Below are 57671 nucleotides of genomic sequence, written 5' to 3'. Positions count from 1 at the left end.
CCGACGAGGAGGAGGACTACCGGTCTCGCATCGAGGCCGCCGACCTGCCGGAGAAGGTCAAGGAGGCCGCGCTCAAGGAGGTCGGCAAGCTCGAGCGCACCTCGGACCAGTCGCCCGAGACGGGCTGGATCCGGACCTGGCTGGACACGGTCCTCGATATCCCGTGGAACACGCACACGACCGACGAGTACGACATCGCCGGCGCCCGCGCGGTGCTCGACGCCGACCACACCGGGCTCGCCGACGTGAAGGACCGCATCATCGAGTACCTCGCGGTCCGCAAGCGCCGGGCCGACCAGGGCCTCGGGGTCGTCGGCGGCCGCCGCAGCGGCGCCGTCCTCGCCCTGGCGGGCCCGCCCGGAGTGGGCAAGACCTCCCTGGGCGAGTCGGTCGCGCGGGCGATGGGCCGTAAGTTCGTCCGCGTGGCGCTCGGCGGCATCCGGGACGAGGCGGAGATCCGCGGGCACCGGCGCACCTACGTCGGCGCGCTGCCCGGCCGGATCGTCCGCGCCATCCGCGAGGCGGGCTCGATGAACCCCGTCGTGCTGCTCGACGAGATCGACAAGGTGGGCTCCGACTACCGCGGCGACCCGACCGCGGCGCTGCTGGAGGTGCTCGACCCGGCGCAGAACCATACGTTCCGCGACCACTACCTGGAGGTCGAGCTCGACCTGAGCGACGTGCTGTTCCTCGCGACGGCCAACGTGCTCGAGCAGGTCCCCGGGCCGTTGCTCGACCGCATGGAGATCGTCACGCTCGACGGCTACACCGAGGACGAGAAGGTCGCCATCGCCCGTGACCACCTGCTCCCGCGCCAGCTGGAGAAGGCGGGCCTCACGGCCGACGACGTGACGATCGACGAGGGCGCGTTGCGCCGCCTCGCGGGGGAGTACACCCATGAGGCGGGCGTCCGGTCGCTCGAGCGGTCGGTCGCGCGGGTCCTGCGCAAGGTCACGGCCAACGTCGCGCTCGGCGAGGCGGGGCTGCCGGTCGCGGTCACGGCCGACGACCTGGTGCCCTACCTCGGCCGCCCGCGGCACGTGGCCGAGTCCTCGCTTCCCGAGGCCAGGCAGCGTACGTCGGTGCCGGGCGTGTCGACCGGCCTCGCCGTCACCGGCGCGGGCGGCGACGTCCTCTACGTCGAGGCGTCGCTGGCCGACCCGGAGACGGGCTCGACCGGGGTGACCCTCACCGGCCAGCTCGGCGACGTGATGAAGGAGTCGGCCCAGATCGCGCTGTCCTACCTGCGCTCGCGTGGCGTGGAGCTGGAGTTGCCGGTCGGTTCCCTCAAGGACCGCCAGGTCCACATCCACGTGCCGGCGGGCGCGGTGCCCAAGGACGGGCCGTCGGCGGGCGTCACCATGACGACCGCCCTCGCCTCGCTGCTGTCGGGCCGTCCGGTCCGGGGCGATGTGGCGATGACCGGAGAGGTGTCCCTGACCGGGCGCGTCCTCCCGATCGGCGGGGTGAAGCAGAAGCTGCTCGCCGCCCACCGGGCCGGGATCACGACCGTGCTCATCCCGGCGCGCAACGAGCCCGACCTGGACGACGTCCCGGCCGACGTGCTCGCCGACCTCACCGTTCACCCGGTGAGCGACGTCCGTGAGGTCCTCGACCTGGCCCTCACCCCGGCGACGGTGGCGCAGACCGCCGCCGCCTGACCCACCGCGTACGGCCCGCGCTCCCGTGTCCCGGGAACGCGGGCCGTACGCATGCGTGTGTGAACGCCGGTACGGCGCGAGCCCGGGTGCGGGTGCGGCCCGGTAAGAGGATCTTCCGCCGGATCCGGGTGCCCGAGTAATGTTCTGTTATGCATCCGGGAGCCGTCGCGGCCGAGACGCCAGACAAGCCGGCGGTGATCATGGCGGGCTCCGGCCGCGTGGTCACCTACCGGGAACTCGACGAGGAGTCCAACCGCCTGGCCCACCTCTTCCGGGCCGCCGGGCTCCAGCCGGGCGACCACATCGCCTTCATGCTGGAGAACCATCCCCTCTTCCTGACCATTGCCTGGGCCGCCCACCGTGCCGGGCTGTACTACACCGCGATCAGCTCCCGCCTCCAGGCCGACGAGCTCGCCTACATCCTGAACAACTGCGGTGCCCGGGCCTTCATCTCCTCGGCGAAGCTGGCCGCCGTCGCCACCTCCGTGACCGGCGAGACGCCGGGGGTCGAGGTGCGGCTGATGCTCGACGGCACCGCGCCCGGGTTCACGTCCTACGAGGAGGCGACGGCCACGCGGCCGGTGACGCCCATCGCGGACGAGTGCCAGGGCGTGGACATGCTGTACTCGTCGGGCACCACCGGGCGGCCGAAGGGGGTCAAGCCAACACTGAGCAAGGCGCCGCTCGACTCTCCCGGGCCGCTGCTGCAGCTCATCCAGTTCCTGTTCGCCCCGACCCCCGACAGCGTGTACCTGTCGCCCGCTCCGCTCTACCACGCCGCCCCGCTGCGGTACTGCATGAACTTCCAGCGGGCCGGGGCGACCATCGTCGTGATGGAGAGGTTCGACCCCGAGGAGGCGCTCCAGCTCATCGAGAGGTACCGCGTCACGCACTCGCAGTGGGTGCCGACGATGTTCATCAAGCTGCTGAAGCTGCCGCCCGAGGTCCGGTCGCGTTACGACCTGTCCTCGCTGAGGTGCGCCATCCACGCCGCCGCTCCCTGCCCCGTCCCCGTCAAGGAGCAGATGATCGAGTGGTGGGGGCCGATCATCCACGAGTACTACGCGGGCACCGAGGGCAACGGCTTCCTCTACGTCGGCTCGGAGGAGTGGCTGAAGCACAAGGGCACGGTGGGCCGGCCGCTGCTGGGCGTCGTGCACATCTGCGACGAGGAGGGCGGCGAACTGCCCCCGGGCGAGCACGGGACGGTCTATTTCGCCGACGGCCCCCGGTTCGTCTACCACGGGGACCCGGACAAGACCCGCTCCGCGCAGGACCCGCTCGGCAGGGGCTGGACGACGCTCGGTGACATCGGCTACGTCGACGAGGAGGGCTTCCTCTACCTCACCGACCGCCGCTCCTACATGATCATCTCAGGTGGGGTGAACGTCTATCCCCAGGAGGCCGAGAACGTGTTGTCGGTCCACCCCAAGGTGGCCGACGTGGCCGTCTTCGGCGTGCCGGACGAGGAGATGGGCGAGCAGGTGAAGGCCGTCGTCCAGCCCGTCGTCCCGGAGGAGGCGGGCCCGGAGCTCGCGGCCGAGCTCATCGAGTACTGCCGGGCACGTCTCGCCCACTACAAGTGCCCGAAGTCGGTGGACTTCCGCGACGAACTCCCGAGACACCCGACGGGCAAGTTGTACAAGCGCCTGTTGCGCGATGAATACTGGCCCCCGACGTCGTGATATAAGAGCCGCGTGCGGCATCCGCCGGTAGGAACCGCTGATCGCTTAGCGTGACCTTATCGAGGATTTGCCATCGTAGTGGTTGTACCGGCGGAGAGCCGGATCACCGGCAGATCCAATTGAGGGGGATGGCGATGAGCTCAGACGAGCAGGGTCGCGGCAACGACACCGAGGTGCTCCCCGGTCACGGCTGGAGCCAGTTCGGCAGGACTCCGCCACAGCAGGGCCAGTACGGCGGAGGCTATGGCGGTTATGGCAGCCCGGGGCCGTACGACACCTCGCCGTACGGCGGGCCGCTGCCGCCGCAGCGGCAGAAGGCCGGCATGACCGGCAGGCAGAAGGTGATCACCGGCCTCGCGCTCGCCGTCGTGGCGATCGGCGGCGGGGCCACGGGGGCCCTCGTCGCCAATGCGACGCACGACGGCCAGACCGTGATCTCCAGCCCGCTCGTGAACCCCGCGTCGAACACCTCGGTCAACACCATCGCGGAGGTGGCCAAGGCCATTCAGCCCTCCGTGGTGTCGATCAGGATCACGACGCAGAACGGCGGCGGTGAGGGGTCCGGCGTGATCCTGTCGGCCGACGGCCTGATCCTGACCAACAACCACGTGGTCTCCGAACTCGGCCAGGGCAACGGCGACGTCACCGTCAAGTTCAGTGACGGCAAGACGGCCTCGGCCACGGTCAAGGGCACGGACCCGACGACGGACCTGGCCGTCATCCAGGCGCAGGGCGTGTCCGGCCTGACGCCGGCCTCGCTCGGTGACAGCGACAAGCTCCAGGTCGGCGACGCGGTGCTCGCCATCGGAAGCCCGCTGGGCCTGGAAGGCTCGGTCACGTCGGGCATCGTGAGCGCGCTCGATCGCACCCTCACCGAGGGGGGCGAGGAGCAGCAGCAGCAGCAGCCGTTCCCGTTCGGTCAGCAGCAGCAGGAACAGCAGCAGGGCACGACGATCGGCGGCATGGTCCAGACGGACGCGGCGATCAACCCGGGCAACTCGGGCGGCGCCCTGGTCAACGCGGCAGGCCAGGTCATCGGCATCAACACCGCCATCGCGACGTCCGGGCAGAGCTCGGGCAACATCGGCGTGGGCTTCGCGATTCCGATCAACACCGCCAGGCAGGTCGCCGACCAGCTCATCAAGACCGGCAAGGCGACCCACGCCTTCCTCGGCGTGAGCCTGGCCGACGCCACCGGAGACGCGGAAGGCGCCGTGATCGGCTCGATCACGGCCGGCAGCCCGGCCGACAAGGCCGGCCTCGAAGAGGGCGACCTGGTCACCAAGGTGAACGACAAGGTGGTCGACAGCGCCGAGACGCTCGTGGGCGAGATCCGCACCTCCCGCCCTGGCGACAAGGTCACCATCACCTACTCGCGGAACGGCAAGACCTCGACGGCTTCGATCACTCTCGCGGAGCAGTCGGCGACGAACTGAGGCTCCCAGGAACGCCCCCGGCAAGTCCCCGGAACACCCCCGGTGAGTTCCCCGGAAGCGTCTCGAGACCGTCCCCCAGCCGGCGGCCCTCAGCGGCCGCCGGCTCGACGTCGCGTCAGCGACGCGTGAGCACCTCGGACTCCCACAGGTCCCGGTAGTAGCCGGGAGCGGCGACCAGGGCGTCGTGCGGTCCGCGCTGCACGACCCTTCCGCCCTCCAGGACGATGATCTCGTCCACCTGCTCGAGCCCGCGAAGACGGTGGGTGACCAGGAGGGTCGTCCGGCCCCTCGTGGCGTCCAGCAGGTCGGCCAGCAGGGCGTCCGCCGTCTCCTCGTCGACGGCCTCCGCCGGCTCGTCCAGGAGGAGCACCTGCGGGTCGAACAGCAGGGCACGGGCCAGGGCGAGACGCTGGAGTTGCCCGCCGGACACCGTCCGCCCGTCCTCGCCGAGCGTCGTGTCCCATCCGGTCCGGTCCGTCCAGCCGTCCAGGCGGGCCTGCCGTACGGCATGGGCGAGGTCCTCGTCGGAGGCCTCGGGGCCGGCGAGGCGGAGGTTGTCACGGAGGGTGGCCTGGAAGACGTAGGGATCCTGGGTGAGCCCGGTGATCCTCGCACGGACGTCGTCGGAGGCGTACCGCCGGATGTCCACGCCATCGATCCTGATATTTCCGGATTCGAAGTCGACGGTCCGCATGAGCGCGGCCAGCAGGGTGCTCTTCCCCGCGCCGCTCGGCCCGACGATCGCCACCCGGTCGCCGGGCGCCAGCCTCAAGCTCACCCCGTTGAGCGCGGGTTCCCTGTCTCCGTGGCGGACCACCAGATCCTCGATCTCGACGGTCGGCGGCGCTTCCGGCAACGTGAGGGGGTCGCCTGGCTCGGCCACCGCCGGCGGCGTCGCCCCGATCTCCCGCAACCTCCGCAGGGCGGCGAGCACTCCGGCGAACCGTTCGCCCGCGGCCCCGAGCGGCAGCACGGGCTCGAAGGAGACCAGCGAGGTCAGGGCGAGCACGGCCGTCGCGACGCCGTCCAGATCCGCGGAGCGGGCCGCGAGCACGACGGCCACCACGGTCAGCCCCTGCACGAGCACGCCGAGCCCGAGTGCCGCCGCGTTGACCCGCGACTGGCCGCGCTCGAGCTTCGCGAGGCGTGCGTCCGCGTCCATCCCGGCGGAAAGGGCCTGGTCCCGGGCGCCGTACGCCGCGAGGTCGGCCGCGCCATGGACGAGGTCGGCCACGCGCGCGGCCAGTTCGGCTCTGGCGGGTGCGATCCGGGCGGACCATCTCCGCGCGGCCGCGGCCGTACCGGCGGGCAGGGCGACGCCCGCCACCAGCAGACCCAGGGCCAGCAGGAGTGCCGCGAAGGGCAGGATGAACGCGGTGAGGACCACGGCGGCCGTCCCGGCGAGGAGCGCGGCGAGGGCGGGCAGCAGACAGCGGACGAGCAGGTCCTGGACCGCGTCGGTGTCGTCCACCATCCGGCTGAGCAGGTCGGCGCCGCGCCGCGGCAGCGGCCCGGTGGGGACGAGCGCCTGGTAGAGGCGTTCGCGCGTGCCCGCCTGGGCGCGGAGGGCGACGTCGTGGCCGGACAGCCGCTCGCCGTACCTGAAGATCCCGCGGGTGGTGGCGAAGGCCCGCACCGCCACGATGGCGACGGAGAGCGCGGCCAGCGGAGGCTGCTCGGCCGCCCTCGTGATCATCCACGCGGCCGCCGCGATCAGCGCGATCCCCGCGAGGTCGGCGGCCGCCCCCGCGAGTGTCGCGAGGACCAGCCGTTTGGGCATCCCCGGCGCGAGAAGCCGCAGAGGTGTGCCGGATTCGGTGGCCATGCCGGTCATGCGGCTCCTGTCTGCGCGTGGTCGTGCAGGCGGACGACTCGGTCGGCAAGTTCGATCATGGCGGGGCGGTGGGCGACGATGATCGAGGTCCTTCCCTCGGACAGCCTCCGCGTGGCCTCGACGACCGCGGCCTCGCTCCTGCCGTCCAGGCGTGCGGTCGGCTCGTCGAGCAGGAGCACCTCGGCCGACGGGCGGCAGAACGCGCGGGCGAGCGCGACCCGCTGGCGCTGGCCCGCCGACAGGTTCGCGCCGCGTTCGCCGAGTTCCGTCTCATAGCCGTACGGCAGGGCCGCCACGAACTCGGCCGCCTGAGCGGCCGCGGCAGCCGTACGGACCTCGTCCGGCGAGGCGTCGGAGCCCAGGGAGATGTTGGCGGAGACCGTCGCGGCGAACAGGTGGGGGCGCTGGGGCACGAAGGCGAGCCGGGGCCGCCACTCGTCGAGGTCCAGCCCGGCGAGGTCGGCGCCGTCGATCAGGACCCGGCCCTCGGACGGTGTGACGAACCCGAGCAGGACGTGGAGCAGCGTGCTCTTGCCGACTCCGCTCGGGCCCACGATCGCCACCCTCTCGCCCGGCGAAATCCGCAAGGTGACGGCGTCGAGGGCGTTCTCCTCGCGGCCGGGATACCGGACGGTCACCCCCTCGAACCGGATCCCCGGCGGTGCATGATCACGGCCGGAAATCCGCAGGTCAGGGGCGTGAATGCGAATCTGTGCATGATCACGGACAGGTTTCGGCAGGTCAGCGGGCTGTTCGCGAACCTGTGCATGATCACGGGCGGTTGTGGTGGCGGGGGTGGTGGTGGGAGTGGCGGGGGTGGGGGTGATGAGGGAGAAGGCCTGGTCGGCGGCGGCGACTCCTTCCATGGCGGCGTGGAACGTGGTGCCCATGGCCCGCAGGGGGATGTAGGCCTCCGGGGCCAGGAGCAGCACCAGCAACGCCGTGTGGAGGTCGAGCGAGCCCGACAGCAGTCGCAGGCCGACGGGGACGGCGACCAGAGCGAGGGAGAGCGACGCCACGAGTTCGAGGACCAGCGACGACAGGAAGGCGACCCGCAGCGTCCGCATCGTCGCGGTCCGGTGGGCCGCGGCGACCTGCTGGATCACCGACGCCTGGTGGCGTGCCCGGCCGAAGGCCCGCAGGGTCGGAAGGCCGCGGACGACGTCGAGGAAGTGGCCGCCGAGCCTGGTCAGCGCCTCCCACTGCTGCTGCGTCACCGCCCGGGTGGTCCAGCCGACCAGCGCGCCGAAGATCGGGATGAGCGGCAGCGTGAGCAGGACGATGACGGCGGTCTCGAGGTCGGCCACGAAGAGCCGCACGACGACCGCGATCGGGATGACGCCCGCCACGGCGACCGCCGGCAGGTAGCCGGTCAGGTAGGCGTCCAGGGCGTCCAGCCCGCGTCCTGCGAGTGTGACGAGCTCACCGGATCGCCGGGAAACGGCGGCGTCCGGCTCCTGGAAACGCGGCAACAGCCGGCGGCGCAGCGCGGACTTCAGGGCCGTGGCCGTGCGACCGGCGAAGACGCCCCGTCCCCAGCCGAGCAGCCCCCGCGCCGCCACAACCAGTGCAAGCGGGAGCAGGACGGCCACGGTGAACCGGCCGGAGAGCACTCCCGCCAGCAGTTCCGCCTGCACGAGCACGAGGAGCCCCGCCGCCACGGCAGCGGCCAGGCAGGCGGCGAGGTGTGGCCGCACGGTCCGTTCGGATCGTGCGAGCCGCAGAAGATCCTTGTGCAACGGAGGCCCAATCGGACGACGGCCGGCAGACGGTCAGAAGAACGTGGGCAGCGCACCCCTGCTGAAGGTGCGCCACACCCATACTTGCGCGCCCACGAGGATCGGGACGCACGGCAACACAATGGCACCCAGGGTGGTCAGGGTCTCCGGCGGGGCGGCGTGCTCGATGAGGGCGGAGGCCACGACGGCGACGGCCAGGACTGCGGGGATCGCGGCCGTCAGAGCCGTCAGCAGCAGGGCCCGCCCGGTGCGCCGCGCTCCGCGGACCGCCGGGTCGCCGGGCAGCCGCCACGCCGCGAAGGTCCAGCCGTGGAGACAGAACGCCAGCGCGACCACGATCCCCCCGGCGACGCCTGCCGGGGCGAGCAGGGGAGCCGACAGTCCGCGGGCCAGCGCCACCAGCGTCATGCCCCAGGTCAGTGCCAGCCCGGCCGAGCCGAGGCAGATGGCGCCGTCCCAAAGCGTCCGCCACGCGGCGCCGTCCGCGCGGCGGCGGAACCACAGGCCGGCGTCCCGGACGATCCACGTCAGGAGCAGCGCCACGACCAGGGGGTACAGCCCGCTGAGCACCGCGCCCTCCAGGGTGGAGAAGGCGCCGAACAGCACGCCGACGAGGGCGACCAGCCAGACCTCGCCCGCGAGGACGAACGGCGCCATGGCCCCGACGAGCCGGTCGCGGTCCTCCTGCGACCGGCCCAGCACGGGCAGCAGGATGCCGAGCCCGATGTCGAAGCCCTCGAGTGCGAAGTAGCCGACAAGCAGGACGGCGAGGGCGCCGAACCAGATGATCTCCATGGTCGTGGTCCTCAGAGGGAGTGGGCGGGCATGGGCGCGGGCTCGGCGGGCCGGTCCGGCATGCCGAGGGACACCTGTTCCGGCCCGCGGCGCACGGCACGGGCGATCAGCAGGTAGTCGATGATCGCGAGCAGGCCGAGCAGGCCGGCGAAGCCGATGAACGAGCCGGTGATGGCGGTCCTGGAGAGTCCCGGCGTCATGGCGTCGGCCACGGAGAGCTTTCCGTACACCAGCCACGGCTGACGGCCCATCTCGCGCACGAGCCATCCGGCGATCGCCGCCACGAACGGCAGCGGGGTGATGAGCATCAGGACCGGGTGCAGCCACCGCCACCGGGCGAGCAGGTTCCGGAACAGCAGAGGCAGCAGGAGGAACATCACGCCGAACTGGAGGAGTTGCCCGATCCCGATCATGAGCCCGAGCGCGGCCTCGGGTGCGGCGTCGAACTTGTCCGGCTGGGTGGCCTCGATCACGCCGAACTGGGCGTATCCGAAACCGACGGTGAACAGGGAGCCGATGAAGGCGGTCACCACGCCCATCCGGAGCGACCGGGTGAAGAACTCCTGCTCCTTCGTGCGCCGGAACAGGTGGTACGCGCTGGCCCCCATGACGACGAACCCGCCGGTCCACAGCCCGGCGCTGATCACGTGGGGGAGCGCGAAGACCAGGTTGGGATTGGTGAGCAGTGCGCCGAAGTCCCGAAGCACCAGGCGGCCGCCCTGTTCGACGGAGCCGACCGGGTGCTGGAGGAACGAGTTCGCCACCATGATCCAGAAGGCCGAGGCGTAGGCGGTCAGCGTCACCAGCCAGATGCAGGTCACGTGGAGCGCCCGGGGTAACCGGTGCCAGCCGAAGATCCACAAGCCGAGGAACGTGGACTCCAGGAAGAAGGCCACCAGGGTCTCGATGGCGAGCGGCGCGCCGAAGACGTCGCCCGCGTAGTGCGACAGGCCGCTCCAGCTCAGTCCGAACTGGAATTCCATGACCAGGCCGGTGAACACGCCGAGCGCGTAGTTGATCACATAGATCTGCCCCCAGAAGCGGGTCATCCGCTCATGGAGGGGATTGCCGGTGATCGCGTAGCGCGTGTGCATGATCGCGACAAGGGGCGCGAGGCCGAGGGTCAGCACGACGAACAGGAAGTGCAGGCTGCCCGTCACGGCGAACTGCGTCCGCGCGAGGTCGACGACGTCCAAGGGGGGCTCCTCAATACATAGAGAGTCTACATATAGACAGCCTACATGTAGACTCCCTACATGTGGACCGGGATAGGCTGCGACCGTGAACGCCGACACGCTGCGAGGGCACATGGATGCCCTGTTGCTCTCCGTGGTGGAGCGTGAGCCGCTCCACGGCTACGCCATCATCGAGGCGCTGCGCGAGCGCAGCGGTGGCGCGCTCGACGTCCCGACGGGCACCGTCTACCCGGCCCTGCGCAGGCTGGAGCGGGCCGGCTACCTGGCCGGGGAGTGGGCTGTGGCGGGCGGGCGCAAGCGGCGCACCTACCGCCTGACGGACTCGGGCCGCGCGGCGCTCGCGGGGGAGCGGTCGGCCTGGAAGTCGTTCACGACGGCGATCGGGAGCGTGCTCGACCCCTCACGATGAACGAACGCCCGGCTGTGGTGGACGCAGAGCACCGCGCTGACGAACTGCCACGTTCCCAGCGCGTAGGTGATCAGAGAGACGGCCACGCCGGGGGCGTAGTCGCCGAACCCCGGAGGGCCGTCGGCGCCCTGCACGAGGGCCATGCTCATCGCGACCCTGACCGGGATCTGGACCAACACCAGGAGCCCCAGCGCGCGAGTCAGGATCCTGGGCCGCCGCAGCACCCGCAACCCCCGGCCGAGGGCGAGCAGGGCGACGCCGCCCACGACACCGGTCGCGAACTGTGTGTAGTCCAGAAGTCTGCTGACCGTCCAGAACCACTCCGGCGGAGTGGGCGCGGCCGGTGACTGGGGGAAGAACTCCCAGACCACGCTCCACATCAACGCGGTGACCGGCACGCTGACGAACAGGAGCGCCGCGGTCCTGCGCCCTTGGCCGACCGCGAGTTCCTCCTGGAAGCCGGGGGCGATTTCGGTGGCGAGCCCGAAGTCCGCGATCGCCAGTCGCTCGGCCTCGGCCCTGGTGTGGCCATCGGCCTCGTACGCCTCGGCCGCGTCGAGCAGCCCGTCCCGCGCCTCGGCGAGCAGGTCCCGCCTGGCGCGGACCGGACCGCGGAGAAGACGGCGGAGCCCGGCCACGTAGTCGTCGATCGGACTCGTCGGCACGTCTTCCCTCCTATGCGGCCCCCGGAACTCCCGGAATGCCCGCCAGCGTATTGGCCGTCTCCACGGCCCGCCATCGGGGTCAACCCTGACCCGACCCCGGAGGTTCATGCCGTCGACTATTTTGTCTTTCTGACGTTTCGCCCCGGCAACACCTGATTAATCCTGGTAGGAGAGACTTGGGGCGGAGAGCGAGGCGGGATTGTGAATCAGGCGAAGATCGTGGTGGGTATCAGCGGCTCGGCGGCGTCGTCGGCCGCGCTTCGTTGGGCCGCGGCCGAGGGCCGCCTGCGCGGCGCGAGCGTCGAGGCGGTGTACGCCTGGGAATGGTCGGGCGGGCTCCACGCCCCGTACGCACCACTGGCCGGCCGGAGCTCGCGTGAGGACGAGCGTCGTGCCGCCGCCGACATGGCCAGGCTGGTCGTCGACGAGCTCGGTGAGGACCACGTGGAGCCCGCCGTCGTCGAGGGGTCGCCCGCGCGGGTACTGCTGCACGCCGCCGCCGAAGCGGACCTGCTGGTGCTCGGAGCCGACGAGGCCGACGCGGAGCCGTACCCGGTCATCAACCCGATCGTGGCCGCCTGCCTGCTGAGGGCGCACTGCCCGGTCGTGGTCGTACTGCCGGGGATGGTGCACGGCCGTTCCGTGGGCGGGATGCTCGCCGGAACCGTTTCCTAGCCTTTCCCGGTGGCGCATTGCCGAGTCTCGTTCCCGTTTCCTGAGTGCCGTCTGAGGGCGACATGAGGAATCGGTGCGTAAACGGTGTGGAGCGCAACGGCAGGACCCATACGTCCCGAGACTCCGCTGATTGGCAAGTTCATACGATTTCATTCTGTAGTCACCGGTAGGGCCGACTGGCACGGTCATATCCTCATAAAGTCCGGGTCATGCGCCCTTTATCCCGTGCTTATGACCATGCCCGTGGTCGCCTCCGGTCCATGCCGAGAAAGGCCCTGCGCGCCGTCGCCACGCTCGCGGCCGTCGGCCTCGTGGTGGCCGGTGTCACCACGCTCTCGCTGACCCCGGCGTCGGCGGAGCCCGGCACCGTGGTGATCAGCCAGGTGTACGGCGGAGGCGGCAACAGCGGCGCCCCGCTGACCAATGACTACGTGGAACTGTTCAACCGCAGCGCCGCGACGGTCTCCCTCAACGGCTGGTCGGTCCAGTACGCCAGCGCCACCGGCACCGGACCGTTCTCCTCCAACAAGGTGGACCTCTCCGGCTCTCTCACTCCGGGGCAGTACCACCTCGTCCAGCTCGCGGCGGGCACGACCCCGAGTGGACCGCTCCCGACCCCGGACACCACAGGGAACCTCGCCCTGAGCGGCACCGCCGGGAAGGTCGCGCTGGTCCGGTCCGCCACAGGCCTGGCCTGCAACGGCGGCTCCATCCCGTGCACGCCCGAGCAGACCGCCGACATCGCCGACCTGGTCGGCTACGGCACCGCCAACTACTTCGAGGGCGCCGCCGCCCCCGCGCTGACCAACAGCACCGCCGCGCTGCGCAAGGACGGCGGCTGCGCCGACACCGACAGCAACGCCGCGGACTTCGAGGCGGGCGCCCCGGCTCCGCACAACACCGCCTCCGCCGCCGCTCCGTGCGGGGGGAGCACCCCGAGCCCCACCCCCTCGGACACGCCGACGCCGACCCCGACCCCGTCGGACACGCCGACCCCGACTCCCACTCCGACCCCCACGACTCCGTCCTCGTGCGCCGTTCCGGTGACGCACCAGATCGCCGACGTCCAGGGCGCGGGCGACGCCTCGCCCCTCGTCGGCCAGGCGGTCCGGGTCGAAGGAGTCGTGACCGCGGACTTCCAGGGCACGAACCAGCTGAGCGGCTTCTACGTCCAGGACTCGACGCCTGACGCGAACCCGGCCACCTCCGACGCGGTGTTCGTGTTCACCCCCAGGCCCGCCGCCGTCGGCGACCGGGTCCGGGTCACCGGCACCGTCGTCGAGTTCAACGGCCTCACGGAGCTGTCCCCGGTCTCCGCCGTGGACGTCTGCGGCACCGGGACGGTCAAGACCGCCGCGGTGAGGCTGCCGCTCGCCTCCGGCGCGACCCTCGAATCGCTGGAGGGCGTGCTCGTCACGTTCCCCCAGGAACTCACCGTCTCCGAGGTCTTCAACCTGGGCCGCTTCGGGGAGCTCACCCTGTCCGCCAAGGGCCGGCTCTTCCAGCCGACCGACCGCGACAACGTCGACCCGGCCGAGAACCAGGCCCGCCGGATCCTGCTGGACGACGGGTCCAACGTGCAGAACCCCCCGGTCCTGCCGTACCACACGAACGGCTCGAACACCGTCCGCGTGGGTGACGGGACCACCGGGCTGACCGGCATCCTGACCTACGGCTTCGACCTCTACCGGGTGGAGCCGACCTCGCCGGTGGCCTTCGCCGCCGACAACCCGCGTCCGTCCAAGCCGGCCAAGGTGGGCGGCGACGTCCAGGTGGCGAGCCTCAACACCCTCAACTGGTTCACCACGCTGAACAAGCGCGGCGCCAACACCGACGAGGAGCGGCAGCGCCAGCTCGCCAAGCTCGTCGCGACGCTGAAGGGCCTGGACCCGGACGTGGCGGGCCTCATGGAGGTCGAGAACAACGGCACCACCGCGCTGAACACCCTGGTGGACGCCTTGAACGCCGAGGTCGGCGCGGGCACGTACAAGGGGATCACCTCCCCGGTCCCCGGAACCGACGAGATCCAGGTGGCCCTGATCTACAAGCCCGCCGTGGTGAAGCCCGTGGGAGCCGCCCAGTCCTCCACCGACCCGGTCTTCCGCCGGCCGCCGCTGATCCAGATGTTCCAGCGCACCAGGGACGACGACGACGGCCGGATCTTCACCATGATCGTCAACCACTTCAAGTCGAAGGGCTGCGACGGCGCGACCGGAGCCGACGTCGACCAGGGCGACGGCCAGAGCTGCTTCAACGCCGAGCGTGTCCGCCAGGCGCAGGCGGTGCTCGAGCTGATCGACACGTTCAACCTGCCCAACCCCGTCGTGGCGGGCGACCTCAACGCCTACGGCGAGGAGGACCCCATCCACACGCTGGAGGCCGGGAAGCTCACGAGCCTGAGCAAGAAGTTCCTCGACAAGCAGGACCGCTACAGCTACGTCTTCGACAGCCTGTCGGGCGAGCTGGACCACGTGATGGTCGGCAAGCAGCTACTCAAGCGGGTGACCGGGGCGACGATCTGGCACATCAACGCGGATGAGGGCCGGTTCATGGACTACAACACCGAGTTCAACCCGCCGGCGCTGTACTCGCCGGGCGCGTTCCGCTCGTCCGACCACGACCCGCTGCTGTTCGGTCTCGACCTGGGCTGAGCCGGCTAGCCCTCCGCCGGGCCGATCGCATCGGGCTTCCCGGCGGGGGGATCTCCCGGCATTCCCCCCGTCCTCGGGTAGCGCAGGTCGAAGGCCGGCCGCTCGGACCGGATCGGGGGGAGATACGTGAAGTTGTGGCGCGGCGGCGGGCACGTGGTGACCCACTCCAGCGAATTGCTGGAGCCCCAGGGGTCGTTCACGGTGACCCGCTCGCCGCGCCTCGCCGTATGCCAGACGTTGTACAGGAACGGCAGCGTCGAGGCGCCCAGCAGGAACGCGCCCACGCTGGAGATCTCGTTGAGCCGGGTGAAGCCGTCGACGGGGGAGTAGTCGCCGTAGCGCCGCGGCATCCCGATGACGCCGAGCAGGTGCTGGACGAAGAACGTCATGTGGAACCCGATGAACAGCATCCAGAAGTGGATCTTTCCGAGGGTCTCGTTCAGCATGGTTCCGGTGAACTTGGGCCACCAGAAGTAGAACCCGCCGAACATCGCGAACACCACCGTGCCGAACACCACGTAGTGGAAGTGGGCCACCACGAAGTAACTGTCGGTCACGTGGAAGTCGAGCGGCGGCGACGCGAGGATCACCCCGGTGAGCCCGCCGAACAGGAACGTCACCAGGAACCCCACCGCGAACAACATCGGTGTCTCGAACGTCAGATGGCCGCGCCACATGGTGCCGGTCCAGTTGAAGAACTTCACCCCGGTCGGAATCGCGATCAGGAACGACATGAGGGAGAAGAACGGCAGCAGCACCTGGCCGGTGGCGAACATGTGGTGCGCCCATACGGTCATCGACAGTCCTGTGATCGCCATGGTCGCCCCGACCATGCCGATGTAGCCGAACAGCGGCTTGCGGCTGAACACCGGAATGATCTCGGTGATGATGCCGAAGAACGGCAGCGCGATGATGTAGACCTCGGGATGGCCGAAGAACCAGAACAGGTGCTGCCAGATCATGGGCCCGCCGGTCGCGGCGTCGAAGACGTGCGCTCCGAGCTTGCGGTCCGCCTCCAGCACGAGCAGCCCCGCCGCCAGCACAGGGAAGGCCAGCAGCACCAGGATCGACGTGAACAGGACGTTCCACGTGAAGATCGGCATCCGGAACATGTGCATGCCCGGCGCCCGCATCGTGATGATCGTGGTGATGAAGTTGACGGAGCCCAGGATCGTGCCGAGGCCGGACAGCGCCAGGCCCATGATCCACAGGTCCCCGCCCGGCGAGGGGCTGAACTCCGCGCTGGACAGCGGGGAGTAGGCCGTCCAGCCGAAGGCGGGCGCGCCCCCCACCACGAAGCCGGAGACCACCATGAGACCGCCGAAGAGGAACATCCAGTAGCTGACCATGTTCAGCCGGGGGAAGGCCACGTCGGGCGCGCCGATCTGGAGCGGCATGATCTCGTTGGCGAACCCGGCGAACAGCGGCGTCGCGAACAACAGCAGCATGATCGTGCCGTGGAGGGTGAACATCTCGTTGTAGCGCTGCAGGCTGACGAACTGCAGACCGGGCTCGAGCAACTCGGCCCTGATCACCATCGCCATGAGGCCGCCGACCAGGAAGAAGCCGAAGGTGGTGATCAGGTAGAGGTGCCCGATCACCTTGTGGTCGGTGCTCGACAACCAGGAGGCCAGGACGGTGCCCAGCCGTTGTCGGTCGGGAACGGGCCGTACGGCTTGAGTGGTCATGCGGTGGCTCCTTTTCGCGAAGGAGGTCCCGTGTGCTGATACCCGGCGCCGTGCGGTGGAATGCTGAGATCAGGTGTGTGGTTGTCCAAGTGACGGAACGGATGAAAGGAGTCGCCCCGTGGCGACCATTGAGGTGACCGAGAAGAACTTCAACGACATCGCCGACAGCGGCATCGTCCTGCTGGACTTCTGGGCGTCATGGTGTGGCCCCTGCCGCACATTCGCACCCATTTTCGAGAAGGCGTCGCAGGAGCACGACGACATCACGTTCGGCAAGATCGACACCGAGGCTCAGCCCGCGCTGTCCCAGGGGTTCGATATCACGGCGATCCCCACGATCATGGCGATCCGGGACGGGATCGTGGTGTTCTCACAGCCCGGCGCGCTTCCCGCGCCCGCGCTCACGGACCTGATCGGCCAGCTTCGCGCTCTCGACATGGACGCCATCCGCGCCGAGATCGCGGCTGAGACGACCCCGCAGAGCTGACGCGGGGCGGGCGGCCCGCCCCGCGCCGGCGGTTCAGGGTTTGCGGCCCACGCCGCTGAAGCCGGCCGACGGCGCCTGTTCGAGCCGCGGCTCGTCCGGGTCGGGCCGCCAGTCCTCCGGATAGACGAGCCCCGGCTCGAGCAACTCGTATCCATCGAAGAACCGGGCGATCTCCTCGTGCGACCGCACCGCCAGTGACGCGGTCGCCCGGTTGTAGACCTCGAGGGCCTCGGGCGTGAGCTCGGGCCTCGCGTCACGCCCGTGTGAGATCGCCAGGTAGCTCCCCGGAGCGCTCATGTCACGCAGCCGCCCCACCAGCTCATGCGGCTTGGCGGAGTCGGGGACGAAGTGCAGCACGGCGAACAGCAGGAACGCGACCGGCTGGCCGAAGTCGACCAGCCCGTCGAGCTTGTCCAGCAGATCGTCGGCCTCCCGGAGATCCGCCCGCACGACCGACACGTTCGGGTCGCCGCCGAGGATCGCCCGGGCGTGCGAGCACACCACCGGGTCGTAGTCGACGTAGGTCACCCGTGTGTCGGGCGCCGTCTGATGCGCGATCTCGTGCACGTTGCCCTGGGTGGGCAGGCCGGAGCCGATGTCGACGATCTGGCGGACACCGGCCTCCACCAGTGTCCGTACGGCCCTGGCCAGGAAGGCGCGGCCCTCGATGGCCGACGACCGGGTCTCGGGGAAGGTCGCCAGGATGCTCTCGGCGGCCGCTCTGTCCGCGGCGAAGTTGTTCTTGCCGCCCAGGAAGTAGTCGTACATCCGGGCGACGTTGGGGGTGTTCGGGTCCACGCCCTCGGGGGCTGGCCGGGGATCCGTCATCTTCGTCTCTTTCGGGGCTCGCGGGGCGTCGCGTGGGGGGTGCGCGGCGTTCGGCGGGTCAGGTGGAACGATAGAGCTCGGCCACCCGGAACGCCAGATCGAGGGACTGACCGCGGTTGAGCCGAGGGTCGCACGCCGTCTCGTAGCGCAGCGCCAGATCCTCTTCCGCGATCTCGTGGCCGCCGCCGACGCACTCGGTGACGTCGTCGCCGGTGAATTCGATGTGGACCCCGCCCGGGTGCGTGCCCAGGGCGTGGTGCACCTCGAAGAAGCCCGCGACCTCGTCGAGCACGTCGTCGACGCGGCGGGTCTTGTGTCCGCTCGGCGCCTCGAAGGTGTTGCCGTGCATCGGGTCGCAGATCCACGCCACGGTGGCGCCGCTCGCCCGCACCTTGTCGACCAGCGTCGGGAGCGCGTCGCGGACCCTGTTCGCCCCCATGCGGCTGATGAACGTCAGCCGGCCCGGCTCGTTGTCCGGGTTCAGCTTCTCGATCAGCGCGATCGCCTCTTCCGGCGTCGTGGTCGGGCCGAGCTTCACGCCGATGGGGTTGCGGATCTTGCTGAAGAACTCCACGTGCGCGCCGTTGAGCTGGCGTGTGCGCTCGCCGATCCAGACCATGTGGGCCGACACGTCGTACGGCAGGCCCGTCCGGGAGTCGATTCTCGTGAGCGCCCGGTCGTAGTCGAGGATCAGCGCCTCGTGCGAGGAGTAGAACTCGACGGTGTGGAACTCCTCGGGCTCGGCCCCGCAGGCGCGCATGAACGCGAGCGCCTGGTCGATCTCCCTGGCCAGCTTCTCGTAGCGACGCCCGGCGGGCGACTCGGCGACGAAGTCCTGGTTCCAGGCGTGCACCTGCCGCAGGTCGGCGTAGCCGCCCTTGGTGAAGGCCCGGGCGAGGTTCAGCGTGACCGCCGAGGAGTGGTAGGCCCGCAGCAGCCGGCCGGGATCGGGGCGCCGCGCCTCGGGGGTGAAGTCGAACCCGTTGACCATGTCACCGCGGTAGGCGGGCAGCTCCACGCCGTCGCGGATCTCCGTGTCCTTGGACCGGGGCTTGGCGAACTGGCCGGCGACCCGGCCGATCTTGACCACGGGAACGCGGCCGGCGTAGGTGAGCACGATCGCCATCTGCAGCAGCGTCTTGAGCTTGTTGCGGACGTTCTCGGCGGTCGCGCCCGCGAAGGTCTCCGCGCAGTCGCCGCCCTGGAGCACGAAGGCCTCGCCCCTGGCCACGGCCGCGAGGCTCTGCTTCAGCTGGTCGCACTCGCCCGCGAACACCAGGGGCGGCAGCCCCTTGAGCTCGTCGACGACCCGCGCGAGCTCGCCGCGGTCGGGCCAGGCCGGTTGCTGGGCGACGGGCAGGTCACGCCACGTATCGAGATGGATAGCGCTCACGACACACTAGGTTATTGCACCTGGCAAGCTCCGGCCCGTCCGGCGTCCGCCCAGTGAGATCACTTTTGGCCGCCTTTTGGCGACAGCCGTACGTGCTCGGGAAGGACGCCGAGGCCGATGAACCGCCGTGCGAGCCTGTTGAGGACCGGCAGGCGCGACAGGGCACGCGGCGGCGAGACGGGCCTGGCGGCCAGAGTGGGGCTGATCAGACGGTTCTGCACGGCCCGCTGGGCGGCCTGGGTGATCACCGTGGGGATCTTCCTGCGGCGCTCCACCCTGGCCAGCAGGGACTCCGGCGCCTCGCCCCGCAGCAGGGCGGGACCCACGATGTTGGCGGTGGCCACGGCGTCCTGGACCGCGAGGTTGATGCCGACGCCGAAGACCGGAGACATGGCGTGGGCGGCGTCCCCGATGAGCAGCAGCCCCGGCAGGTGCCAGCGGCCGAGCCTGTTCAGTGCCACCCGCAACACGCTGACGTCGTCGAAACCGCCGAGCCGGTCCAGCCGCCCCTCGAGGTACGGCAGGAGCCGCCCGATGGTGGCGCGCAAAACCTCGATGCCCTCGGACTTCAGCTCGTCGAAGCCGCCCTTCGGGATCACGTAGGCGAGTTGCCAGTACGTCCCCCGGTTGATCGCCACCATCAGGTGGCCGGCCGACGCGCGCAGGAAGGGCTGGTCGGGGTCGCCATCCTCCCGCGGCAGGCGGAACCAGACGACGTCCATCGGCGCGCCGAACTCCCGGGGGACAAGGCCGGCGGCCCGGCGGACGTCGGAGCCCCGCCCGTCCGCGCCCACGGTGAGCGTGGCGTGGATCTCGTGCTCCTCGCCCGCCTGGTCGCGGTAGCGGAGCCCGCGGATCGCGCCGTCCTCCCGGATGAGATCGGTGACCTGGGAGTCCATCAGCAGGTGGAAGTTCGGGTGCCTGGCGGCCTCGGCGGTGACGAGGTTGAGGAAGTCCCACTGCGGCACGAAGGCGATGTAGTCGTATTTGCCGGGAAGCCGGCGCAGGTCGGCCATGGGGATGGTGCCCTCGTCGGTGACCATCGACAGGGAGTGCACCTTGCGGTGGGGAAGCCGGTGGAACTCCTCGGCCAGGCCGAGTTCGTCGAGGACCTGGAGCGTCGACGGGTGGATCGTGTCTCCGCGGAAGTCGCGGAGGAAGTCGCTGTGCTTCTCCAGCAGCGTCACCTCGACGCCCGCCCGGGCGAGGAGGAGGGCGAGGACGGCTCCCGCCGGCCCCCCGCCCGCGATCGCACATGTCGTCCGCATAATTCATCACCCCATGAAATTGTCACACGACGCCACCGTGCCGATCTACCCACCGGAGGCGGGGAACTCCCGGAGCCACGCCGAGGGGTCGGCTACGGGACGCGCAACGCGTCGAGGCTTCGCACGAGGGATGAGGTGGCGAGGTCGCGGAGCCGCGCGTAGGCCTCCTCGGGATACTGCCGCGGGCCGTTCTCCACGAGCAGGATCAGATACAGGTACGCCCGGTAGAGGTCGGCGCGCACCTCGGCGCCGGGGGTGATCAGGAGCGTGCCGCCCGCCTCGCGGTACCCGGTGACGAGCGGGTCGTCCTCCCGGATCTCCTCGAAGATCGTGGGCGTGATGAAGTCGGCCAGCGGATCGCCCCAGAAGGCCCTCTCGTGGTCGATCAGCGCCTGGATCCGCCTGTCCCGGCCCTCGCCGGTCAGGAACACATTGCCCGGCCAGATGTCGAAGTGGACGAGCGACGGCGTGACGACCTCGTCCAGAGTCGGCGCGGCGGCGGTGATCAGCGCGGCGATCTCCTCCACGGGCGCGGGGAGCCTGGTGCCGTAGTGGACGGCGTCGCCGAGCAGGGCGCCGACGATGACGAGGAAGGCCTCCCGCCAGCTCGGGCCGGTGAGACCGGCGAAGGGGTAGCCGAAGACCCCGGTGCCGGGGATCGTGTGCAGGCGGGCCAGGTGGCGGCCGAGCTCGTGCCGGAGCGGGGCCTCCTCGGCCGGGCTGAGCGAGGCCTGGTTCCAGGGGACGCCGTCGAGCGCCGACAAGATGAGGTGGTCGCCGCCGAGGACGGGGTCGTCGAACGCCGCGTGCAGCAGAGACGGCAGAGGCAGCCCCGCCGGCTCGGCCAGCCGGTACACCATGGCCTCCGTCCGCAGGAGGTGACGTTCGTAGGTCAGCAGGCGCAGGCCGGGGGGAGGGCCGACCTTGAGCACGACCTGGCGGCCGTCCTCGAGGTCGAGCCGCCACACGGCGTTGGCGAAGCCGTCGGCCAGTTCCTCCGAGGACCGCACCCCGGTGCCCAGCGCGCCGCGGACGAGCGCGTCCAGCTCGGCGGCCGACAACCGCCGCTTGGTCCTGCTGTCCATCGGCCTACCCCTCGGGGGCGAAGGAGGCGACGGTCCAGGCCGCCTCGTGCGTGTCTCCCGGCTTCAGCACGATCAGATCGGTGCCCGAGTTGAAGGCGTCGGGCGGGCAGGTCATCGGCTCGACGGCCAGCCCGTGGTGGGCGAGGCCCGTGCCGGTGCAGACCTGGACCCAGGGCATCTCCGCGGGGTTCCAGGAGACCTCCACTCCGCCGTCCGGCCCGCGAAGCCGCACCCGGCCGTCGGTGAGGCCCGTGAAGGCGTGGTCGACGGCGGTGTCCCCGACCGCGCGGGGCACCCGGAAGTCGTACGGCGTCGCGGCCACGTCCTCCAGGGTGCGCGGGGCGAGCACCTCGTCGGTGAGGAGGACCTGCCCGGCGGGCAGGTCGAGCTCGTACTCCTGCACGCGGGGTCCGGCGAGCAGCCACGGATGCGGTCCGCAGCCGTAGGGCGCGGCCTCCTCACCCACGTTGTGAGCGGTGAGCGTCGTCGTGAGGCCCCTGTCGGAGACGGCGTACCGGACCTCGAGCGCGATCCGGAACGGATAGCCGGCGGTCGGCTCGATCGTGTGCGTCAGCCGGACGAAGCCGTGGTCGTCGTCGACGTCGAGCACCTCGGCACAGGTCCAGGTCTGGTCGCTGACCAGGCCGTGCAGCGCGTGTCCCCGGTCGGGTTCCGTGATGGGCAGGTCGTGCCGGACGCCTTCGAACGTGTACGTGCCGCCGACGACCCGGTTGGGCCAGGGAGCCAGGACGGTGCCGCTGAAGTAGGGGATCGGCCCCTCCTCGGGCCAGCTCGTCACGAGGTCGCGGCCGTGGTGGCGCAGGACGCGGAGGGCTCCGCCCCTCTCGCTGATCACCGCTTCGTAGCCGCCGCCGATGATGGTGAAGTCGGGCACGGGGAGTCCTCTCGCTGACGCCACGTCAACAACGACCTGGTCACGTAATCGTATGCCGGTAATCATCCCAGTTCGGAGGGGTTGATCCCGCATCGGGGGAGAGCGATCGAACGTCGTGCCCGGATCAGCGCAGTTCGCCGTTCTTGATGACGTCGCGATACCAGAGCGCGCTGTCCTTGGGGATTCTGCGCAGGGTCGGATAGTCGACGTACACGATGCCGAAGCGCTGGCCGTACCCCTCCGCCCACTCGAAATTGTCGAGCAGCGACCAGACGTGGTAGCCCTCGACGCGGGCCCCCTCCTCGATCGCCCGGTGCATGGCCAGGAGATGGTCGCGCAGGTAGGCGATGCGGTCGTCGTCACGGACCCGGCCGTCGGGGCCGGGCCGGTCGAGGGCCGGCATCCCGTTCTCGGTGACGACCAGCGGCACGCCGGGGTGGTCGTCCCTCAGCCGCACGAGAAGGTCGTGGAGACCTTCCGGATAGATCTCCAGCCACTCGGCCTGCGCCCTCGGGTGCAGGAACACGCGCTCGCCGGCGCCGTTCACGAAGACGGGCGTGTAGTACTGCACGCCGAGCAGGTCGACGGGCTCGTTGATGATCGCGAGGTCGCCGTCGAGGATGTGCTCCCTGATCGGCCCGCGCTCGGCCAGCCACCGCAGGGTGTCCTCCGGGTAGCGGCCCTTGAAGATCGGGTCGAGATAGAGGCGGTTCTCCAGCCCGTCGCGATGCCGGGCGGCCTCCTCGGCCTCGGGGGTGTCGTCCGCCGGATACGTGGGATGCAGGTTCAGGGCGGGGCCGATCCGCGCGTCCGGGCGCAGGGCGTGCAGGGCCTGGGAGGCCAGGCCGTGGGCGAGCAGCAGGTGGTGGCAGGCGACGTAGGCGCGCGCGTCGTCCTTGATGCCCGGCGCGTGGACCCCGTAGCGGTAGCCGCTCTCGACGACGGTCTTGGGCTCGTTGATCGTCAGCCAGTCGCCGATCTCCAGGGCCTCGAAGACGATCGAGGCGTAGTCGGCGAACCGCGCGGCGGTGTCCCTGTTCTCCCAGCCGCCCTGGTACTGGAGGTCCTGGGGAAGGTCCCAGTGGAAGAGCGTGGCCATCGGGCGGATGCCGCGCTCGGCCAGGCCCGCGACCAGGCGGCGGTAGAAGTCGAGCCCCTTCTGGTTGGGGGCGCCCGACCCGGAGGGCTGGATCCGCGGCCAGGCGATCGAGAAACGGTAGCTGTGCAGCCCGAGGTCCGCCATGAGGTCGAGATCCTCGGTGTAGCGGTGGTAGTGGCCGGCTCCGGGATCACCGGACTCGCCGTTCTCGACGTTGCCGGGGACGGCGGCGAAGGTGTCCCAGACAGACGCGCCTCGCCCGTCCTCCGTGGTCGCCCCCTCCACCTGATAGGCCGAGGTGGCGGCCCCCCACACGAAGCCCTCAGGGAACCGCAGGCCGTCCATGTCTCTCCTCGTCGAGGTCTCCCTCGGGGCCTCGGACAGCCATGTGGGAGCGCTCCCAGGAGCGTACAAAACGGAATGGCCATTGTCAATGGTCGGGCCTGTCATTAATTATGTTGTTAATATGCGGAAATAGCCGTTCAAGAATGCCGATATAGTAAGGAAATAGCGCATACATCTTGACGCGAGCCAGTCATAATCCCTAGCCTGATCGCGAATGAAGCGCTTTTCCTGTTGAGACCCGCGGGCTCACCTGACGCGGCCACCTCGGCGTTTCCAGCCGGACGGTGAGACGTCTCGCGATATGAGACGTCGTAGGTCCCGGCTCGCGAGATACGCACGAGATACGCACGAGATGACGACGGAAGCGACTCGCCGCCTGACAGGGGTTACCGGACGAATGGCTCAGGACGACACGACCTCCTTGGAATCGGCCCGCACCGCCGCTCGCCGGCGAGAGCGCTTCCCCGCACCGGGCCGGGCGGCGCGGTGATCCAGGCAGGGTTCCGAGCGGACGATCCCGAGTGGACGGGTCCTCTCGCCTGGGGGCAGCGGTCCATCTGGGAGGCCATGCGGCTCGTCGGCGCCCCCGGCGACCGCTACTTCAACTTCTCGCGGACGGTGGCCGTGCCGCGTGCCGCGGGATCGCCCGGCCCCGAGACGGTCGCCCGTGCTCTGTCCATGGTCGTGGAACGGCACGACTCACTGCGCACGCGTGTCAGGATCGGCCCGGACGGCGAGCCGTACCAGGTCGTGGGCGTCAGCGGCGGCATCGCGGCAGAGGTGGGCGCGGACCTGGCCGCGAACGCCGTGGCGGAGGACAGGTTCGACCCGGCGGAGGACTGGCCGGTCCGGGCGGGCCTGGTCATCCGTGACGGGGTCGTGGAGCAGGTGATCCTCGCGTTCTGCCACACGGCCGCGGACGGCTACGCGGGGGACATCGTCGCCCGTGACCTGCGGGTGGCCCTGCTCAGAGGGGTGCTGCCCGGCCCGTCCGAGCGACTCCGCGATCTCGTAAGCCGGCAGGAGGGCGCCGACGCCGCCCGCGGCGAGCGCTCGGTGGCGTTCTGGGAGCGCGCCATGGCGGAGCTCGGCGGGCCGGTGTTCGGGCCGTCGAGGGAGGCGGCCGCCGCCACGCCCCGATACCAGCGCCTCACGATGGTCTCGCCCGCTCTCGACCGTGCGAGCCGGACGCTCTCCGTCCGTTACGGCGTGAGCACCTCGACCGTCCTGTTGGCCGCCGCCTGCGTGGAGGTCGCGCGCATCGCCGGGCGGCCCGGCGCAGCCATGACCCCGCTGGTCAACAACCGGTTCCGGCAGCAGGACAGGGACGTGGTGACCTCACTCGCGCAACTCGGCCTGTTCGTGCTCCCGCCCGGACACGGCCGCGCCCAGGCCGCGGGCGCGAGTGGTGGGCAAGAGGGCTTCCACGAACTGATGGAGTCGGCGAGGGCCTCGGCGTTGCGCGCCTATCGGCACGCCTACTACGACCCGGCGGAGCTGCGCCTCAGGCTGGACGGGGCCGACCCGCTCTGCTGCTTCAACGACCAAAGACCCGTCGAGGCCGTCACCCCGGTGGGGGAGGTGCCGGACGAGGACGAGATCCGCTCGGCCCTCGCGCTCACGCAGATCGTCCCCCAGAGCGGGCTCGACGAGCTCAACTGCAGGTTCTGCGTGCACGTGACGGGGGAGCCCGACCGGCTCCGCGTTCTGGTCACGGCCGACTCGATGCACGTCGCCCCGCGCGACCTGGAGACCTTCCTCCGGGGGATGGAGGCCCTGGTCGTCGGGGGCGTCTGAGTCCGCCGGCCCGGCCAGGACGCGGGAGTTCAGGCCGAGGCGCGGATCACCAGGTGCGTGTCGAGGATGACGACGGGCTGCTCCAGGGACTCCCCGTTGATCCGGGCGAGCAGCAGCCGCACCATCTGCCGGCCCATGGCCTCGGTCGGCTGGTGCACGCTCGTGAGCGGGGGGTCTGTGTGCAGGGCGACCTTCGAGTCCTCGAAGCCGATGACCGCCACGTCACCCGGCACGGACCTGCCCCGTTCCCGCAATACGCGCAGCGCCCCGGCGGCCATCGGATCCGAGGCGGTGAAGACGGCGTCGAGGCCCGGATGCCGCTCCAGCAACTCCCGCATCGCCGCCTCGCCGCTCTCCTCGGAGAAGTCGCCGTAGGAGACCAGTTCGGTCATGCCGGTGGCGAGCAGCGCGTCGCGGTATCCGGCGAGCCTGTCGACGCCCACGCCCATGTCCTGGGGGCCGGCGATGGTGGCGATGCGGGTCCTGCCCTTGGAGACCAGGTACTTGACCGCCTGCCGGGCGCCGGCCCGGTTGTCCATGTCGACGTAGCTGTACGGGTTCAGCGCCACCGGGCGGCCACCGAGGACGGTGGGCACGCCCAGCTCCTCGAGCCGGCCCGGCAGCGGATCGGCCCCGTGAACCGACGTGAGCAGCACGCCGTCGACGTGCTGCCCGGTCAGATAACCCTCCAGGCGGTCGTGCTCCTGGCGGTTCTGCGCCATCGTGAGGATCAGCTGCAGGCCGGTCTCCGACAGGGCCGAGCCGATCCCGCGGATCAGCCCGGCGAAGTACGGCTCGTCGAAGACGCGCTGCTCCGACTCCGACACCACCAGGGCGATGGTGTCGGTCCGGTTGGTGACCAGGGTGCGCGCCGCCCGGTTGGGTACATAGCCCAGCTCGTCGATCGCGAGCAGCACCGCGTCCCGGGCCTTGTCACTCACCTTCGACGAGCCGTTGATGACCCGCGAAACGGTGCCGCGGCCCACTCCGGCGCGAGCGGCGACCGCCTCAAGGGTCGGTCGCGCTCCCACGCGGCGATCCCCGTTCATCTCCGGCGCCCCCTCGTCTGCACGTGCTGATCGCGAACGCGTTCATTCTGCCGGACTCGGCAGGCCGCCGCGCCTGATGGTGTCGGCATACCACAACGCGCTGGACTTGGCCGTCCTGAGCTGTGTCTCGTAGTCCACGTAGACGAGCCCGAAACGCTTGCCATACCCCCATGCCCACTCGAAGTTGTCCATCAGCGACCACGCGAAGTACCCCTGGAGGGGCAGCCCGGCCTCGATCGCGGCATGGCAGACCCGCAGGTGCGCCTCGATGTACGCCGCACGGTCGGGGTCGTGGACCGCGCCTTCGACGACCACGTCGTCGAAGGCGGCGCCGTTCTCCGAGATCACCATGGGGATCGACGGGTACTCCTCGTGCACCCGCATGAGGATCTCGTACAGCCCGGCGTCGTCGATCTCCCAGCCCATTCCGGTCACGGGCCTGCCGCCGTTCACGAACCCCACGTGCTCGCTGCCCACCCAGGGAGAGCCGGAGTCGGTCGGTGCCGCGGCGGCCGACAACGCGCCTCCGGGCGCCCCGGACACGGTGAACCGGCTGTAGTAGTTGATCAGCAGCATGTCCAGCGGCGCGGAGATCGTGGCCATGTCGCCGTCCTCGATGAACCCTCCCTCGGTGAGGTGGGCGACGTCACTCAGCACGTCCTCCGGGTAGGCGCCCTTGAGCAGAGCGTCGAGGAAGAACCGGTTCTGCAGGCCGTCGATGCGGCGGGCCGCGTCCAGGTCGGCGTCGCTCCCGGTCGCGGGGGAGATCGCGTAGAGGTTCACGCACCCTCCGATCCGCGAGGCCGGGTCCTGGGCGCGCATCGCCTGGGTGGCCAGGCCGTGCGCGAGGTTCAGGTGATGCGCGGCCCGGATGGCCGCTCCCGGCTCCCGGCGGCCCGGGGCGTGCTCTCCCGAGGCGTACCCGAGGAAGGCCGAGCACCAGGGCTCGTTGACCGTGCTCCAGTTCCGCACCCGATCGCCCAGTTCGGCGTGCACGGCGGCCGCGTAGTCGGCGAAGCGCTTCGACGTGTCACGCGCGGGCCAGCCGCCCGCGTCCTCGAGCGCCTGGGGGAGGTCCCAGTGGTACAGCGTCACCCAGGGGTCGATGCCGTGGCCGAGCAACTCGTCGACGAGACGCTTGTAGAAGTCGAGCCCGCGGGCGTTGATCGCTCCCGCGCCGTCGGGCTGCACGCGTGGCCAGGAGACGGAGAAGCGGTACGCCGTCAGGCCGAGGTCGGCCATGAGGGCGACGTCGTCCCGGTAGCGGTTGTAGTGGTCGATCGCGACGTCGGCGTTCTGGCCGCCCACGATCCGGCCCGGCTGACGGCAGAAGGTGTCCCAGACGGAGGTCCCGCGCCCGTCGGCGGTGACCGCCCCCTCGATCTGGTAGGCCGAGGTGGCGGCGCCCCAGACGAACCCGGTGGGGAACGTCAGGCCAGGTGTCTCGGTTTCTGGTCGTGTGCCTTGCGTGGTCACGCTTTGACTGCACCTTCCATGAGTCCGCCGATGATCTGTCGGCCGAACACGACGAAAACGACGATGAGCGGGAGGACGGACAGGGCGGTCCCACTGAAGATGAGGACGTAGTCCGTGCCGTACTTCGCGTTGAGGGAGTTGACGGCGACCTGGACCGTCGGGTTGTCCGGAGTCAGCACGATCAGCGGCCACAGGAAGTCGTTCCAGGTCAGCATGAACGTGTTGATCCCCAGCACCGCCATGCCCGGCCGTACGGCGGGCAGGATGACGTTCCACCAGATTCGCAGGGTCGACGCGCCGTCGACCCGCGCCGCCTCGACCAGTTCGTTCGGCACGGCCTGCTCGGTGTACTGCGTCATCAGGAAGACGCCGAAACCATTCAGCAGGTACGGCAGGATCACGGCCTTGAGCGTGCCGATCCATTCGAGGCTGACCATCATCCGGTAGAGCGGCACCATGCCCATCTGCTGCAGCGGGACCATCATCGTCACCAGCACGAGCAGCAGGAGGATGCGGCCGCCCTTGAACCGCAGTCGCGCGAAGGCGAAGCCGGCGAAGGTGGAGATGAGCACCACGGAGATCGTCACGGTCGACGCGATGATCACCGAGTTGGTCAGACCGGCCAGGTAGTGCGCGTCCTCGTTGGTGAGCACCCGCTGGATGTTCTGCCCGAGGTTGCCGCCCGGCAGGAACGGCGGCGGGATGTCGGTGGCCTCGCGGTTGGTCCGGGAGGCGATGACGACCATCCAGTACAACGGGAACGCCGAGATGACGATCGTGACGATCAGCGCGATCCTCGTGAGCGGCGTGGCCTTCCACAGGTCGGTGCCGCCGGCCCACTTCGCGCGAGGCCGCCGGGTCTCGGCGGGTGCGGAGAGCGTGGTCACTTTTTGCCCCCGATCCGGCGGATGAGCAGGAAGTTGATGAGGGATCCGATGAGGATCATGATGAAGAGCAGCCATGCCGCGCCGGCCGCGTAGCCGTAGTCGAACTCCCGGAAGCCCTGTTCCACGATGAACATCGACACGGTCTGGAACTGGCTGTTGCTGCCGCCGTGGACGTTCCCGCCGTAGAAGGTGGTGGGCTCCGCGAACAGCGTCAGGCCGCCGATCGTGGAGTTCAGCACCACGAAGATCATGGTCGGCCGGAGCATGGGGATGGTGATCTGCCAGAACTGGCGGCGGCGGGAGGCGCCGTCGATGGCGGCGGCCTCGTAGAGGTCCTTCGGGATCGTCTGCATCGCGGCCAGGAAGATGATCGCGTTGTAGCCGGTCCACCGCCAGTCGATCATGGTGGAGATCGCCAGCCAGGACGGCAGCCGCTCGGCCTTCCAGTCGATCGGATCGACGCCCACCGATCCCAGGATCCAGTTGAAAAGTCCCCAGTCGCGCCCGTACAGCTGGGTGAACACCACGGCCACGGCGACGACCGAGGTGACCAGGGGAAGCAGGACGCCCAGCCGGACGAACAGCCGGCCCCTGATCCGCTTGTTCAGCGCGTTGGCGAGGAGCAGGGCCAGGAGGATCTGCGGGACGGTCGCGATGACGAACATCCCGAGCGTGTTGACGACCGCGTTCCAGAACGCCGAGTCGGCCAGGAGCGCGGTGTAGTTGCCCAGCCCGGTCCACTTCACCGTCCCCGCGAGGTCGTAGTCGTAGAGCGAGTACCACAGGGTGAAGCCGAGCGGGAAGATCCCGAAGAGGAGGAACAGCAGGTAGTACGGCGAGATGAGGAGGTACGGAGCGGCCTTCAGATCCAGCCAGGACAGGAAGGTCCGCCCCGTCCCCGGTCGCCCGTGCCTTCTCGAAGGCGGGACCGGCGCCCGAGTGGACGGTCCCGAGTCGACGTGCAGGCTCATGGGTCACCTTTCAGCGGAAGCAGGCGACCGGCCCGCCCTGCGGTGTGCCGCCGGGGCGGGCCGGTGCTCATATGACGGGCGGGTGGATCAGCCCGCTGCCTTGACCGCGTCGTCGACCAGCTTCTGCCACGCCTGGTCGTACGGCACCGAGCCGTCGTCCAGCGCCGAGATGACCGACTCCACCGCGTTCTTCACCTGGGCGTGCTTGACGCCGAGGAAGACGGGCTGGAGCGTGGAGGCCGACTTGGCGAAGATGTCGCCGACCGGGGCGTTGTTGAAGTACTCGTTCTTGGCGCCCTGGACGGCTGGGTCCTGCTGGGCCTGGGTGTTGCTCGGCATGTTCCCGCTGTAGGTGAACACGCTGACCTCGGCCTCCTTGCCGGTCAGGTAGTCGGCGACCGCCGCGGCCTCCTTCGGGTGCTTGGACTGCTTGGGCACCGCGAGCCAGGAGCCGCCCCAGTTGCCGCCGCCGCCCGGCACCGCCGCGACGTCCCACTTGCCGGAGAACTCCGGTCCCGCGCCGTCGTCGCCGCTGACCGCGCCGAGCATCCACGAGGGGCAGCCGAGCGTCGCGAACTGGGACTTCTTCATGCCGGTGTTCCACTCCGGGGTGAAGTTGCGCAGCTTGGCCGTCAGGCCGTCCTGGCTGATCTTCACCGCGAAGTCGTAGGCGGACTTGATCGCGGGGTTCTTGTCGACGATGAGAGTGTTGCTCTTGTCGAAGTAGGACACACCGCCGTTCTTGACCGCCTCCTGCACCAGGACCACGTTGTAGAGCGTGTTGGTGCCGTCGACGAACTTGGTGTCCTTCACCTTGTCCTGGAACTTCTGGCCGACCTTGATGAAGTCGTCCCAGGTGGGCCAGAGCTTGCTGACCTCGTCACGGTCGCCCGGCAGGCCGGCCTTCTCGAACAGGTCGCGGCGGTAGCACAGGCTCATGCCGCCGAGGTCGGTGCCGAGGCCGAACAGCTTGCCGTCCGCCGTGAGCCCGCCGTCCCACTTCCACGGGGCGAAGTCGCCCTGGCGGTTCGACAGGCCGTACTCGCCGAGGTCGGCCCACCATTCGGGGTGCGCCTTGGCCAGGCCCATGCCGCCCTCGTCGATTCCGACGACGTCACCGGCCCCCGAGCCGGACTGCAGCCACTGGATCATCTGCGGCCAGTAGACCTGCTCGAACTGGTCGGTGAGGTGCTCCTCCTGGATCTTGATGTCGGTGTGGGAGGCGTTCCATTTGTCGATCGCCTCCTTGTACCCGAAGTTCTTGCCGCCGCCGAACGTCTGGACCTTGACGGTGACCGGCGCCGCGGCCGAGGACCCGCCTGACGTTGGCTCACTGTCACTGCCACAGGCCGCTGTGACGCCGAGGGCGAGGGCCGTGGCCGCTGCGGCCGCGAGCATCCTGCCGCGGCGCGATCTGTCAATCATTCCGGACCCCTCTCAGGTGGTATCCCGAATCTCGTGGGGAGGTCGCATCCCTTGGCCGGTCCCCGACATCAGGATTTGGGAGCGCTCCCACGAAGAGTCCTCTATGAGCAACGCGAACGTCAATATGCCGAAACCCAACTGTTACTCCGGGCCCGGTTGGATCGGCCGAAAAGCCCATATGCGGGCACAATGCGGAATGGGAGCGCTCCCAGCCCTATACGGGCAGAAACCATGAGACAGGCCCTCCGGAGCCTCACAGGGCGCCGATCGTCCCTCTCGCGGGCCCGCTCGGGCGTGCGGAGGGTGCGTCGCGCCGCGGGCCTGTCGTGCCGGGGGTGTCGCGACGGTTCCGTGTCGTGGCGTTCAGCGTCGTGCCGTTCCGCGTCGTTTCGTTCCGCGTCGTTTCGTTTCGTGGAAACGATGAGCGGCCACCGCCCGGACGGGCGGTGGCCGCTGGTGACGGATCAGGCGGACAGGTCGCGCGGGAGGATCGCGCGGCCGGTCACGCGAAAGCCTGGGCGCCCCCGCCCCTCGCGGGGGGCGCCCTGGCCAGGCGTACCGCGGACTGATCGGAGGAGTCCGCGATGCGGCAGGTCTCGCCGTTGCACGCGTGCAGTGCGGCCAGTCGTGCCGACAGCGTGGCGACGAGCTGGGGGTCGGCCGTCGCCGCGATGTTGTGCATCTCGTTCGGATCGGCGTACAGATCGTAGAGTTGCCGCTCTCCGGTCTCGTACTCCACGTAGGCGTACTGCGCGGTGCGCAGCGCGTTGTAGGTGGGCGGGCACAGCGGCGAGTAGGCCGCGTGCACGAACTCGACCAGCGCCGCGTCGCGCCACGGGACCTTGCGTCCCTGCAGCAGCGGGACGAGCGACCGGCCCTCGGCGAACGGCGGAGTCGAGGCCTTTCCCAGCTCGGCGAAGGTGGGGGACAGGTCGACGGTCGAGGACAGCTGGTCGATCGTGCTGCCGGGGGCGATGCCGGGCCCCCTGACGATCATGGGGATCCGGATGTCCTCCTCGAACGGCGTCGTCTTGCCGGGCTCAAGCCGGTGCTGGCCCAGATGGAAGCCGTTGTCGGAGGCGAAGAAGATGTAGGTGTTGTCGAGCTGCCCCGACTGCTGGAGCGACGTGACGAGCTTGCCGACCATGTCGTCCACGCCGAGCATCGCCCGCGCGCGGTTCTGATAGATCGTGTCCATCTGCCGCACGTCCCTGGCGGTGAGCGGCGGCCGCTGCTGCAGCCAGAGCGGCTCGGCCGACAGGTCCTGCTGGTCGAACGAGAGCGTCCGGGGCGCGGGCTCACCCGCGAAGGCCAGGTCATGGCGGGGAGAGTGGTTGGCCGGCAGGTGGGGGGCGACGGGAGCGAGATAGAGGAAGAAGGGGTTCTCGCCGCTCTGCGAGACGAACCTGTCGGCCTTCGCGCTGATCACGTCTTCGAGGTAGTCCCCGGAGGTGTTGCCGTACTGGAAGATCGTCCCGTTCTCGTTGAGCGCGTAGCCGTACTCCTGGTAGAGGCGGGTGACGGGCACCGCCCACTGGTCCCAGCCGGGCGGGACGTACGACCAGGACGCACCCAGGGGGTACTGGTTGAGGTACTTGCCGAGCAGTCCGGTGCGATATCCCGCATCGTGCATCCAGGTCCCGACGGTGGATTCCTCCAGCGGCCGGAACCTCGCGAAACCGCCTGTCGGCAGCCGGTTGCTCACCACCCCGTGGCTGTGCACGTATTGCGAGCGGAGAATCGACGACCGGGACGGGCAGCACCACGGGTTGGTGACGAAGAAGTGCGAGAACGACGCCCCCTGCCGGACGAGCAGATTCCAGATGTTGGGAAATCTCTGCAGGTCGGTCGCGTTCAGGTCATCAGTCAGGATGAAGACGATGTTCGGCCGCTGAGATGGCGCTGGTTCGCCGTGAGCGGCGCTGGAGAACGCCGTACACAAGACGAGTGCGCCGGCGAGCCAGGGCCACCATCCTCTGGATCTCTTCGTAAGGGGCACGGCGTAGAACATTGCCAACGGCCCACCAGGAAAAACGCACGTCCTGTAATCGAATGAGTACACAACGTTCGCATATACGGACAAACCGTATTATTCGGCCGCCTGGGGGACGTCACGAGTCGATCACGGCGGGCGGGCCATGCCCGGTCGGCATGGACGGCGAGGAATGAAGATCCTTTCAACCTCCGTTCACCGCATGTTCCTGCCGCTGTAGTCTTCGCTGGCTATTCTGGACAGGTCGTGAATGGGTCATTACGGGGCGTGGATATCGAGGGTCGCCACCACGTCGATGAGCAAGGGTCGGCCGTCGCGTGGGTGGAATCCCCACTGCAGCTCCTGTGCGTGGTGGAAGCCCACCACGCGGGGCTCCTCGGGTCTGAGACCCGCGTCGTGCCGCGTGCGGGGCTGCCCGCCTTGAGGCTCACCCGTAAAGCGCTCAACGGCCTTCGCCTTCCCGAGGGGCTCGCGTTCGAGGAGCCGTCGGGGCGCATGCCGCGACCCGGCCGCACCTGGGCCGTCGGCGACGCCTTCTCCGGGCGGGTCCAGTTCGCGCTGGTCACCTCGATCCCCGGCCGCACGATTCTGGTCGACGACGGTCTCGCCACCATTCACCTGCTGGAGTTGCTCAGCTCACGCCGGCCGCTGCTGCGGGCCAGAGGCAAGGCGAGCTTCGGCCGGTCGGTGCTCGGGGCGACCGCGGGGTTCCGCCTCCGGAGCCGGAAACTCACCGTCTTCACCGCGTTACCCGTCCCCGACGACCTCGCCCAGGCCGTGCGGAAGACCGGCACCCGGCTCGTCATGCACGACTTCGCCTGGCTGCGGTCCCAGCCCAGCGAGCGGCCGCCGCAGGAGCGCACCATCGTGCTCGGCACCTCCCTCGTCAGGAACGGCCTGATCCACCGGGACCGCTACCTCGCCTGGCTGGAGAGCATCGGCGAGCCGATCGCGTATTACCCGCACCGGCGCGAGGACCCCCGTGACCTCGAGCGGGTGAGCAGGATCCCCGGCCTCACCGTCAGCGACGTCGGCATCCCCGTGGAGATGACCCTGCGGGACCTCGGTCCCGACCAGCGTGTGCTGAGCATGCCGTCCACCGCGGTGACCTCCTTGCGCGTGCTGCTCGCGGCCCGCGGCGTGCCCGTGGAGACCGTCGAGGTGCCCGACGACTGGTGGACGGCCTCGGCCGGACCGTCGCTGCGCACCCATCTGCAGCAGTTCGCCCACCACGGCACTCCGGAAGCCGAGCCAGGCTCCGGCAGACCGCAGCCGGGGGCGACCCCGGGCTCCGGCAATGTCGTTCATCCGGGGACGACCCCTGACCCCGGCAGTGTTCGTCCGGGGACGACCCCGGACCCCGGAAAGGTTGCTTCTTGACCCGCGTGCTCGCCGTCGCCGACGCTGATTCCTATCTGAAGTGGGCCGCGGGCCTGCTCGACACGCTTCCAGCGTCGTGGCCGACCGAAATGGCGGTCGTCCGGACCCCCATCGCTCCTTCGGAAAGTCAGATCGCCGCCGCCGTGAGCGGCACCAGGGTCGCCGGGACCGGACAGGAGACGCTCCCCGCGGTCGTCTCGTCGAGGCAGTTGCGCAAGAACGCCGAGCGGTTCCGCCCCGACGTCGTCCTGCTCGCCTGCACCGGCCCCGTCGTCGACGTGCTCGCCGCGGACATCCTCGCCGACCTGCGGCCCCGCCCGGTGTTCGTGTCGGGGCTGCCCGGCATCTCGGTCCCCGCCACGGAGAAGGCCTGGCTGTTCCGCAGCGGCTGTGACCTGTTCGTGGTCCACAGCGGCCGGGAGGTCGCCGAGTTCTCCGCGATCGGTCGTGAGCTCGGCGGAGGCGGCGGGGTGGCGCTGGCCCGCCTGCCGTACCTCGACCTCGGAGCGCCCGCCCCGCAGGGCGCCCGCGACCGCGTGATCTTCGCGACCCAGGCCAAGGTGCCGCGGCGCCGCGAGGAGCGCGAGCAGGTGCTGCTCGCCCTCGCCGCCCTCGCCGCGAACCGGCCCGACCTCGACGTCGTGGTCAAGCTGCGGGCCCGCGACTCGGAACGGCAGACGCACAACGAGCGCCACCACTACGAGCGGCTCTGGACGTCGATGGTGGCGGAGGGCCGGGTACGTGAGGACGCCGTCCGTTTCGCCGCCGGCCCGATGCACGAGCACCTGACCCACGCCGCGGGCTTCGTCACGGTCAGCTCGACCGCCGCACTCGAGGCGATCGCCCAGCGGGTGCCGCTGCTCGTGTTGTCCGACTTCGGGGTCAGCGCCGAAATGATCAACCTCGTCTTCGAGGGCAGCGGCTCCCTCGGCACCATGGAGGACCTGGCCAAGGCCGACTTCCGGATGCCGACGGAGGCATGGTGCGAGGCCAACTACTTCCATGACGCCTCGGCCAGTGACTGGGTCGACCGGGTGTCAGGGCTGGTGGCGGCCGCCCAGGCGGGCACCCTCGTCCCGGCCCGCTCCGTGCTCGACGGACCCGAGCACGCCACGGCCCGCCGCCGTGCCCGCCTCCGCCTGGAGGTCCCTCCCAAGGTGCTCCGGTACGGCTATCGCGCCAAGCGGCGGATGCGCCGCTACCTCAAGGCGTTCTGAAGCGTCGGAAAACAGACCCGCGTCCCGCCGGAAACCACGGCGGGACGCGGGTCTGCTGTTTGTGGCGGTCGCCGGATCGGATGACGTGGGCGCGGGCGAAACCGCTAGCGGCCGATGAGGCGGCGCAGCCGCGACGCGGGTTCCGGCTCGGGCTCAGGCTCGGGAACCAGGTCCAGGGCTTCGAGCCGCCGCATCTTGAAATACCGCGCGCTTCCGTTCGCCTTGACGTACGCCCGGGCGGCTTCCCGGAGACCGGCATGGCGATCACTCTGCATGCAGTACGCCACCGCGTCGGTCAGCGCCTTCACATCGACGGGAGGCGGCTCCGTGAGGGAGCCGTCGGCGGCGAGCCGGGGCACGGTCGCATCGACGATCGTGACCGGTATCCGATTGCTGTTCTCGTACGGCGCGAGCCGCTCCAGCAGCAGATCGGTCCCCATGGTCGCCACCGGCAGGCCGAAGAAGTGGCGCGCGGTCGCCAGCGCGGTGGAGAAGCAGCTCACGACCAGCGCGGGCCGCAGTCTGGCGAACAGGGCCTCGGCGGGGGTGTGCTCGCCCGCCTGCACGAGCCGCACGCTCAACTCGTCGGCGACGTGCTTGAGCCGCATGCTCTGGCGGCGCCCCGCCGCGGGGTGGGGCTTGAAGACCACCGTTCGATGTCCCCGGGCCTTGAGCGCGCCGAGCATCGCCGCGTGCAGATCGGCTTCCTCGTCCGCCGTGAGGATGCCCAGCGACGAGAGGTACTGCCCGAGGATCACGGCGTCCCCCTCGACCTCGCCGGTCTCCGTGGCGGCGACCTGCTCGACGACCCGGCGGAAGGCCGCGGCGGGCAGCGCCTCGGGGGGGACGCCGTGCTCGCTCAGGAGCAGCGGGGTGAGCCCCGGGAGCATGTCGAGATGGATCAGCCGCGTGATGCGCGCGGAGATCTCCGCCGGCAGGGGGTCACGGGTCGGACTGTGCGCCATGAGGCCGTCGGCGTAGATGGTGAGCCGACAGTCCTTGAACAGCCCGGGCAGCGTCCGGGCGGGGGAGACGATCACTGATTCGAGCACCAGCTCGTCGAGCGTGTCGATGCCCAGATGGGACTCGAGCAGCCGTCCGAACAGGGGAGCCTCGACCGCCCTGGCCTTCCAGTCGGACGGGTGCAGGGGCGCGATGATCTCGTTCCAGGAATGGACCGCGTCGAACCGGTCCCGCAACGCGGCGAACCCGGGGGTCTTGTCGAGTGGGAGCGTGATCTCCGGGATGTCGGCGTTGTTCGACACGAGCAGCACCCGCCGCTGGCCGGCGGCGGGCCCGAACGCGCCCGCGTCGATCGCGGCGGCCAGCGTCATCGCTCCGAAGAACCGCGATGCGTGGAACACCTGGGTCACGAGTCCTCCCTCAGGCGGAGCAGCATAGTCTGCCGGGCAGGCTCGAAGCTCGCGATCGCGTCGTCGACCAGATCGGCGGGAAGCCGGGTGAGCGTGGCCCCGCCCCTGCCTTCGAACTGTTCCGCGATCTCCTGGGTGAACCGGCTGCCGTTCTCCAGATGATTGGCCAGGAGCGCGCAGAACATCCGGATCGCCTTGGGCTGGAACTCCTCCTCCACCTCCGCCAGGACCAGGTCGAAGGCGTCGAAGAAGTGCAGTTGCCGCTCGTCGCCGATCTGGGTGAGTGAGGCGGGCAGGCCCCGCCGGTAGAACACCCCCGCGAGCGAGACCATGGCGTACGACCGCGCCCGCTGGTGGAGCCGCCAGATCCACGGGCGGTCCTCCGCCGTGTGCAGTCCGCTGGGGAAGGTGAGCAGATCGCCCAGCTCGCGCCGGTAGATCCCGGCCCAGGCGAAGGCGTAGTCGACCATCGTCTTGGCGTCGGTGGGGAGGATCGAGTCGCGGGGGCTCAGCACGACGTTGCGCCGGGCCTCCGGCGCGCGAAAGGTCTCCCGCTTCCGGCCGTCCGCCCGGACGTGGTCGACCCGGAGGAAGTCGCAACCGAGCCCGTCGATCGCCGACACCAACTGGGCCAGGTAACCGGGCGCCAGCCAGTCGTCGCCGTCGAGGAAGGTCACGTATCGGCCGGTGGCCAGCTTCAGGCCGAGGTTCCGGGCGTCCGCCAGCCCAACGGGAACCGGGTTCCTGATGACGGACAGCCCCGGCAACTCGCCCCGGAAGTCGTCGACGACTTCCGGGGTGGCGTCGACCGATCCGTCGTCGATCACGATGACCTCGGTCCGGAACGTGTCCGACACGTTCCGGACCAGCGAGGTCAGAGCGTCGGCGATGTACGGGTCCCCGTCACGGACCGGCACGACGACCGAAAGTGTGATCACCAGCCCTCCGCGATCAGGCGGTGGTGCGGCGCAGGCGGGCGCGAGGAGCCTCCTCGCCGGGGAAGACGCGCTTCACGCCGTCGCCGAGCGCGCTCTCGATGATGCGGATGTCCCGGACGAGGTGCTCCAGGCCGCTCGGCTCGAGCGACGCGGCGTGGTCCGAACCCCACATGGTGCGGTCGAGCGTGATGTGCCGCTCGACGGTGACCGCGCCGAGCGTGACCGCCGCGAGCGAGATCTGCAGTCCGCGCTCGTGACCCGAGTACCCGACCGGCACGCCGTACCTCTCCTGGAGGGTGACGATCGTGCGGAGGTTCGCCTCCTCAGGAGGCAGCGGGTAGGTCGAGGTGGCGTGCATCATCACGAGCTTGGAAGTGCCGAGGATCTCGACCGCCTTGTCGATCTCCTCCAGCGTCGACATGCCGGTCGACAGGATGATCGGCTTGCCGGTGCTCGCGAGGGCCCGGAGCAGTTCGTGGTCGGTGATCGAGGCGGACGCGACCTTGTGCGTGGGAACGTCCATCGCCTCGAGGAACTCGACCGAGGGGACGTCCCAGGGGGAGGCGAACCAGGCGAGCCCGCGCTCCTCGGAGTGCTTGGCGATCTGCGAGTACTCGTCGTAGCCGAACTCGGTCCGGATCTTGTACTCCATGTAGGTCATCTCGCCCCACGGAGTCTGCCGGATCTGGCTGCGCTGCTCCATGGGCACGCAGATCTCCGGAGTCCGCTTCTGGAACTTGACGGCCTGGCAGCCGGCGTCGGCCGCGACGTCGATCAGCCTGCGGGCGATGTCGACGTCGCCGTTGTGGTTGATGCCGATCTCAGCGATCATGTAGACCGGCTGGCCGGGGCCGACGAGCGCGTCGCCGATCTGCACCGGCTTGGGCTGGATGCGCGACGTGACCGAGGAGACCGTCGCGGTCGCGACGGGAGCGGCGTCGACGGCCTCGGGCCGGGCGGCGAGCACGCGGTCGGACAGTTCGCGGACGGCTCCCGCGCCACCCGGGGTCGACAGCACGACGCGCGCGGCGGCGCGGACCCGGGGGTGGGCGTCGGGCACGGTGACCGGCCAGCCGACGAGGGACATCGCGGCGAGGTCGTTGACGTCGTTGCCGATGTACGCGACCCGCTCGGGGTCGAGGCCCTCGCTCGCGATCCACTCGCTGAGCGCCTCGTGCTTGGTGGTCAGGCCCTGGACGACGGGCACGCCGAGCTTGGCGGCGCGGGCGGCGACCACGGGGTTCTGCTCGGACGACAACACCAGGAGCTTGACGCCGGCCCGCTTGAGGAGCGAGACGCCCATGCCGTCGGCGCGGCTGACGGCGACGAGTTCGCGGCCCTCGGAGTCGACGAACGCGCGGTCGTCGGTGTGCACACCGTCGAAGTCGGTCACCACGGCGTCGACGTCGATCGGCAGCGGCCTGTCCACGACGGGGGCGAGAGCGCGGACGATCTTCAGGTCCTCGGGGGTGTCCACCTCGACCGCGTGCTCCATCGGCACCTGCTGGACGGCGATCCGGCCGAAGAAGCGGTGCCCGTGCTCACGCAGGCCGGCCGTCCGCATGACGTAGAACGCGCCGGTCTCGCGGAACTGGGCCTCGCGGTCCTGGCGGCGGGGACGGGTCGCGGGGTCGTGGTTGACACCCTGGCCGTCGCCGGTCCAGACGAACTCGTAGGTCTCGGTGCCGGCGAACACGGAGTCGGCCTCGCCCGCGACGACCTTCGCGATGGCCGCGTCGAGGTCCGCCGGGTCGATGAAGGCGCTGGTGCACTGCACCAGGAGCACGATCTCCGGGTCCTCGTCGAGCCCCTCGGACAGGGCGTGGAGGACGGCCGACTCACTGGAGGCGGTCGAGCCGCTGATGTCGGCCGGGCGGTGCACGACGCGCGCGCCCGCGTTCGCGGCCACTTCGGCGATGCGGTCGTGGTCGGTGCTGACGACGACCTCGTCGATGAGCTCTGCCTGCAGACACGCGGCGACCGCTCGCGCGACCAGTGGTGTGCCTCCCACCTTCTCCAGGTTCTTCAGCGGTACGCCCACCGAACCTCCACGGGCGGGGACAACAGCCAGCACTCGCACGAGTGACTCCTTCTGCATGCGACGAGGGTCCCCCCAGATGACGAGGGTCCCCCCCAGATTGGGGGTGCCCCGAAACCTAGCCAGTGAGAGGGCTGGTTGGGCGTGAGTCAGCTGAACAGGTATCGGCCGCATGTTTAACTTTGGGTGACGTCGGGGCGGGCGATCATCGTTTCAGGAGGCATGGAATGCGCCGGATCTTCGCTGCTCTGACCTTGCTCGCCGCATTGGCGGCATGCGCAGGGGCGCCGGGGACGACGACGGAACGTATCGGAGCGGACCGGGCTCCCGGGCCACGGGTCACGGCCGTCGAGGGGCTGAACGCCAGGGTGGACCGCCTGTCGATCCAGTCGCCCGCGCTCGGCAGGGAGGGCTCGGTCTGGGTGCTCAAGCCGAAGGGCTGGACGCAGGGGTCGACGGGATGGCCGGTTCTCTACCTGTTGCACGGCTGCTGCGTCAGCAGGGGAGACGCGTGGCTGGTGTACGGCGACGCCGAGCGGATTACGGCCGACCTGAAAGCCGTCGTGGTCGTCCCGGAGGGTGGCTCCATGAGCTGGTATTCGAACTGGCTCGACGGGCCGGCGTGGGAGACGTTCCACATGGACGAGGTGCGGCCCCTCGTGGAGAGACGTTACGGCATCGGTGATCATCGCGCGATCGCGGGCGCCTCCATGGGCGGGTTCGGCGCGCTCTCCTACGCCGCCAGGCACCCGGGTGTGTTCCGGGCGGCGGCGTCCTTCTCCGGCGTGATCGACACCGGGTACGACCCCGGAGGGCTCGAAGGCCTCATGCGCGAGTACGGCGTGGACCCGCGTGACCTGTGGGGGAGCGTCGACGAGCGGCCTGAGGTCTGGAAGGCGCACAACCCGGCGGACCTGGCCGGACACCTCAGGGGCGTCCGCGTCTATCTCTCCTGCGGGGACGGCAGGCCCGGCCCGTTCGACACTCCGGACCAGGCCGTGGACGCGGGCGAGCGTTCGATCCTCGAGCGGAACCGGCGCTTCGTCACCGCGGCGAAGGCCGCCGGAGTGTCCGTCACCACGGACTTCTACGGCGCCGGCGCACATGAGTGGCGGTACTGGACCCGTGAGCTCGAAGAGGTGCTGCCCGCGCTGTTCCCCGCCTAGCGGGCCCCGGCCGGCCCGGCAGGGAGGAGGTGCCTGCCCTGCCGCCGGACGACCTCATCGGCCTGGAGGCGGTTCGTCGTCGTCAGAATGCGGTTCCTGCGGGGCCAGTGGGAGCCGGACGACGAATCTGACACCGTCGTCGACGCCCTCGACGCCGATGGTCCCGTGATGGGCCTCGACGACCTCGCGCGCGATGGCCAGCCCGAGCCCCGTGCCGCCGTCCCGCCTGCTCCGTGCGGTGTCCCTGCGGTAGAACCGTTCGAAGATCCGCTCCCGGTCCTCTTCGGGGATGGGCTCGCCGTCGTTGACCACGGACAGCAGGGCGCGTTCGCCGTCGCGGCCGACGTCCACGGCGATGCCGGTGGTCGCGTGCCGTTCGGCGTTGTCGAGCAGATTCGTCACGACGCGGGCGAGCTGGGAGAACAGGCCCGTCACGATCACGTCGGGCTCGAGTTGCAGCCGGATGGGAAGGCGCCCGGACCGGCGCTTCACCTCGCCGGTGACCAGCCGTCCGAGATCGACGTTCTCGCCGACGGTGTGCGGGGTCGTCCCGATGCTGGTGAGCAGGAGCAGGTCGGAGACGATCGCTTCCAGCCTGCCTGTGTCGCGCAGCGCCGCGTCGATGGCCACGGCGGTGTCCTGGGGGTGCTGCCGCGCGTCCTCCAGTTGGGCCCGGATCCCGGCGATGGGGGTCCGCAGTTCGTGGGAGGCGTCGGCCGCGAGTTGCCGCTGTTGCCGGATCGACCGGTCGAGCCGGGCGAGCGCGTCGTTGGCCGTGCGCGCGAGCCGGGCGATCTCGTCGTCGCCGGGCGGCTCGGGAACGCGGGAGCCCGGGTTGTCGGCCGAGACCTCCTCGAATTCCGAGCTGATGGCCTCGACCGGGCGTAACGCGCGGCCGGACACGTTCCACGCCATCAGCCCCGCGCCGCCGCCCAGGACGATGACCAGGAGGAGGAGTTCGAGTTCCGGAAAGCGGCTGTCCAGGATGGCGGGCGCCGAGCGCCCGGCGTAGACGATCAGGGAGCCCGCCGTGTCCGAGACCCGGACGGCGGTCAGGTACACGCAGTCGCGGTGGGGGAGGGAGCACGTGGTGGTCTGGGCGACCCGGGTGTCGGAGGACGGCCGTACCGCGGTGAACTCCCGCTGCCCTTCGGCGGCGCCGGTGGAGGCGATGACGGCGCCGTCGGCGCCGGTCACCGCGATCAGGTCGATGCCGCCCTTCGCCGTCGCCAGGGTCGTGGGCACGTTTCCGTCACGGATCTCCGCGGCGATCCTGCTCGCCGCGTCGAGACTGTCGTTCCAGATGTGGGCGGCGACGGCGTGCCGGACGCCGACGTCCGCGGCGATGGAGACGGGGATGAGCACGAGTGCCGCGGCCGCGATGGCGATGAACGTCAGGCGTGCGCGCAATGAACGCGAACGCGGCCAGGGGAGGGGCATGCCCCGAGGTTACTCATGGTCATCCCGCATAAATTCGCGACATTCCAAAGCCATTGCCAAAGTTGGTCAAAGTTCTCAATGGCCCCGGCCGGGATGGGGAGGTCTCCCACCCCGGCCCGCACGGCGGTGTACGAGCCGGGGAGAATCGGGAGGCAAATGCCATGACCCAATGCCGTAATGAACCTGAAACCTCAGTCGGACACTGTTGTTGTCGCACAAGGAGGTGATGCGGATGTTGCTGCGGCTTCGGGTCTCACTCCCGGACCGGCCGGGGGTGCTGGGCCAGGTGGCCCGGGCGTTCGGAGTCATGGGAGCCGACATCCTGCAGGTGACCGTCCTCGAACGGCAGGCGGGGCGGGCCGTCGACGACTTCACCGTTTCATGGTCGGGGGTGTTCGAGCCCGACGAGTTGCGCGAGCGTATCGGCGTGGTGCCGGGCACCCGGGTGGAGGCCGTCTGGCCGACCCGGGAGGCTCCGGGGACGAGCCCTGACTACGATCTTCTCGGCCATGTCGCCGGAGAGCCGGACCGGGCCGTCGTCACGCTGGTGGACGCGGTTCCCGACCTGGTCAGCGCCGATTGGGCGGTGGCCGTCGACTCGGGGAACGGCAAGGTCGTCCATGGCAGCTGGCAGGCGCCGGAAGAGGTGCCGGTGTCCGAGCTGACGCCGCTGCGGCCGGCGACCGTGACCGAGGGAAGCCTGCATCTGGCGTGCGTGCCCATGGACGACACCCATCTCGTGGTGGCCCGGTCGCAGGGGCCGGCCTTCCACCGGGCGGAACTCGACAAGATCGCTCGCCTCGTCGGCATCGTCTCCGTCCTCGCTCGATCAGGCGTGAGCCGTACGGTCTAGGACGGCGGGGACGGCTGTGGGGTCAGCGGCGCGGGGGGTCGATGCGGGCGCCGCTCTGGGTGAACAGCATGAGGCGGGAGACGTCGACCGCGACGCGGCCGTGCTCGCCGGCCCGCCACACCGGCCGGCTGCCCAGGCGGACGATCAGGTCCGCGCGGCGGTGTGTCCCGCTGCCGGCGGGCGTGGCAGGCGCGTCCTCCTGCTCCTCCTGCTGGCCGTTGCTGAGAAGGCGGCGCATGACCGAGCGTGACCTGCCGCCTGTCTGCCCGCCGCCGTTCGCGTGCCGCGGGTCGGGGGGCTCGGGCACGCCGACCGCGGGGATTCCCGCCTCCAGGTAGGCCAGCCACTCGTGGCCGTGGTACTCGAGCGTGCGGACCCGCCCGAAGAAGCTCGGTCCCTCGGTGTTCTCCGGCACCGGCACGAGCCCGTCCGGCCGGATGCCGACGATGATCTGCGTTCCCGCGTGCCGCGACACCGCGTACGCCCGTGGATCGGTCCACTGCATCGTGATCTGGTGAGGGCCGAAATCCAGGAGGATGTACTGGTTCTGCGGAGTCCGCACGTGGGCCGCGAGCAGGTTGAGCTGCTGGGAGCTCAGGAACGCCGCGGTGAACGCGGTCGCGGGATCGTTGTACACCTGTCCGGGAGTGCCGATGTCCTGCAGCACGCCCCTGTTCATGATGGCGATGTGGTCGGCCAGCGTCAGCGCCTCGACCTGGTCGTGCGTCACGTAGATCGTGGTGACGCCGAGCGAGCGGACGAGCGAGGAGATCTCCATCCGCAGTTCGGTGCGCATGCCCGCGTCCAGGTTGGACAGCGGCTCGTCCATGAGGAAGAGGGACGGCCGGCGCACGATCGCCCGGCCCATCGCGACGCGCTGGCGCTGCCCGCCGGAGAGGGTCGCCGGCCGCCGGTCCAGGGTCTCGTCGATGTGCAGGGCGCGGGACAACTCCACCACCCGCTCCTTCACCGTCGCCGGGTCGGTCTTGGCGATCTCCAGGGGGAAGGAGATGTTGCCGCGCACGGTGCGGTGCGGATAGAGGGCGCCGTTCTGGAAGACCATCGCCACGTCACGGTCGCGCGGCGCGAGATGGTTGGCGAGCTTGCCGCCCAGCCACAGATCGCCTTCGGTGATCTCCTCGAGCCCCGCGATCATGCGCAGCAGCGTCGACTTCCCGCAGCCCGACGGCCCCAGCAGGACGAGCAGTTCACCCTCGGCCGCTCGGAGGTTCATGCGGTCAACCGCCAGGTACCCACCCGGGTAGACCTTGGTCACGTTGTCGAGGACGACGGTGCTCATGAAAGCTCGTTCCTCCCGGGCGCACGAGCCCGGATCCCCAGCGGCCGGTGTGATTGATGAGGTAGTACATCGCGTCTGATCGCTTGTGTCCATACATGTTGTGAGAAATCCAGCATCACTGTGAAACCTGGCGTTACTGCTACGTTTCCCGTTGTTAGGGCCATTTGTCAGGGCTTGTTCATGACCTGGGGTGACCGGCTGACTCCAGGCAAATGTAACAACTTTGCTGAAAGTTTCAGCAAGGCCTTTCAAGGGTGCTCGCCCCCCTGTTACGTTCCGGGCAAATCCCCCTGAGCCTGAGGAGCACAACATCATGCGGCGAGTCATCTCCGCCGTGGTGGTCGCTGCGGCGCTCGCCCTGGCGGCCTCCGCCTGCGGCGGCAGCGACACCGGCACCGGCACCCCCCAACAGAGCGTCGCCCCGGCTGACGTGTCCGGCGAGGTCACCTGGTGGGACACCTCCGACGCCACCACGGAAGCGCCCGCGTTCCAGGAGCTCATCAAGAACTTCGAGGCCAAGTACCCGAAGATCAAGGTCAACTACGTGAACGTGCCGTTCGCCGAGGCGCGCGACAAGTTCAAGACCGCCGCCCAGTCCGGCGCCGGCGCTCCCGACGTGCTCCGCACCGACGTCGGCTGGGTCGCCGAGTTCGCCTCCCTGGGCTACCTGGCGCCGCTCGACGGCACGCCCGCCCTGGTCAATCCGGAGGAGTTCCTCCCCTCTCCGGCGGCGAGCGGCAAGTACGGCGGCAAGACGTACGGCGTCCCGCAGGTCACCGACACGCTCGGCCTCCTCTACAACAAGGAGTTGCTGAAGAAGGCCGGCTATGACGCTCCTCCGGCGACGATGGCCGACCTGAAGAAGGTCGCGCTCGACGTGAAGTCCAAGGCCGGCGCCGACGGCCTCGCGCTGAACGTGGACGCGTACTTCCTGCTGCCCTTCATCTACGGCGAGGGCGGCGACTTCGTCGACGTGCCGAACAAGAAGATCACCATCTCCTCGCCGCAGACGACCGCGGGTGTGAAGCTCGTCGAGGACCTGATCACGTCGGGCGCGACCGTCAAGCCCGCGCTGCAGGACAGCTACACCAACGCCGAGACCGCCTTCAAGGAAGGCAAGGTCGCGATGATCTTCAATGGGCCCTGGTCGAACGCCGACAACCTCGGCGGCAAGGTCTTCAAGGACGACCCGGACAACTTCGGCGTCGCTCCGGTCCCGGCCGGAACGGTGAAGGCGGGTTCGCCCGTGGGCGGTCACGACTACACGGTCTACGCCGGTTCCAAGAATCTGGCCGCCTCCTACCTGTTCGTCCAGTTCATGGACTCCACCGAGAGCCAGGCCGCCATCGCGGGCAAGCTCGGCCTGCTGCCCACCCGCACCTCCGCTTACACCGCGCCGGAGGCCACGGCGAACCCCAAGATCGCGCAGTGGCAGAAGCCGATGGAGTCCGCCGTCGAGCGTCCCTGGATTCCCGAGGCCGCCTCGCTGTTCCAGCCGCTCGTCGAGGGCTACCAGAAGCTGGCCGGCGGGCAGACCTCCACGGAGCCGATGCTGAAGGACGTCGCCACGGCCTACCAGGGCATCCTCAAGGGCTGGAGCCTGTGACAGATGACGACTGACGTCGTCGGGCGTCGAAGGGCCGCGCCCCCTTCCGGGGCGCGGCGCCTCCTGTCCCGTCACTGGTACGCGTGGGCGATGACCGCCCCGGTCGTCATCGTGACACTGGTGCTGGTCGGCTATCCGCTGCTCCGCGGCGTCTACCTCTCGCTCACGGACGCGACCGAGGCCAACATGGGCCGCACGATCGGGATGAACGTCATCCCGTCGACCTACGAGTTCGTGGGCCTGGCCAACTACGCCGACATCCTGACGTCGAGCACCTTCGTCGCCCGTCTGACCTGGACCGTCGTATGGACGATCGTGTGCGTCGTCCTCCACGTGGGCATCGGGTTGGGCATGGCGATGTTGCTCAACCGGCCGATGCGCTTGCGGTCCCTGTACCGGGTGCTGCTCGTGCTGCCCTGGGCCGTCCCCGCGTTCGTGTCGGCGTTCATCTGGCGCTACCTGCTGAACGGCGAGTTCGGCGTGGTCAACGCCATGCTCCGGGCCGTCGGCTTCGGCGGGATCAGCTGGCTCGACGACCCGTTCTGGGCCAAGGTGTCGGTGATCGCCTGCAACGTGTGGCTCGGCGTGCCGTTCATGATGCTCGCCCTGCTGGGCGGTCTGCAGTCCATCCCGCGCGAACTCCACGAGGCGGCAGAGGTCGACGGCGCGACCCCCTGGCAGCGGTTCCGGCACATCACCGTTCCCGGACTGCGACCCGTGTCGAGCACCGTCGTGCTGCTGGGCACGATCTGGACGTTCAACCAGTTCCCGGTCATCTTCCTGCTGACCAAGGGAGGGCCGGGCGGAGCCACGGAGATCCTCGTCACCTACGCCTACCGCCAGGCGTTCGAGGGCATCCGCGACTACTCCGGCTCGGCGGCGTGGGGCCTGGTGATCCTCGCTCTGCTCGTCGTGCTGGCCGGCGTGTACCGCCGCGCCCTCAAGCAGCAAGGAGAAGCCTGGTGAGCCGCGCCGTTCACAGGACCAGGGACTCGCGCTCACCGGCGAAGTCCGTCGCGTTGCACCTCACACTCATCGCGGCGAGCGTCGTCTCCGTCTTCCCCGTCGCGTGGCTGGTCCTGACGTCGCTCAAACCGCGGCAGGTCATCGAGACGGCGTCGGTCGGCCTCTTCGAGCAGCCGACGCTGGCCAACTACACGCAGGTCCTCGGGCAGACGAAGTTCCTCACGTGGGCGGCCAACTCGGTCATCGTGTCGCTCGCCACGGCGGTGCTCGGCGTTCTTCTGTCGGCCACCACGGGATACGCCGTGAGCCGGTTCCGGTTCCCGGGCTTCCGCTCCGTCATGTGGATGCTGCTGATCACACAGATGTTCCCCGTGGCGATCCTCATCGTGCCGATCTACAACCTGATGGCCGGCCTCGGCCTCATCAACCAGTTTCCGGGGCTGGTCGTCGCGTACCTCACCTCCACCGTGCCGTTCTGCGCCTGGATGATGAAGGGCTACTTCGACACCGTCCCCGTGACGATCGACGAGGCGGGGCGGGTCGACGGGCTCACGCCGTTCGGCACCTTCTGGCGGCTGATCCTGCCACTGGCCAAGCCCGGGCTCGCGGTGGCCGCCTTCTACTCCTTCCTCACCGCATGGGCGGAGGTCGCCTACGCGACCGCGTTCATGACCGGCGACGAGAGATACACGCTCGCCGTCGGCCTCAGCCAGTTCGTCGGGCAGCACAAGGCGGAGTGGGGCCTGCTCACCGCCGCATCCGTGCTGATCGCCATCCCGGCGGCGGCTGTGTTCCTTCTCGTACAGCGCCACCTCGTCACCGGCCTCACCGCCGGCGCGACGAAGGCATGACACATAGTGAGAACCGGGGGATCCCTATGACCGAGCTCGCCGTACAGCCGTCCGCGGTGGCCACCCGCTGGTGGCGTGACGCGGTGATCTACCAGGTGTACGTCCGCAGTTTCGCGGACGGCAACGGCGACGGCGTCGGCGACCTGCCGGGAGTGCGGAGCCGTTTGCCGTACCTCGCCGGGCTGGGCGTCGACGCCGTCTGGCTGACGCCGTTCTACACCTCGCCCATGGCCGACTTCGGCTACGACGTGGCCGACTACCGGGACGTCGACCCCATCTTCGGGTCGCTGGCCGACGCGCGCGGGCTGATCGAGGACGCCCATGCCCTGGGCCTGCGGATCATCGTGGACGTGGTTCCCAACCACACCTCCGACCGGCACGCGTGGTTCGCCGCCGCCCTCGCGGGCGCGCAGGGAAGCCCCGAGCGCGACCGATACGTCTTCAGGGACGGCAGAGGAGAGGGCGGAGAGTCGCCGCCCAACGACTGGGAGTCCGTCTTCGGCGGCCCCGCGTGGACGAGGGTCGAGGACGGGCAGTGGTACCTCCACCTGTTCGCCCCCGAGCAGCCCGATCTCAACTGGGACAACCCGGAGGTCCACGCCGAGTTCGCCGACGTCCTCCGGTTCTGGCTCGACCTCGGCGTGGACGGGTTCCGGATCGACGTGGCGCACGGCATGGTGAAGGCGCCGGGCCTGCCCGACGTGGGACACCCGGGCCACGTGGAGATGATCGGCGTCGCCGAGGTGCCGTTCTTCGACCAGGAGGGCGTGCATGAGATCCACCGCGCCTGGCGGCGGATCCTCGACTCCTATGAGGGCGAGCGGATCGGCGTGGCCGAGGCGTGGGCGCCGTCACCGGAGAGACTGGCCCGGTATGTCCGGCCCGACGAGTTGCACCAGGCCTTCAACTTCCACTTCCTCAAGGCGCCGTGGGACGCCGCCGCGTTCCGCGCGGTCATCGAGGAGTCGCTGCTGACCGCCGCCCTCGTCGGCGCGCCGTCGACGTGGGTGTTGTCCAACCACGACGTCAAGCGGCACGTGACCCGGTACGGCGGAGGCGAGCGGGGCCTGCGCAGAGCACGGGCCGCGGCGCTCCTCATGCTGGCGCTGCCGGGCTCGGCCTACATCTACCAGGGGGAGGAGCTCGGCCTGCCGGAGGTGCTCGACCTGCCCGAGCACTACCTGCGCGACCCCCAGCGGCTGCGCGACCCCGACAGCGGGCGGGACGGCTGCCGCGTGCCCCTCCCCTGGACGGCCGCGGGGGAGCCGCCGCACGGTTTCGCCCCACCCGGCACCGCCGAGAGCTGGCTGCCGGTGCCTCCCGGATGGCGCGATCTCAGTGTGGAGGCTCAGGCGCGGGACGGCGCGTCCATGCTGAGCCTCTACCGCGCCGCGCTGAAGATGAGGCGCGAGCACCCCGCGCTCGGAGACGGCACGCTGATCTGGCGGGACAGCCCGGCGGGCACGCTCGCGTTCTCCCGGGGGGAGTCCTTCTCCTGCGTGGCCAACCTGACCAGCGAGTGGATCGAGGTGGAGGCGGGCCCCGGCGACCTGCTCCTGGCGAGCTCGGGCCCGGCCGTGTCCGGAGGCGTCATCCGCCTGGCACCCGACTCGGTCACCTGGTGGTCCGGCGATCTCGGGGACGCCGTCAGACGCGCGGGCGATGTCTAAAGTAATGCTCATGAGTACCACGAGGCTCGCCGACATCGCGGCTCAGGCAGGGGTCAGCGAAGCGACGGTGAGTCGTGTGCTCAACGGGAAGGCGGGGGTCTCCTCCGCCACCCGTCAGGCCGTCCTCACCGCGCTCGACCTCATGGGGTACGAGCGCCCGCAGCGGTTACGCGGGCGCAGCAACGGCCTGATCGGCCTGGTGATCCCGGAGCTGGGCAACCCGATCTTCCCGGCGTTCGCCCAGGCGGTGGAGAAGGCACTGACCCAGCACGGGTACACGGCGATCCTGTGCACCCAGGAGCCCGGCGGCGCCCCCGAGGACGAGTTCACCGACATGCTCCTCGACCGGGGCGTCTCCGGCATCGTGTTCGTGTCCGGTCTGCACGCCGACACCACGGCGCGGATGGATCGCTACACCCGGCTCACCGACCGCGGCCTGCCGATCGTGCTGGTCGACGGGTACAACGAGGCCATCTCCGCGCCGTTCATCTCGCCGGACGACCGGCTGGCCGCCCGCCTCGCCGTACAACATCTGGTGGACCTCGGGCACGAGCGCATCGGCCTCGCGCTGGGCCAGCAGCGGTTCGTCCCGGTGATCCGCAAGATCGAGGGTTTCCGGCAGGCCATGGCGCAGTTGCTCGGCCTGACGGAGGTCGACGAGCTGATCCAGCACTCGCTGTTCTCCGTCGAGGGTGGTCAGGCGGCCGCCGCCGCGCTGATCGAACGCGGCTGCACCGGCGTCTTCTGCGCCAGCGACCTCATGGCGCTCGGCGCGATCCGGGCCGCCAGGGAGCGGGGGCTGTCGGTGCCGGGCGACGTGTCGATCGTCGGGTTCGACGACTCGCCGCTGATGGCCTTCACCGACCCGCCGCTCACCACGGTCCGCAAGCCGATCGGGGCGATGGCGGCGGCCGCGGTCCAGACGTTGCTCGACGAGATCGGCGGCACGCCGGCCAAGCGCGTCGAGCTGGTGTATCAGCCCGAGCTCGTGGTCCGCGGCTCCACCAGCTCAGGCCCCCTCGTCAACCGCGACCCCCCGCGTGATCATGCACAGGTTCGGCCGCATGCCCCCTGACCTCGCACAACTCACATCGTGATCATGCACAGGTTCGGCCGTATGGCCCCTGAGCTCGCACAACACGGATCGTGATCATGCACGGATTCGGCGGGAGGCCCGATGACCTCGAAGAACACCAGTAGTGATCATGCACTGGACGTGCTCGTCGTCGGCGGCACGGGCGTGGACACGACCGTCCGGGTTCCCGAACTGCCGCTGCCGTACGCCGACACCTATCCCGTCCCGCCTGTCGTGGACCGGATAGGCAACACCGGGTCCGGCGTCGCACTCTGGTGCCATTCGATGGGGTTGCGCGTCAAGCTCGTCGACCTCATCGGCGAGGACCCGCAGGGGGCGCTGGTCCGCGACCATCTCGCCGGGCGCGGCGTCGACTTCGCCTGGGCGCCGTCCGAGGCGGGTACCCGCCGCAGCGTCCTGCTCGTCGATCCGGACGGACGGCGGCTGTCGCTTCACGACCCGCGCCCCGCCGACGGCCGGCGGTTGCCCCGGGACCTCTATCTGCCTGCCCTCCGTGCCACGCGGCACGTGCACCTGACGATCGTCGACTTCTCCCGGCACGTCTACGCCGACATCCCCGGAGGGACGACGGTGTCGACCGACCTGCACGACTGGGACGGTGAGAACGACTACCACCGTGACTTCGCCTACTCCTCCGACCTCGTCTTCATGTCCGCGACCGCACTCGGGGGCCGCCGGGAGGAGGTCATGCGTGACATCGCCGCGCGGGGGAGGGCCCGCGTCGTGGTCTGCACGGACGGCGCCGACGGCTGCCACGTCCTGACGGACGGCGACCGGATCCGGCACTTCCCCGCGCAACCTCCGCCGGGCCCGGTCGTCGACACAGTGGGAGCCGGTGACGCCTTCGTCTCCGGGTTCCTCTACGGACGCCTCACCGGTCAGCCGCCTGAGGACTGCGCGCGGCTCGGTGCTCTGGCCGGCGCCCGCGCCTGCACGGTCGCCGGTGTGGACGGCGAAGGCCCGTCCCCCGGCTTTACAGCGCGTTCAACGATCACGGAACCGGTCACCTGACGCCTCGACCGGCGCGCGAGCTGGCAGGCGCGCGAAAGGCAATGGCCCGTGACCACCGGTCGGAAGGTCACGGGCCAGGCATCCATGAACGTGTATTCGGGTTACGGACACGAGCATGGCCGGTCAGCTCCGCCGAGGGAGAAAGGCTCGGCTGACGAGGTCTCAGGAGCGTAGCCCCGCCGCCTCGGCCGCGAGCTTCTCGATGCGGTCGTAGTCGCCGGTGGCAAGGGCGTCCGCCGGGGTGAGCCAGCTTCCGCCGACGCAGCCGACGTTGGACAGGGCCAGGTAGGAGGGCGCGCTCGACAGGGTGATCCCTCCCGTGGGGCAGAACCGCACGTCGGGCAGCGGCCCGCCGAGCGACTTCAGGTACGGCAGGCCGCCCGCCGCCTCCGCGGGGAAGAACTTCATCTCGTGGACACCCCGCTCGAACAGCGTCATCGCCTCGGAAGCGGTGGCCACGCCGGGAAGGAACGGCACGCCGGACGCGAGCATCGCGTCGACCAGGCCCGGCGTCGTCCCCGGAGAGACCAGGAACCGCGAGCCCGCCTCGACCGCGGCGTCGACGTCGGCGGCCGACCTGATCGTGCCCGCACCCACCACGGCGTCGGGGACCTCGGCGGCGATCCGCCTGATGGATTCGACAGCCGCGGCCGTACGCAGGGTGATCTCGATGACCGGCAGACCGCCGGAGACGAGAGCCCGGGCGAGGGGCACGGCGGTCTCGGCGTCGTTCACCACGACGACGGGGACGACGGGGGCAAGATCGAGAAGGCTCATATCAGCTCCACGGTAGACGACCGCTGTGCGAGCCATGCGGCGGCTCCCACCAATGCGGGCTGCTCGGCGACGATCAGCGACGTCGCGATCGCGGTGATGTAGTCGGACAGGGCGGGCGCGGTCATCTCGAACCGTGCCCGGAAGTCGCTGCGGTGGGCACGCTCGGCGATCCGCGGCAGCACGCCGCCCCCGATGTAGACCCCGCCGCGGGCGCCCAGCATCAGGGCCACGTTCCCGGCGAACCCGCCGAGCAGGGCGAGGAAGATCTCGACGGTCTCGACGCAGAGCGGGTCGCCGGACCCGACGACCTCCGACGCGGTCGTCGCGATCGGCGTGACGCCGCGCACGAGCGCGAGTCCCCGGTGGAGTCGCGGCAGTCCTGTGCCGGACAGCAGATGCTCGGCGTCCACGTACGGCAGGCCGTCCGTGCGCAGCGCCCGGACGATCTCCATCTCGAGGTCGGTCACGGCGGGGACCGAGACGTGGCCCCCTTCACCGGGCACGGGCACCCAGCCTCCGCGCACCGGTACCAGCCCGCTCACTCCGAGACCGGTGCCGGGCCCCAGCACCGCCTTCGTGTCGCCGGCGGCGGGAGGAGGCCCGCCGAGCGGCACGAGATCGTCCCCCGTGAGATGCGGAAGCGAGATCGCGAGCGCCTCGAAGTCGTTGAGCAGGTCCACATGCGGGATGTGCAGGTCGTCGACCGAACCCGACCACTCCGCGTTCGTCAGCCGATACCGGTCGTCCTCCACCGGACCGGCGATCGCCAGGCACGCGGCCCCCGGCCGAACTCCGCCCGCATGATCTGCGATATAGGCGGCTACGGCATCGGGAAGGCCTCGATACTCGGCGACGTTCAGTACGGCGACGTGCTCAGGCGGCCCGCCTCGGCGGGTCACCAGGCCGAACCGCGCGTTCGTCCCCCCGACGTCGGCGACCAGCCACGGCAACGTCACAGGGCACCACCCGCGAACACGCTCGCTCCCCGGTCGGGCGGTCCGACCATGCGGCGGAAGGATGCGAAGAGCTCCCGGCCGGTGCCCGCCCACTGCGCGTCGCTGAGCGGTGCGCCTTCGGGCGTGCGCTCCGACAGGTCCGCCTGGACGGTCAGCGTCCCGGCGGTCGAGTCGAGCCGGATGAGGTCGCCGTCGCGGATCAGCGAGATGGGCCCGCCGTCGGCGGCCTCGGGTGACAGGTGGATCGCCGCGGGCACCTTGCCGGAGGCGCCCGACATGCGGCCGTCGGTGACGATGGCCACCTTCTGACCGCGGTCGAGCAGGACGGCGAGGGGAGGCGTCAGCTTGTGCAGCTCCGGCATGCCGTTCGCGCGCGGACCCTGGTAGCGGACGACGGCGACGAAGTCCTCACCGTCGAGCGCACCCGAGTCGAAGGCGGCGAGCAGGTCGAGCTGGTCGTCGAAGACGCGCGCCGGCGCCTCGATGACCAGGTGCTCGGGCTTGACGGCCGACACCTTGCTCACGGCACGGCCGAGGTTGCCCGACAACATGTGGATGCCGCCGTCGGCCGAGAACGGCTCGCCGACGGGCCGCAGCACGTCGTGGTCGGCGCTGCCCTCGGTGCGCTCCTCCCAGACGAGCGTGCCCTCCTTGAGGGTGGGGGTGGTCCGGTAGAGATCGAGCCCGCGTCCCGCGACGGTGAGGACGTCGCTGTGGAGGAACCCGCCGTCGAGGAGGTCGCCGATGAGCACCGCCATGCCGCCGGCGGCGTGGAAGTGGTTCACGTCGGCCTGCCCGTTGGGGTACATGCGGGTGAGCAGCGGCACCACCTTGGACAGGTCGGCCATGTCGTCCCAGGTCAGCTCGATGCCCGCGGCGGCGGCCATGGCCACCAGGTGCATCGTGTGGTTGGTCGACCCGCCGGAGGCGAGCAGCGCGACCACCGCGTTGACGATGGCCCGCTCGTCGACGATCTCGCCGAGCGGCGTGTACTCGTCGCCGTGCGCGGTGATCTCGACGGCGCGGCGGCCCGCGGCCTCCGTGAGGGCGTGCCGCAGCTCGGTGTGCGGGTTGACGAACGTCGCGCCCGGCAGGTGGAGGCCCATGACCTCCATGAGCAGCTGGTTGGAGTTCGCGGTGCCGTAGAACGTGCACGTCCCCGGCGAGTGGTACGACTTCGCCTCGGCGTCCAGCATCTCCGCCCGGTCGATCAGGCCCTCGGCGAACCGCTGCCTGGCCCTCGCCTTGACCTTGTTGGGCAGGCCCGAGGTCATCGGCCCGGCGGGCACGAAGATCGCGGGAAGGTGGCCGAAGTGCAGGGCGCCGATGAACAGGCCCGGCACGATCTTGTCGCAGACTCCGAGGAGCAGCGAGGCGTCGAACATGTCGTGCGACAGCGCGATCGCGGTCGCCATGGCGATCACGTCGCGGCTGTAGAGCGACAGCTCCATGCCCGCTCGGCCCTGCGTGATGCCGTCGCACATCGCCGGGACGCCGCCCGCGACCTGTGCGATGCCGCCCGCGGCCCGCACCGCCCGCTTCAGCTCCGGCGGGTAGGTCTCGTACGGCTGGTGCGCGGACAACATGTCGTTGTACGACGTCACGATGGCCACGCCCGGCTTGGCCGTACCGCGCAGGTCGCGCTTGTCGTCCTCGGGCGCGCCGGCGAAGCCGTGCGCGAGGTTGGCGCAGCCGAGGTGCCCGCGGGCGGGTCCCCGCTCGCGCAACTCGCGCCCCGCGCGCCCGACGCGCTCCAGATAGGCGGTACGGCTGTCGCTGCTTCGCCTGCGGATCCGGTCGGTGACCTGGTCGATCACGCGGTTCGTCACTCGAATGCCTCCTCGTGCCACGTGCGGTCGCTGCGGGCCAGCAGTTCGTGGGCGCCGGCGGGGCCGGCGGTGCCTGCGGGGTACGGCTCGGGCGACATCCCCGAGCCCTCCCAGTGCGCGATGATCGGGTCGATCCAGCGCCAGGCGGCCTCGACCTCGTCGCGTCGCATGAACAGGGTGGGGTTGCCGGCGAGCACGTCGGTGAGAAGCCGCTCGTACGCGTCGGGCACCCGGGTCGTGAACGTGTCGGCGAAGCTGAGGCTGAGCGGCACCGGGCGGAGCGTGACCTCGCCCGCCCCCGGCTCCTTGGCCATCAGGCGCAGGTGGATGCCCTCGTCGGGCTGCAGCCGCAGGACGAGGCGGTTCGGCGTCGCGCCCGCGAAGATCGCATGGGGCACGTCCTTGAACTGGACGACGATCTCCGACTGCCGGGCCGGCAGCCGCTTGCCGGTGCGCAGGTAGAACGGCACGCCCGCCCAGCGCCAGTTCTTCACCTCGGCGCGCACGGCGGCGAAGGTCTCCACCCGGTGCGACGCGGCGGTGGGCCGGGTGCTGTCGGGCTCGTCCAGGTAACCGGGGACGGTCTCGTCCCCGAGGCGGCCCGAGGTGTACTGACCCCGGACGGTGAACCGGTCGACCTCCGAGCCCACGATGGGCCGCAGCGACTCCAGCACCTTGACCTTCTCGTCGCGGACGGCCTCGCGGTCGTTCTTCGACGGCGGTTCCATGGCGACCAGGCAGAGCAGTTGGAGCAGGTGGTTCTGGACCATGTCGCGGAGCGCGCCCGCGTGGTCGTAGTAGCCGCGGCGGCCCGGCGTGCCGACGGTCTCCGCGGCCGTGATCTGGACGTGGTCGATCCAGAGCGAGTTCCAGATCGGCTCGAGGAAAACGTTGGCGAACCGCAGGACGAGCAGGTTCTGGACCGTCTCCTTGCCCAGGTAGTGGTCGATGCGGAAGATCTGGCTCTCGTCGAAGATCGCGCCGACCTCGTCGTTGATCGCCTGGGCGCTGGCCAGGTCGCGGCCGAGGGGCTTTTCCAGGACGACCCGCGACTGCGGCGTCACCAGTCCCGCCTCGTACGCGCTGTGGCAGAAGGGGCCGAACGTCATGGGCGGGCTGGCCAGGTAGAAGACGCGGTCGTGGTCCTCGCGGCCCGCGAGCAGGGAGGTCAGGGCGTCCCAGCCGGCCGGCTCGGCCGGCCCGCCGACGTCGACGGAGACGTGGTGGAGCCGGTTCACGAATCGGTCCCAGCCTTCGGCGTCGCCCAGTGCGGGGCGCACCTCCGCGTCCACCTTGCCGCGGAAGTCGGCGTCGTCCAGGCCGCCGCGCGACATGGCGATGATCCGGGTGTCCTCGGACAGCCGTCCGTCGCGGTCGCAGTGGTAGAGCGCCGGGAGGAGCTTCCGCATCGACAGGTCCCCGGTGCCGCCGAAGATGATCAGGTCGGCGGCTCGCCTGTCAGCAGAGGGTTGAACGGGCATGTTCGGGACATTAGCGGCAGATATGTTCACTTTCAAGCCGACTTTTGTAACTAAAGATGAATAAGTCATTGCACTTAGGTGAGTCGCTGTGCTTCACTTCCGTAGATGTCACGACTTGCAACCACCGGGGAAGTCCTCCAGCTCATCAGGAGCGGGGAGGCCCTCACACGCGCCGACATCGGGCGCGTGACGGGGTTGTCGCGACCCGCCGTGGCGCTGCGGGTGACCGAGCTCCTCGTCCGCGGCCTGATCGTGGAGGACGCGGAGGGGCCGTCCACCGGCGGCCGCCCG

General features: G+C 70.0%; 46 protein-coding genes (1 of these 46 running past the window's edge). 19 read left to right on the top strand and 27 right to left on the bottom strand.

Annotated features, from left to right (window positions below):
• The 3 genes from lon to Pmi06nite_RS06700 all read left to right on the top strand — a co-directional run.
• Positions 1 to 1661, top strand: the 3' portion of a protein-coding gene (gene lon, locus Pmi06nite_RS06710; RefSeq protein WP_203951989.1) for an endopeptidase La. Its footprint begins 703 nt before the window's first position; only the last 1661 of its 2364 coding nucleotides appear in the window; the start codon falls outside the window, past its left edge; its stop codon occupies positions 1659 to 1661.
• 149 nt (positions 1662 to 1810) lie between these two features.
• The gene (locus tag Pmi06nite_RS06705; protein ID WP_203951988.1) at positions 1811 to 3346 is read left to right on the top strand and encodes an acyl-CoA synthetase; all 1536 of its coding nucleotides are present in this window, start codon (positions 1811 to 1813) and stop codon (positions 3344 to 3346) included.
• Positions 3347 to 3480: 134 nt separating this feature from the next.
• Positions 3481 to 4782 (top strand): S1C family serine protease, encoded by a 1302-nt coding sequence (locus tag Pmi06nite_RS06700; RefSeq protein ID WP_203951987.1) that lies wholly within the window; start codon positions 3481 to 3483, stop codon positions 4780 to 4782.
• Positions 4783 to 4897: 115 nt separating this feature from the next.
• On the opposite strand, the gene cydC is transcribed toward Pmi06nite_RS06700, so the two are convergent.
• Genes cydC through Pmi06nite_RS06680 form a run of 4 tightly spaced genes read right to left on the bottom strand, consistent with a single transcriptional unit; the run spans position 4898 to position 10346 of the window.
• Positions 4898 to 6616 (bottom strand): thiol reductant ABC exporter subunit CydC, encoded by a 1719-nt coding sequence (cydC, locus tag Pmi06nite_RS06695; RefSeq protein WP_239113721.1) that lies wholly within the window; start codon positions 6614 to 6616, stop codon positions 4898 to 4900.
• On the bottom strand, positions 6613 to 8355 hold the full coding sequence (cydD, locus tag Pmi06nite_RS06690) for a thiol reductant ABC exporter subunit CydD (RefSeq protein WP_203951986.1): 1743 nt from the start codon (positions 8353 to 8355) through the stop codon (positions 6613 to 6615). Before cydD ends, cydC begins: the two co-directional genes overlap by 4 nt.
• 33 nt (positions 8356 to 8388) lie before the next feature.
• Positions 8389 to 9150, bottom strand: a complete 762-nt coding sequence (locus Pmi06nite_RS06685) for a cytochrome d ubiquinol oxidase subunit II (protein WP_203951985.1) — start codon at positions 9148 to 9150, stop codon at positions 8389 to 8391.
• Between the two features lie 11 nt (positions 9151 to 9161).
• On the bottom strand, positions 9162 to 10346 hold the full coding sequence (locus Pmi06nite_RS06680) for a cytochrome ubiquinol oxidase subunit I (protein ID WP_203951984.1): 1185 nt from the start codon (positions 10344 to 10346) through the stop codon (positions 9162 to 9164).
• A gap of 85 nt (positions 10347 to 10431) precedes the next feature.
• On the opposite strand from Pmi06nite_RS06680, the gene Pmi06nite_RS06675 reads away from it, so the two are divergent.
• Complete coding sequence (locus Pmi06nite_RS06675) at positions 10432 to 10755, top strand: PadR family transcriptional regulator (RefSeq protein WP_203951983.1); 324 nt, start codon at positions 10432 to 10434, stop codon at positions 10753 to 10755.
• Here Pmi06nite_RS06675 and Pmi06nite_RS06670 read toward each other — a convergent pair.
• Complete coding sequence (locus tag Pmi06nite_RS06670; protein ID WP_203951982.1) at positions 10653 to 11420, bottom strand: permease prefix domain 1-containing protein; 768 nt, start codon at positions 11418 to 11420, stop codon at positions 10653 to 10655. The two genes, Pmi06nite_RS06675 and Pmi06nite_RS06670, sit on opposite strands and share 103 nt — an antisense overlap.
• Before the next feature lie 201 nt (positions 11421 to 11621).
• Here Pmi06nite_RS06670 and Pmi06nite_RS06665 point away from each other — a divergent pair, with 201 nt between their 5' ends.
• Together Pmi06nite_RS06665 and Pmi06nite_RS06660 are read left to right on the top strand one after the other, a co-directional pair.
• Positions 11622 to 12095, top strand: coding sequence for a universal stress protein (locus Pmi06nite_RS06665; protein ID WP_203951981.1), 474 nt, complete (start codon positions 11622 to 11624; stop codon positions 12093 to 12095).
• Between the two features lie 260 nt (positions 12096 to 12355).
• On the top strand, positions 12356 to 14746 hold the full coding sequence (locus tag Pmi06nite_RS06660) for an ExeM/NucH family extracellular endonuclease (protein WP_203951980.1): 2391 nt from the start codon (positions 12356 to 12358) through the stop codon (positions 14744 to 14746).
• A 5-nt stretch (positions 14747 to 14751) separates the two neighbouring features.
• Here Pmi06nite_RS06660 and ctaD read toward each other — a convergent pair whose 3' ends face one another.
• Positions 14752 to 16434, bottom strand: coding sequence for an aa3-type cytochrome oxidase subunit I (gene ctaD, locus Pmi06nite_RS06655; RefSeq protein WP_203951979.1), 1683 nt, complete (start codon positions 16432 to 16434; stop codon positions 14752 to 14754).
• 118 nt (positions 16435 to 16552) lie between these two features.
• On the opposite strand from ctaD, the gene Pmi06nite_RS06650 reads away from it, so the two are divergent.
• Positions 16553 to 16921: a thioredoxin family protein gene (locus tag Pmi06nite_RS06650; protein WP_203951978.1), complete on the top strand. Its 369-nt coding sequence runs from the start codon at positions 16553 to 16555 to the stop codon at positions 16919 to 16921.
• Between the two features lie 33 nt (positions 16922 to 16954).
• Here Pmi06nite_RS06650 and Pmi06nite_RS06645 read toward each other — a convergent pair whose 3' ends face one another.
• The 6 genes from Pmi06nite_RS06645 to Pmi06nite_RS06620 form a co-directional block, all read right to left on the bottom strand.
• Complete coding sequence (locus Pmi06nite_RS06645) at positions 16955 to 17749, bottom strand: SAM-dependent methyltransferase (protein ID WP_203951977.1); 795 nt, start codon at positions 17747 to 17749, stop codon at positions 16955 to 16957.
• Positions 17750 to 17807: 58 nt separating this feature from the next.
• The gene (locus Pmi06nite_RS06640; RefSeq protein ID WP_203951976.1) at positions 17808 to 19142 is read right to left on the bottom strand and encodes a class II 3-deoxy-7-phosphoheptulonate synthase; all 1335 of its coding nucleotides are present in this window, start codon (positions 19140 to 19142) and stop codon (positions 17808 to 17810) included.
• A gap of 59 nt (positions 19143 to 19201) precedes the next feature.
• Complete coding sequence (locus Pmi06nite_RS06635; protein ID WP_203951975.1) at positions 19202 to 20410, bottom strand: FAD-dependent oxidoreductase; 1209 nt, start codon at positions 20408 to 20410, stop codon at positions 19202 to 19204.
• A gap of 92 nt (positions 20411 to 20502) precedes the next feature.
• A complete protein-coding gene (locus Pmi06nite_RS06630) occupies positions 20503 to 21495 on the bottom strand; it encodes a phosphotransferase family protein (RefSeq protein ID WP_203951974.1) in 993 nt (330 codons plus the stop codon).
• A 4-nt stretch (positions 21496 to 21499) separates the two neighbouring features.
• On the bottom strand, positions 21500 to 22390 hold the full coding sequence (locus tag Pmi06nite_RS06625) for an aldose 1-epimerase family protein (protein ID WP_239113719.1): 891 nt from the start codon (positions 22388 to 22390) through the stop codon (positions 21500 to 21502).
• Positions 22391 to 22514: 124 nt separating this feature from the next.
• The gene (locus Pmi06nite_RS06620) at positions 22515 to 23834 is read right to left on the bottom strand and encodes a GH1 family beta-glucosidase (protein ID WP_203951972.1); all 1320 of its coding nucleotides are present in this window, start codon (positions 23832 to 23834) and stop codon (positions 22515 to 22517) included.
• Between the two features lie 486 nt (positions 23835 to 24320).
• Here Pmi06nite_RS06620 and Pmi06nite_RS06615 point away from each other — a divergent pair, with 486 nt between their 5' ends.
• Positions 24321 to 25631, top strand: a complete 1311-nt coding sequence (locus Pmi06nite_RS06615; RefSeq protein ID WP_203951971.1) for a condensation domain-containing protein — start codon at positions 24321 to 24323, stop codon at positions 25629 to 25631.
• Between the two features lie 29 nt (positions 25632 to 25660).
• Here the strand turns inward: Pmi06nite_RS06615 and Pmi06nite_RS06610 are convergent, their stop codons facing one another.
• From Pmi06nite_RS06610 to Pmi06nite_RS06585, 6 genes are all read right to left on the bottom strand, one after another.
• Positions 25661 to 26680, bottom strand: coding sequence for a LacI family DNA-binding transcriptional regulator (locus tag Pmi06nite_RS06610; RefSeq protein ID WP_203951970.1), 1020 nt, complete (start codon positions 26678 to 26680; stop codon positions 25661 to 25663).
• 42 nt (positions 26681 to 26722) lie between these two features.
• A complete protein-coding gene (locus Pmi06nite_RS06605; RefSeq protein WP_203951969.1) occupies positions 26723 to 28156 on the bottom strand; it encodes a GH1 family beta-glucosidase in 1434 nt (477 codons plus the stop codon).
• The gene (locus tag Pmi06nite_RS06600) at positions 28153 to 29043 is read right to left on the bottom strand and encodes a carbohydrate ABC transporter permease (protein WP_239113718.1); all 891 of its coding nucleotides are present in this window, start codon (positions 29041 to 29043) and stop codon (positions 28153 to 28155) included. The genes Pmi06nite_RS06605 and Pmi06nite_RS06600 overlap by 4 nt, the downstream gene beginning before the upstream one ends.
• A complete protein-coding gene (locus Pmi06nite_RS06595; RefSeq protein WP_203951967.1) occupies positions 29040 to 30014 on the bottom strand; it encodes a carbohydrate ABC transporter permease in 975 nt (324 codons plus the stop codon). The genes Pmi06nite_RS06600 and Pmi06nite_RS06595 overlap by 4 nt, the downstream gene beginning before the upstream one ends.
• Before the next feature lie 87 nt (positions 30015 to 30101).
• Positions 30102 to 31439, bottom strand: a complete 1338-nt coding sequence (locus tag Pmi06nite_RS06590; RefSeq protein ID WP_203951966.1) for an ABC transporter substrate-binding protein — start codon at positions 31437 to 31439, stop codon at positions 30102 to 30104.
• Between the two features lie 502 nt (positions 31440 to 31941).
• Positions 31942 to 33438 (bottom strand): sulfatase family protein, encoded by a 1497-nt coding sequence (locus tag Pmi06nite_RS06585; RefSeq protein WP_239113717.1) that lies wholly within the window; start codon positions 33436 to 33438, stop codon positions 31942 to 31944.
• Positions 33439 to 33753: 315 nt separating this feature from the next.
• Here Pmi06nite_RS06585 and Pmi06nite_RS06580 point away from each other — a divergent pair, with 315 nt between their 5' ends.
• Both Pmi06nite_RS06580 and Pmi06nite_RS06575 read left to right on the top strand, forming a co-directional pair.
• Complete coding sequence (locus Pmi06nite_RS06580) at positions 33754 to 34812, top strand: hypothetical protein (protein WP_203951965.1); 1059 nt, start codon at positions 33754 to 33756, stop codon at positions 34810 to 34812.
• A 5-nt stretch (positions 34813 to 34817) separates the two neighbouring features.
• Positions 34818 to 36029, top strand: coding sequence for a DUF6716 putative glycosyltransferase (locus Pmi06nite_RS06575; RefSeq protein WP_239113727.1), 1212 nt, complete (start codon positions 34818 to 34820; stop codon positions 36027 to 36029).
• A 104-nt stretch (positions 36030 to 36133) separates the two neighbouring features.
• Here the strand turns inward: Pmi06nite_RS06575 and Pmi06nite_RS06570 are convergent, their stop codons facing one another.
• The 3 genes from Pmi06nite_RS06570 to Pmi06nite_RS06560 are packed head-to-tail and all read right to left on the bottom strand — an operon-like array spanning position 36134 to position 40438.
• Complete coding sequence (locus Pmi06nite_RS06570) at positions 36134 to 37402, bottom strand: polysialyltransferase family glycosyltransferase (protein WP_203951963.1); 1269 nt, start codon at positions 37400 to 37402, stop codon at positions 36134 to 36136.
• Positions 37399 to 38340: a glycosyltransferase family 2 protein gene (locus Pmi06nite_RS06565; protein WP_203951962.1), complete on the bottom strand. Its 942-nt coding sequence runs from the start codon at positions 38338 to 38340 to the stop codon at positions 37399 to 37401. The genes Pmi06nite_RS06570 and Pmi06nite_RS06565 overlap by 4 nt, the downstream gene beginning before the upstream one ends.
• A gap of 13 nt (positions 38341 to 38353) precedes the next feature.
• Positions 38354 to 40438 carry an N-acetylneuraminate synthase family protein gene (locus Pmi06nite_RS06560; protein WP_203951961.1) on the bottom strand — a complete coding sequence of 695 codons (2085 nt, stop codon included), beginning with the start codon at positions 40436 to 40438 and terminating at the stop codon, positions 38354 to 38356.
• A gap of 167 nt (positions 40439 to 40605) precedes the next feature.
• Between Pmi06nite_RS06560 and Pmi06nite_RS06555 the strand changes: the two genes are divergently transcribed.
• Positions 40606 to 41544: an alpha/beta hydrolase gene (locus tag Pmi06nite_RS06555; protein WP_203951960.1), complete on the top strand. Its 939-nt coding sequence runs from the start codon at positions 40606 to 40608 to the stop codon at positions 41542 to 41544.
• Between the two features lie 54 nt (positions 41545 to 41598).
• On the opposite strand, the gene Pmi06nite_RS42540 is transcribed toward Pmi06nite_RS06555, so the two are convergent.
• Complete coding sequence (locus Pmi06nite_RS42540) at positions 41599 to 42984, bottom strand: sensor histidine kinase (RefSeq protein ID WP_203951959.1); 1386 nt, start codon at positions 42982 to 42984, stop codon at positions 41599 to 41601.
• A 232-nt stretch (positions 42985 to 43216) separates the two neighbouring features.
• Between Pmi06nite_RS42540 and Pmi06nite_RS06545 the strand changes: the two genes are divergently transcribed.
• A complete protein-coding gene (locus Pmi06nite_RS06545) occupies positions 43217 to 43837 on the top strand; it encodes an ACT domain-containing protein (protein WP_203951958.1) in 621 nt (206 codons plus the stop codon).
• 22 nt (positions 43838 to 43859) lie between these two features.
• Here Pmi06nite_RS06545 and Pmi06nite_RS06540 read toward each other — a convergent pair whose 3' ends face one another.
• Positions 43860 to 45137 (bottom strand): ABC transporter ATP-binding protein, encoded by a 1278-nt coding sequence (locus Pmi06nite_RS06540; RefSeq protein ID WP_203951957.1) that lies wholly within the window; start codon positions 45135 to 45137, stop codon positions 43860 to 43862.
• Between the two features lie 313 nt (positions 45138 to 45450).
• Between Pmi06nite_RS06540 and Pmi06nite_RS06535 the strand changes: the two genes are divergently transcribed.
• The 6 genes from Pmi06nite_RS06535 to Pmi06nite_RS06510 all read left to right on the top strand — a co-directional run bounded on the left by Pmi06nite_RS06535 (position 45451) and on the right by Pmi06nite_RS06510 (position 52337).
• Entirely contained in the window at positions 45451 to 46743 is a 1293-nt protein-coding gene (locus Pmi06nite_RS06535) for an extracellular solute-binding protein (RefSeq protein WP_203951956.1), read from the top strand.
• A gap of 3 nt (positions 46744 to 46746) precedes the next feature.
• Positions 46747 to 47709 carry a carbohydrate ABC transporter permease gene (locus Pmi06nite_RS06530; RefSeq protein ID WP_203951955.1) on the top strand — a complete coding sequence of 321 codons (963 nt, stop codon included), beginning with the start codon at positions 46747 to 46749 and terminating at the stop codon, positions 47707 to 47709.
• Positions 47706 to 48560 carry a sugar ABC transporter permease gene (locus tag Pmi06nite_RS06525; RefSeq protein WP_239113715.1) on the top strand — a complete coding sequence of 285 codons (855 nt, stop codon included), beginning with the start codon at positions 47706 to 47708 and terminating at the stop codon, positions 48558 to 48560. Before Pmi06nite_RS06530 ends, Pmi06nite_RS06525 begins: the two co-directional genes overlap by 4 nt.
• A gap of 26 nt (positions 48561 to 48586) precedes the next feature.
• Positions 48587 to 50230, top strand: coding sequence for a glycoside hydrolase family 13 protein (locus tag Pmi06nite_RS06520; RefSeq protein WP_203951954.1), 1644 nt, complete (start codon positions 48587 to 48589; stop codon positions 50228 to 50230).
• 10 nt (positions 50231 to 50240) lie between these two features.
• Entirely contained in the window at positions 50241 to 51305 is a 1065-nt protein-coding gene (locus Pmi06nite_RS06515) for a LacI family DNA-binding transcriptional regulator (protein WP_203951953.1), read from the top strand.
• 102 nt (positions 51306 to 51407) lie between these two features.
• Positions 51408 to 52337 (top strand): carbohydrate kinase family protein, encoded by a 930-nt coding sequence (locus tag Pmi06nite_RS06510; protein WP_203951952.1) that lies wholly within the window; start codon positions 51408 to 51410, stop codon positions 52335 to 52337.
• Positions 52338 to 52499: 162 nt separating this feature from the next.
• Here the strand turns inward: Pmi06nite_RS06510 and eda are convergent, their stop codons facing one another.
• From eda to zwf, 4 genes are read right to left on the bottom strand one after another with little or no spacing between them, the layout of a single operon-like run.
• On the bottom strand, positions 52500 to 53114 hold the full coding sequence (eda, locus tag Pmi06nite_RS06505; protein WP_203951951.1) for a bifunctional 4-hydroxy-2-oxoglutarate aldolase/2-dehydro-3-deoxy-phosphogluconate aldolase: 615 nt from the start codon (positions 53112 to 53114) through the stop codon (positions 52500 to 52502).
• A complete protein-coding gene (locus Pmi06nite_RS06500; RefSeq protein ID WP_203951950.1) occupies positions 53111 to 54070 on the bottom strand; it encodes a glucokinase in 960 nt (319 codons plus the stop codon). The genes eda and Pmi06nite_RS06500 overlap by 4 nt, the downstream gene beginning before the upstream one ends.
• Positions 54067 to 55899: a phosphogluconate dehydratase gene (edd, locus tag Pmi06nite_RS06495; RefSeq protein ID WP_373317270.1), complete on the bottom strand. Its 1833-nt coding sequence runs from the start codon at positions 55897 to 55899 to the stop codon at positions 54067 to 54069. The genes Pmi06nite_RS06500 and edd overlap by 4 nt, the downstream gene beginning before the upstream one ends.
• Positions 55896 to 57380: a glucose-6-phosphate dehydrogenase gene (zwf, locus tag Pmi06nite_RS06490; protein WP_203951949.1), complete on the bottom strand. Its 1485-nt coding sequence runs from the start codon at positions 57378 to 57380 to the stop codon at positions 55896 to 55898. Before zwf ends, edd begins: the two co-directional genes overlap by 4 nt.
• A gap of 105 nt (positions 57381 to 57485) precedes the next feature.
• On the opposite strand from zwf, the gene Pmi06nite_RS06485 reads away from it, so the two are divergent.
• The coding region (locus Pmi06nite_RS06485; protein WP_505880899.1) for a winged helix-turn-helix transcriptional regulator at positions 57486 to 57671 on the top strand (186 nt) is incomplete at its 3' end.

It is taken from the genome of Planotetraspora mira, assembly GCF_016863275.1.
In the GTDB taxonomy this organism is placed as follows: domain Bacteria; phylum Actinomycetota; class Actinomycetes; order Streptosporangiales; family Streptosporangiaceae; genus Planotetraspora; species Planotetraspora mira.
This window is presented reverse-complemented; position numbering and strand designations above follow the sequence as displayed.

Coding starts and splice junctions, on each gene's coding strand:
- Pmi06nite_RS06705 (WP_203951988.1), top strand. CDS start 1,811: ATGCATCCGGGAGCCGTCGCGGCCGAGACGCCAGACAAGCCGGCGGTG.
- Pmi06nite_RS06700 (WP_203951987.1), top strand. CDS start 3,481: ATGAGCTCAGACGAGCAGGGTCGCGGCAACGACACCGAGGTGCTCCCC.
- cydC (WP_239113721.1), bottom strand. CDS start 6,616: ATGACCGGCATGGCCACCGAATCCGGCACACCTCTGCGGCTTCTCGCG.
- Pmi06nite_RS06685 (WP_203951985.1), bottom strand. CDS start 9,150: ATGGAGATCATCTGGTTCGGCGCCCTCGCCGTCCTGCTTGTCGGCTAC.
- Pmi06nite_RS06660 (WP_203951980.1), top strand. CDS start 12,356: ATGCCGAGAAAGGCCCTGCGCGCCGTCGCCACGCTCGCGGCCGTCGGC.
- ctaD (WP_203951979.1), bottom strand. CDS start 16,434: ATGACCACTCAAGCCGTACGGCCCGTTCCCGACCGACAACGGCTGGGC.
- Pmi06nite_RS06645 (WP_203951977.1), bottom strand. CDS start 17,749: ATGACGGATCCCCGGCCAGCCCCCGAGGGCGTGGACCCGAACACCCCC.
- Pmi06nite_RS06635 (WP_203951975.1), bottom strand. CDS start 20,410: ATGCGGACGACATGTGCGATCGCGGGCGGGGGGCCGGCGGGAGCCGTC.
- Pmi06nite_RS06630 (WP_203951974.1), bottom strand. CDS start 21,495: ATGGACAGCAGGACCAAGCGGCGGTTGTCGGCCGCCGAGCTGGACGCG.
- Pmi06nite_RS06620 (WP_203951972.1), bottom strand. CDS start 23,834: ATGGACGGCCTGCGGTTCCCTGAGGGCTTCGTGTGGGGGGCCGCCACC.
- Pmi06nite_RS06610 (WP_203951970.1), bottom strand. CDS start 26,680: ATGAACGGGGATCGCCGCGTGGGAGCGCGACCGACCCTTGAGGCGGTC.
- Pmi06nite_RS06595 (WP_203951967.1), bottom strand. CDS start 30,014: ATGAGCCTGCACGTCGACTCGGGACCGTCCACTCGGGCGCCGGTCCCG.
- Pmi06nite_RS06590 (WP_203951966.1), bottom strand. CDS start 31,439: ATGATTGACAGATCGCGCCGCGGCAGGATGCTCGCGGCCGCAGCGGCC.
- Pmi06nite_RS06560 (WP_203951961.1), bottom strand. CDS start 40,438: ATGCAGAAGGAGTCACTCGTGCGAGTGCTGGCTGTTGTCCCCGCCCGT.
- Pmi06nite_RS06555 (WP_203951960.1), top strand. CDS start 40,606: ATGCGCCGGATCTTCGCTGCTCTGACCTTGCTCGCCGCATTGGCGGCA.
- Pmi06nite_RS42540 (WP_203951959.1), bottom strand. CDS start 42,984: ATGCCCCTCCCCTGGCCGCGTTCGCGTTCATTGCGCGCACGCCTGACG.
- Pmi06nite_RS06545 (WP_203951958.1), top strand. CDS start 43,217: ATGTTGCTGCGGCTTCGGGTCTCACTCCCGGACCGGCCGGGGGTGCTG.
- Pmi06nite_RS06540 (WP_203951957.1), bottom strand. CDS start 45,137: ATGAGCACCGTCGTCCTCGACAACGTGACCAAGGTCTACCCGGGTGGG.
- Pmi06nite_RS06535 (WP_203951956.1), top strand. CDS start 45,451: ATGCGGCGAGTCATCTCCGCCGTGGTGGTCGCTGCGGCGCTCGCCCTG.
- Pmi06nite_RS06530 (WP_203951955.1), top strand. CDS start 46,747: ATGACGACTGACGTCGTCGGGCGTCGAAGGGCCGCGCCCCCTTCCGGG.
- Pmi06nite_RS06520 (WP_203951954.1), top strand. CDS start 48,587: ATGACCGAGCTCGCCGTACAGCCGTCCGCGGTGGCCACCCGCTGGTGG.
- Pmi06nite_RS06515 (WP_203951953.1), top strand. CDS start 50,241: ATGAGTACCACGAGGCTCGCCGACATCGCGGCTCAGGCAGGGGTCAGC.
- Pmi06nite_RS06510 (WP_203951952.1), top strand. CDS start 51,408: ATGACCTCGAAGAACACCAGTAGTGATCATGCACTGGACGTGCTCGTC.
- eda (WP_203951951.1), bottom strand. CDS start 53,114: ATGAGCCTTCTCGATCTTGCCCCCGTCGTCCCCGTCGTCGTGGTGAAC.
- zwf (WP_203951949.1), bottom strand. CDS start 57,380: ATGCCCGTTCAACCCTCTGCTGACAGGCGAGCCGCCGACCTGATCATC.